This window comes from Pseudoalteromonas sp. DY56-GL22, assembly GCF_041414715.1.
Taxonomy (GTDB): Bacteria; Pseudomonadota; Gammaproteobacteria; order Enterobacterales; family Alteromonadaceae; genus Pseudoalteromonas; species Pseudoalteromonas simplex.
The window spans coordinates 323,324-380,994 of sequence record NZ_JANHZR010000003.1; the positions used below are offsets into that span (position 1 = coordinate 323,324).

At 41.1% G+C, this 57,671-nt stretch carries 53 protein-coding genes (2 of these 53 running past the window's edge); 27 read left to right on the forward strand and 26 right to left on the reverse strand.

Annotated features, from left to right (window positions below; genetic code table 11):
- The 6 genes from NO991_RS09380 to NO991_RS09405 all read right to left on the reverse strand — a co-directional run.
- Positions 1–136, reverse strand: partial view of a histone deacetylase family protein gene (locus NO991_RS09380; RefSeq protein WP_371351952.1) — the 5' portion only. The gene continues 785 nt to the left of window position 1, outside the view; only the first 136 of its 921 coding nucleotides appear in the window; it begins with the start codon at positions 134–136; its stop codon lies off the left edge, out of view.
- 68 nt (positions 137–204) lie between these two features.
- Positions 205–1,752, reverse strand: coding sequence for a serine hydrolase (locus NO991_RS09385; protein ID WP_300358451.1), 1,548 nt, complete (start codon positions 1,750–1,752; stop codon positions 205–207).
- On the reverse strand, positions 1,749–2,264 hold the full coding sequence (locus NO991_RS09390; RefSeq protein WP_300358448.1) for a gamma-glutamylcyclotransferase family protein: 516 nt from the start codon (positions 2,262–2,264) through the stop codon (positions 1,749–1,751). Before NO991_RS09390 ends, NO991_RS09385 begins: the two co-directional genes overlap by 4 nt.
- Before the next feature lie 7 nt (positions 2,265–2,271).
- Positions 2,272–2,892 carry a LysE family translocator gene (locus NO991_RS09395; protein ID WP_194441835.1) on the reverse strand — a complete coding sequence of 207 codons (621 nt, stop codon included), beginning with the start codon at positions 2,890–2,892 and terminating at the stop codon, positions 2,272–2,274.
- Positions 2,893–2,898: 6 nt separating this feature from the next.
- Entirely contained in the window at positions 2,899–3,681 is a 783-nt protein-coding gene (locus tag NO991_RS09400; RefSeq protein WP_054551028.1) for a hypothetical protein, read from the reverse strand.
- 3 nt (positions 3,682–3,684) lie between these two features.
- Entirely contained in the window at positions 3,685–4,155 is a 471-nt protein-coding gene (locus NO991_RS09405; protein ID WP_054551027.1) for a CreA family protein, read from the reverse strand.
- A 103-nt stretch (positions 4,156–4,258) separates the two neighbouring features.
- Here NO991_RS09405 and NO991_RS09410 point away from each other — a divergent pair, with 103 nt between their 5' ends.
- Both NO991_RS09410 and NO991_RS09415 read left to right on the forward strand, forming a co-directional pair.
- A complete protein-coding gene (locus tag NO991_RS09410) occupies positions 4,259–4,846 on the forward strand; it encodes an outer membrane beta-barrel protein (RefSeq protein WP_300358441.1) in 588 nt (195 codons plus the stop codon).
- Between the two features lie 10 nt (positions 4,847–4,856).
- Positions 4,857–5,186, forward strand: a complete 330-nt coding sequence (locus tag NO991_RS09415; RefSeq protein WP_054551025.1) for a 5-carboxymethyl-2-hydroxymuconate Delta-isomerase — start codon at positions 4,857–4,859, stop codon at positions 5,184–5,186.
- 1 nt (position 5,187) lies between these two features.
- Here NO991_RS09415 and NO991_RS09420 read toward each other — a convergent pair whose 3' ends face one another.
- Positions 5,188–7,317 carry a winged helix-turn-helix domain-containing protein gene (locus NO991_RS09420; protein WP_371351953.1) on the reverse strand — a complete coding sequence of 710 codons (2,130 nt, stop codon included), beginning with the start codon at positions 7,315–7,317 and terminating at the stop codon, positions 5,188–5,190.
- Positions 7,318–7,647: 330 nt separating this feature from the next.
- Here NO991_RS09420 and NO991_RS09425 point away from each other — a divergent pair, with 330 nt between their 5' ends.
- The gene (locus tag NO991_RS09425; protein WP_300358434.1) at positions 7,648–10,668 is read left to right on the forward strand and encodes a TonB-dependent receptor domain-containing protein; all 3,021 of its coding nucleotides are present in this window, start codon (positions 7,648–7,650) and stop codon (positions 10,666–10,668) included.
- 48 nt (positions 10,669–10,716) lie between these two features.
- Here NO991_RS09425 and zapE read toward each other — a convergent pair whose 3' ends face one another.
- Positions 10,717–11,826 (reverse strand): cell division protein ZapE, encoded by a 1,110-nt coding sequence (gene zapE / locus NO991_RS09430; RefSeq protein ID WP_371351954.1) that lies wholly within the window; start codon positions 11,824–11,826, stop codon positions 10,717–10,719.
- 58 nt (positions 11,827–11,884) lie between these two features.
- On the opposite strand from zapE, the gene rsuA reads away from it, so the two are divergent.
- Positions 11,885–12,583: a 16S rRNA pseudouridine(516) synthase RsuA gene (gene rsuA, locus NO991_RS09435; protein ID WP_138601721.1), complete on the forward strand. Its 699-nt coding sequence runs from the start codon at positions 11,885–11,887 to the stop codon at positions 12,581–12,583.
- 154 nt (positions 12,584–12,737) lie between these two features.
- Positions 12,738–14,312: a methyl-accepting chemotaxis protein gene (locus tag NO991_RS09440; protein ID WP_300545798.1), complete on the forward strand. Its 1,575-nt coding sequence runs from the start codon at positions 12,738–12,740 to the stop codon at positions 14,310–14,312.
- A 61-nt stretch (positions 14,313–14,373) separates the two neighbouring features.
- Here NO991_RS09440 and NO991_RS09445 read toward each other — a convergent pair whose 3' ends face one another.
- Together NO991_RS09445 and NO991_RS09450 are read right to left on the reverse strand one after the other, a co-directional pair.
- The gene (locus NO991_RS09445) at positions 14,374–15,156 is read right to left on the reverse strand and encodes a YggN family protein (RefSeq protein WP_166340496.1); all 783 of its coding nucleotides are present in this window, start codon (positions 15,154–15,156) and stop codon (positions 14,374–14,376) included.
- 105 nt (positions 15,157–15,261) lie between these two features.
- Positions 15,262–17,691: a zinc-dependent metalloprotease gene (locus NO991_RS09450; protein WP_371351955.1), complete on the reverse strand. Its 2,430-nt coding sequence runs from the start codon at positions 17,689–17,691 to the stop codon at positions 15,262–15,264.
- A 160-nt stretch (positions 17,692–17,851) separates the two neighbouring features.
- On the opposite strand from NO991_RS09450, the gene NO991_RS09455 reads away from it, so the two are divergent.
- Positions 17,852–18,820 carry a class 1 fructose-bisphosphatase gene (locus NO991_RS09455; RefSeq protein ID WP_138619101.1) on the forward strand — a complete coding sequence of 323 codons (969 nt, stop codon included), beginning with the start codon at positions 17,852–17,854 and terminating at the stop codon, positions 18,818–18,820.
- A 40-nt stretch (positions 18,821–18,860) separates the two neighbouring features.
- Here NO991_RS09455 and NO991_RS09460 read toward each other — a convergent pair whose 3' ends face one another.
- Complete coding sequence (locus NO991_RS09460; protein ID WP_300362568.1) at positions 18,861–19,184, reverse strand: hypothetical protein; 324 nt, start codon at positions 19,182–19,184, stop codon at positions 18,861–18,863.
- A 43-nt stretch (positions 19,185–19,227) separates the two neighbouring features.
- Between NO991_RS09460 and NO991_RS09465 the strand changes: the two genes are divergently transcribed.
- The 3 genes from NO991_RS09465 (at position 19,228) to NO991_RS09475 (ending at position 23,820) form a co-directional block, all read left to right on the forward strand.
- A complete protein-coding gene (locus tag NO991_RS09465) occupies positions 19,228–19,584 on the forward strand; it encodes a DUF5522 domain-containing protein (RefSeq protein WP_175082473.1) in 357 nt (118 codons plus the stop codon).
- Between the two features lie 181 nt (positions 19,585–19,765).
- A complete protein-coding gene (locus NO991_RS09470; RefSeq protein WP_371351956.1) occupies positions 19,766–22,198 on the forward strand; it encodes a TonB-dependent receptor in 2,433 nt (810 codons plus the stop codon).
- 83 nt (positions 22,199–22,281) lie between these two features.
- Positions 22,282–23,820, forward strand: a complete 1,539-nt coding sequence (locus NO991_RS09475; RefSeq protein ID WP_371351957.1) for a sulfotransferase — start codon at positions 22,282–22,284, stop codon at positions 23,818–23,820.
- On the opposite strand, the gene NO991_RS09480 is transcribed toward NO991_RS09475, so the two are convergent.
- The 8 genes from NO991_RS09480 to NO991_RS09515 form a co-directional block, all read right to left on the reverse strand.
- Positions 23,795–24,634: a sulfurtransferase gene (locus NO991_RS09480; protein ID WP_371351958.1), complete on the reverse strand. Its 840-nt coding sequence runs from the start codon at positions 24,632–24,634 to the stop codon at positions 23,795–23,797. The genes NO991_RS09475 and NO991_RS09480 overlap by 26 nt on opposite strands.
- A complete protein-coding gene (locus NO991_RS09485) occupies positions 24,634–25,056 on the reverse strand; it encodes an adenylyltransferase/cytidyltransferase family protein (RefSeq protein ID WP_058585869.1) in 423 nt (140 codons plus the stop codon). Before NO991_RS09485 ends, NO991_RS09480 begins: the two co-directional genes overlap by 1 nt.
- A gap of 29 nt (positions 25,057–25,085) precedes the next feature.
- The gene (locus NO991_RS09490; protein WP_300419328.1) at positions 25,086–26,150 is read right to left on the reverse strand and encodes a CDP-glycerol glycerophosphotransferase family protein; all 1,065 of its coding nucleotides are present in this window, start codon (positions 26,148–26,150) and stop codon (positions 25,086–25,088) included.
- A gap of 121 nt (positions 26,151–26,271) precedes the next feature.
- Positions 26,272–26,691, reverse strand: a complete 420-nt coding sequence (locus NO991_RS09495) for a group 1 truncated hemoglobin (protein WP_300419320.1) — start codon at positions 26,689–26,691, stop codon at positions 26,272–26,274.
- Positions 26,691–27,524 carry a DUF3034 family protein gene (locus NO991_RS09500; RefSeq protein WP_194441945.1) on the reverse strand — a complete coding sequence of 278 codons (834 nt, stop codon included), beginning with the start codon at positions 27,522–27,524 and terminating at the stop codon, positions 26,691–26,693. Before NO991_RS09500 ends, NO991_RS09495 begins: the two co-directional genes overlap by 1 nt.
- Positions 27,511–29,826, reverse strand: a complete 2,316-nt coding sequence (locus tag NO991_RS09505; protein ID WP_294410994.1) for an EAL domain-containing protein — start codon at positions 29,824–29,826, stop codon at positions 27,511–27,513. The genes NO991_RS09500 and NO991_RS09505 overlap by 14 nt, the downstream gene beginning before the upstream one ends.
- Positions 29,819–30,472 carry a methylamine utilization protein gene (locus NO991_RS09510; protein WP_300362887.1) on the reverse strand — a complete coding sequence of 218 codons (654 nt, stop codon included), beginning with the start codon at positions 30,470–30,472 and terminating at the stop codon, positions 29,819–29,821. The genes NO991_RS09505 and NO991_RS09510 overlap by 8 nt, the downstream gene beginning before the upstream one ends.
- A gap of 356 nt (positions 30,473–30,828) precedes the next feature.
- Complete coding sequence (locus NO991_RS09515; RefSeq protein ID WP_300546251.1) at positions 30,829–31,935, reverse strand: phosphoribosylaminoimidazolesuccinocarboxamide synthase; 1,107 nt, start codon at positions 31,933–31,935, stop codon at positions 30,829–30,831.
- 217 nt (positions 31,936–32,152) lie between these two features.
- Between NO991_RS09515 and NO991_RS09520 the strand changes: the two genes are divergently transcribed.
- From NO991_RS09520 to NO991_RS09535, 4 genes are read left to right on the forward strand one after another with little or no spacing between them, the layout of a single operon-like run.
- The gene (locus NO991_RS09520; protein ID WP_300363080.1) at positions 32,153–33,226 is read left to right on the forward strand and encodes a CDP-glycerol glycerophosphotransferase family protein; all 1,074 of its coding nucleotides are present in this window, start codon (positions 32,153–32,155) and stop codon (positions 33,224–33,226) included.
- A gap of 16 nt (positions 33,227–33,242) precedes the next feature.
- Positions 33,243–33,941: an ABC transporter ATP-binding protein gene (locus NO991_RS09525; protein WP_054561016.1), complete on the forward strand. Its 699-nt coding sequence runs from the start codon at positions 33,243–33,245 to the stop codon at positions 33,939–33,941.
- Positions 33,928–35,214, forward strand: a complete 1,287-nt coding sequence (locus NO991_RS09530) for an ABC transporter permease (RefSeq protein ID WP_371351959.1) — start codon at positions 33,928–33,930, stop codon at positions 35,212–35,214. Before NO991_RS09525 ends, NO991_RS09530 begins: the two co-directional genes overlap by 14 nt.
- Positions 35,215–35,222: 8 nt before the next feature.
- The gene (locus NO991_RS09535) at positions 35,223–35,711 is read left to right on the forward strand and encodes a DUF3299 domain-containing protein (RefSeq protein ID WP_054552700.1); all 489 of its coding nucleotides are present in this window, start codon (positions 35,223–35,225) and stop codon (positions 35,709–35,711) included.
- 33 nt (positions 35,712–35,744) lie between these two features.
- On the opposite strand, the gene mutM is transcribed toward NO991_RS09535, so the two are convergent.
- Positions 35,745–36,554 (reverse strand): bifunctional DNA-formamidopyrimidine glycosylase/DNA-(apurinic or apyrimidinic site) lyase, encoded by an 810-nt coding sequence (gene mutM, locus NO991_RS09540; protein ID WP_054552701.1) that lies wholly within the window; start codon positions 36,552–36,554, stop codon positions 35,745–35,747.
- Positions 36,555–36,565: 11 nt separating this feature from the next.
- Positions 36,566–37,057 (reverse strand): hypothetical protein, encoded by a 492-nt coding sequence (locus NO991_RS09545; protein ID WP_054552702.1) that lies wholly within the window; start codon positions 37,055–37,057, stop codon positions 36,566–36,568.
- 151 nt (positions 37,058–37,208) lie between these two features.
- Between NO991_RS09545 and NO991_RS09550 the strand changes: the two genes are divergently transcribed.
- Complete coding sequence (locus NO991_RS09550) at positions 37,209–38,135, forward strand: manganese-dependent inorganic pyrophosphatase (RefSeq protein ID WP_054552703.1); 927 nt, start codon at positions 37,209–37,211, stop codon at positions 38,133–38,135.
- A 65-nt stretch (positions 38,136–38,200) separates the two neighbouring features.
- On the opposite strand, the gene rlmB is transcribed toward NO991_RS09550, so the two are convergent.
- Both rlmB and rnr read right to left on the reverse strand, forming a co-directional pair.
- Positions 38,201–38,947 (reverse strand): 23S rRNA (guanosine(2251)-2'-O)-methyltransferase RlmB, encoded by a 747-nt coding sequence (rlmB, locus tag NO991_RS09555; RefSeq protein ID WP_054552704.1) that lies wholly within the window; start codon positions 38,945–38,947, stop codon positions 38,201–38,203.
- Complete coding sequence (gene rnr, locus NO991_RS09560; protein ID WP_371351960.1) at positions 38,944–41,427, reverse strand: ribonuclease R; 2,484 nt, start codon at positions 41,425–41,427, stop codon at positions 38,944–38,946. Before rnr ends, rlmB begins: the two co-directional genes overlap by 4 nt.
- Positions 41,428–41,608: 181 nt before the next feature.
- Between rnr and NO991_RS09565 the strand changes: the two genes are divergently transcribed.
- The 7 genes from NO991_RS09565 to queG all read left to right on the forward strand — a co-directional run bounded on the left by NO991_RS09565 (position 41,609) and on the right by queG (position 48,968).
- On the forward strand, positions 41,609–42,457 hold the full coding sequence (locus tag NO991_RS09565) for a DUF350 domain-containing protein (protein ID WP_300362123.1): 849 nt from the start codon (positions 41,609–41,611) through the stop codon (positions 42,455–42,457).
- Positions 42,458–42,477: 20 nt separating this feature from the next.
- Positions 42,478–43,296, forward strand: a complete 819-nt coding sequence (locus NO991_RS09570; protein WP_300362126.1) for a hypothetical protein — start codon at positions 42,478–42,480, stop codon at positions 43,294–43,296.
- Complete coding sequence (locus NO991_RS09575) at positions 43,286–44,812, forward strand: polyamine aminopropyltransferase (protein WP_171041501.1); 1,527 nt, start codon at positions 43,286–43,288, stop codon at positions 44,810–44,812. The genes NO991_RS09570 and NO991_RS09575 overlap by 11 nt, the downstream gene beginning before the upstream one ends.
- An 87-nt stretch (positions 44,813–44,899) precedes the next feature.
- Positions 44,900–45,766, forward strand: coding sequence for a DMT family transporter (locus NO991_RS09580; protein ID WP_199530245.1), 867 nt, complete (start codon positions 44,900–44,902; stop codon positions 45,764–45,766).
- Positions 45,763–46,461 carry a glycerophosphodiester phosphodiesterase family protein gene (locus NO991_RS09585; protein ID WP_054552711.1) on the forward strand — a complete coding sequence of 233 codons (699 nt, stop codon included), beginning with the start codon at positions 45,763–45,765 and terminating at the stop codon, positions 46,459–46,461. The genes NO991_RS09580 and NO991_RS09585 overlap by 4 nt, the downstream gene beginning before the upstream one ends.
- 84 nt (positions 46,462–46,545) lie before the next feature.
- The gene (locus NO991_RS09590) at positions 46,546–47,763 is read left to right on the forward strand and encodes a methyl-accepting chemotaxis protein (RefSeq protein ID WP_054552885.1); all 1,218 of its coding nucleotides are present in this window, start codon (positions 46,546–46,548) and stop codon (positions 47,761–47,763) included.
- Between the two features lie 71 nt (positions 47,764–47,834).
- On the forward strand, positions 47,835–48,968 hold the full coding sequence (queG, locus tag NO991_RS09595) for a tRNA epoxyqueuosine(34) reductase QueG (protein ID WP_300543098.1): 1,134 nt from the start codon (positions 47,835–47,837) through the stop codon (positions 48,966–48,968).
- Between the two features lie 16 nt (positions 48,969–48,984).
- Here queG and NO991_RS09600 read toward each other — a convergent pair whose 3' ends face one another.
- From NO991_RS09600 to NO991_RS09610, 3 genes are all read right to left on the reverse strand, one after another.
- Positions 48,985–50,112, reverse strand: coding sequence for a PleD family two-component system response regulator (locus NO991_RS09600; RefSeq protein WP_166338790.1), 1,128 nt, complete (start codon positions 50,110–50,112; stop codon positions 48,985–48,987).
- A 19-nt stretch (positions 50,113–50,131) separates the two neighbouring features.
- Positions 50,132–52,081, reverse strand: coding sequence for an ATP-binding protein (locus NO991_RS09605; RefSeq protein ID WP_371351962.1), 1,950 nt, complete (start codon positions 52,079–52,081; stop codon positions 50,132–50,134).
- A 142-nt stretch (positions 52,082–52,223) separates the two neighbouring features.
- A complete protein-coding gene (locus NO991_RS09610) occupies positions 52,224–52,715 on the reverse strand; it encodes a GNAT family N-acetyltransferase (protein ID WP_054552714.1) in 492 nt (163 codons plus the stop codon).
- 75 nt (positions 52,716–52,790) lie between these two features.
- Here NO991_RS09610 and NO991_RS09615 point away from each other — a divergent pair, with 75 nt between their 5' ends.
- The 6 genes from NO991_RS09615 to NO991_RS09640 form a co-directional block, all read left to right on the forward strand.
- On the forward strand, positions 52,791–53,366 hold the full coding sequence (locus tag NO991_RS09615; protein ID WP_138616211.1) for a glutathione peroxidase: 576 nt from the start codon (positions 52,791–52,793) through the stop codon (positions 53,364–53,366).
- Between the two features lie 73 nt (positions 53,367–53,439).
- Complete coding sequence (locus NO991_RS09620; RefSeq protein WP_054552716.1) at positions 53,440–53,721, forward strand: peptidylprolyl isomerase; 282 nt, start codon at positions 53,440–53,442, stop codon at positions 53,719–53,721.
- Between the two features lie 60 nt (positions 53,722–53,781).
- Positions 53,782–54,360 (forward strand): glutathione S-transferase family protein, encoded by a 579-nt coding sequence (locus NO991_RS09625; RefSeq protein ID WP_194441977.1) that lies wholly within the window; start codon positions 53,782–53,784, stop codon positions 54,358–54,360.
- Between the two features lie 17 nt (positions 54,361–54,377).
- The gene (locus NO991_RS09630; protein ID WP_054552718.1) at positions 54,378–54,728 is read left to right on the forward strand and encodes a DUF2750 domain-containing protein; all 351 of its coding nucleotides are present in this window, start codon (positions 54,378–54,380) and stop codon (positions 54,726–54,728) included.
- A 115-nt stretch (positions 54,729–54,843) separates the two neighbouring features.
- A complete protein-coding gene (locus NO991_RS09635; RefSeq protein ID WP_300361468.1) occupies positions 54,844–55,521 on the forward strand; it encodes a hypothetical protein in 678 nt (225 codons plus the stop codon).
- A 112-nt stretch (positions 55,522–55,633) separates the two neighbouring features.
- Positions 55,634–57,671 carry the 5' portion of a M1 family metallopeptidase gene (locus NO991_RS09640; RefSeq protein ID WP_300543087.1) on the forward strand. 533 nt of this gene lie beyond the right edge of the window, so 2,038 of the gene's 2,571 nt are visible here — the first part of the coding sequence; the start codon lies at positions 55,634–55,636; its stop codon lies beyond the right edge, outside the window.

Consider the following 57,671-nt stretch of genomic DNA (forward strand, 5'->3'; position numbering starts at 1 on the left):
AGTGAGTAATTGCTATATCAACACCACTTGCTAGCAAGCGGTCGGTGATCACATCTAAACGCGCAGGGCATTCAGGGTGATCCTCAATCATTTTATGTTTACGACAAAATGGATGTGAGATAACTGCCGTTCTCATAATACGCTCCTTGAATTATTTTCCCTCAGTATAACAAAGCCACCTAATGGTGGCTTTGCGACTTTGGTTTACTTTTTAGCGCGTAAATCTAAATTCCTAAAATCAAAACTAAAGTCTGTAACCGCCGTTGAGACAGCGCGCATTTTTGCACTACTCACTCGGTTATCAGGGCTCATTTGAAACTCAATGTAAGCATCGGCTTCAAGTAACTTTTCATCCCACTTAACAATAAACGTATTGCCCGTGTAATGCTCAAGCTGACCTTTCAAACGCTTTGTATGAGTAAAATCAATACGTAGCTGACCATTTAACTCCTCGATTACCACATCACCATACCAGTTATCGTGTAGAGTGCCTGTGTAGTTGATATTTGGTAGTTTCGCTTGATAATCAGCAGGTGTTTCTGGTTTTGCGTTTGCGTAAGCTTCTTTTTTACCTTCAAAGTGCTTTTTGGCAAGCTCTTCAACCCAGTCTTTATCTTCAAGATTTAATGCATCTTCTAATACTTCGTAAGTCACCGCAGAGAGCGCGCTGAATGCTTGCTGGTTACTAAGAATAACAATACCGAGGTTTTTCTCTGGTAATAATGTCACTTGAGACACCATGCCTAAGATACCACCACCATGGCCTAGCTTTTTAATGCCGTGGAAATCTTCAATGCTCCAGCCTAAACCATAACCTCTAAACTGTTGGTGGTAAGCTTCATAAGCACTTTTTGATGCCATTGACATAATGTGCGGATGCCACATTTGTTGCTGTTGCTTTTCAGTGAATAACTGCTGGCCATTTGGCATTTTGCCATGTGCAAGCTGCGTGCGTAGCCATTGGCTCATATCGCTTACGCTTGATGCAATCGCACCAGCGCCACGGAAATCTTCAAGGTAGTTCACAAAAAATGGGTGTAGTTGGCCATCCATTGGAATATGACCCGTCGCCCAGTTTTTATTGCTACTAGGGATACGTGAAAAACCTGCGCGTGAGTTTTTCATATCAAGTGGCTGAAGAATATTCTTCTCGATGTAATCATTCCAGCTCATGCCAGAGACACGGGCTACCACTTCACCGGCAGTGACAAACATTAAGTTGTTATAGGCATATTTACTACGAAAGCTACTCGCTGGTTTTAAGTATTTTAGCCCTGCGATAATTTCATCAATCGATTTGTCAGTATCTGGCCAAATCATTAAATCGCCTTGCCCTAAACCCAAACCGCTACGGTGGCTTAATAAATCGCGAATGGTCATTTCACGTGTTACGTAAGGGTCATACAGACGAAACTCAGGAAGATGATCAATTACTTTGTCATCCCAGCTAAGCTTACCTTCATCAATTAATTTAGCTAACGCTGCTGCGGTAAATGCTTTGGTGTTTGACGCGATACCGAATAAGGTGTCTTTATTTACTTTTTTACCGGTATCAAGGTGAGATACACCAAAACCTTTTGCTAACACGACCTGGTCATTTTCAACAATCGCTACAGCCATACCCGGTACGTCAAAACGTGCCATTGACGTTTCGATTACTTTTTCAATTTTTTTAGTATCAATATCGGCATAACTGTAAAACGAACAGCTCGATAACAGCGCCGCTGCAACGGCTAATTTACGAAATATCATAATATCCCTTGGTGATTTTTATTGTTGTGAATAGCGAACTCTTTCGCTGCTCGGGTTTTATCTGGATCATCGCAACTTGGTCTTGCGAGTATTGCTTCACTGTAATGATTTGGTACACCTGCTTCAAGCGCTCCGCGATGAACATGCTGAAGATACCAGTCGAATGGCAGTAAAGACTCATCTAAGGTGTTAGCGATATAACAATGGGCAGCAAGTTGCTCGCCATCTAGTAGTTCAACGGTGATATCTACACAGTCATAACGCGGCCCTTCGATATCATCAAGAATCGACTTTTCAGCTTCGTTTAACTGATACACAACACCATATACCAAGGCATCTGGCTGATCAGTTTTGCGCACGCTACATTTTGCAGAGCCGTCGGTACTTACCATATCAAACGTCAGCTCATAGCCCTTTAAAATAGCTGTGCCTACCCGCTTTGCTTCAGGCAGCCTTGCCAGCAATCTGCTCGATGACATATTTGAACCAAATGAAAAGTTATATAGCGTCATACTTACCTCACACAACAACGCGAATAGCTAAGGCAATTAAGATCACACCAATGCCTCTATCAAACCAGTATCCGCTTTTTAAGAAAAATGCTCGCACTGATGCTTTTGATAACACCAATGATAAAAATGAAAACCACAGCCAAGTCGCCATTGCCATATACACGCCATAACCAGCCTGCACTACAACAGGTGTTTCAGGGCTTATTACAAGAGTAAACAACGACATAAAAAACAGTGTTGCTTTGGGATTAAGGGCATTGGTAAAAAAGCCGCGTCGAAATGCTTTATACACAGATTCAGGCTCAGCAGGAGAAAGGGTTTGCTGTTCACTATCGCTAGGTTTTGCGCTTCGTAAAGCTTGCACACCCAAGTATGCCAAATAAGCCCCCGCAAGGTATTTTAAAGCCATGAATAAGCTAGGTGACTGGGATAAAATTAATGCCACACCTAATACACAATAAGCAATATGCAGCAAAATAGCCGCACCAACCCCTGCACTGGTCCAAAGCGCATTTTTACGACCTTGTTGAATACTTTGCTTTAGTACAATTGCAAAGTCAGGGCCTGGGCTTGCTACCGCAAAAAAGTGAGCAATGGCTATCAATAAAAACTCATCTAAATACTGCACTCAATATTACCCTACTGCTTGTTCATCTAATGCTAATAACAACGGATTTGCACTGTCACTCACCAATGCTTTAATTTGCTTTTGCGCTTTTTTATATTGGCTGCGTAAATGGGGCTTTAAAAACTTCTTCGACTGATTATCCCCTTTAAAATGCGTAACCAGCGCATGCATAAATAGCGTTTGTGGCTCAGTCAACGCCGCTTGGCGATTAGCATAAGGGTTATAACCGCAGCCGCAGCCTCCTTTAAATTGATACACCGTATTACTCATCATCACCCCAAAGCCTAAATAGCATGCCAACGCATCGCTCGCTTGCGGTAAGTACTCTTTACCACCGGGAGGTAAGACACCCACATGGTGAATCAAAATGGTTGCTAAGGTACCAGCAAAACTTGCCACTAAATCTTGCGGTTGATTGATTTGGTTCGGGTTAAACGAGATATTCACCGGATGATTTGCCGGCACAATTAAACTCGCCTCGCTACCGCGTAAATTGTCTTGAAATTCAAAGTGTGGAAACACCTGAGGTGTAAGCCCAGATGGCGCAACTAAGTTAATTGGCCACGCCTGCATCCCCGCATAATCAACAACTCGGCTAAATACTTTTTCAGCCATTTCACTGACGCTCGATACCCTATCCGGAAAGAACTGCCCGTTAGGTAAAATGATTTGTGTATGTTTTAAAAAATATTCACTATCAAAGTGTTCAACAGCCCATAAAAAGGTATCGATTAACCACTGCTGCTCTTGCTCATCAACAAGTGGGGCTGACTTAAATAACGCTAACATAAATTACTCTTGTGATTGTGCCCATTGCCATGCATCCGTATTGTATAGAGGCACAGTTGATAAAGCATGATGATGGCTGCCACTCGACTCTTTCGTTGAATAAGACAAATATAATAAAGTGCGTGTTGGCGCATCATAAATACGACGTACTTTTAACGATTTAAACAAAATACTTTTCGATGATTTAAATACCACTTCACCTGATTTACTGCGGTCAATTTGTTGTAATTGTTCAGCGGTTATAGGTCCTGTTTGACGACAAGCAATAGACATATCAGATGGATCAGCAAAATCAAGATTCGCTTCAATATGGCTGATGTGGCAAGTAACACCGCTTATAAGCGGGTCTTGTTGTGATACCACTTTAATATCTTTAGTCGTGAATAATCCTAAACTCACCGAAGCAGCGTCATCCGAGCAACCGCTCAACAAAATCAATGGCGCAGTAAGTGCAGCTAATTTTAGTAACTTCATCCTAGTGTTCCTTATTAAAAAGCGATAGTTGTCCGTTTACAACGATTTGCTTGCTATGTTTCAATACTATCTCAAAATATCTTCAACAACGAGCACCTAAACAATGAAAAAATCGCTTGGTTTACTGTGTTTAATGTTCTTAAGTAGTACCGCTCACGCTGGCTACTCTATTAGCGCTGGTTTCGGCAAAAACTTTACTAACTCGGTGCAAACCGAAGAAAACCTAAAAATTGAGCTTGAGGATGACAGCCATTTTACTGTCAGCCTAGATAGAACCATTGATAATGCTCGCTATGGGTTCTTTTATTCAGCAACCGAACTAGATATGAAAGACCAAACCAACAAGCAAGTCGAGATGCAATACCTGCTCTTTCAAAGTGCCGTAGAAGTGCCATTAGCTGACCGTGTAGTTGGTTTTGTTGGTGCCCAAATTGGCGCAAATCATGTCAGCACTGACTTTGCCGACTCCGATACGTTTTTTACCACAGGTCTTTATGGTGGCGCCGAGTATTTATTTACTGATCAAGCACGGGTTTATATTGAAACTCGCTGGTTGGCAACTATTGTAAATAATGCAAGTAACGTATCATGCACATTACCAGCATCTGAAGACAGCCAATGTCTATGGCACTTTGATGGTGATGTATTAAACCAATTTCAAACAAACATCGGTTTTAGTTACCGCTTTTAAGGAAAACCCCATGCCGCACATTGTTATAGAACACTCAGAAGACTTGCCAATTCTGCCACAAGTGTTAGTTGAAAAAGTTCACCAAGCCGTTTTTGACTCAGGCTTATTTGATCTTTCGACCATAAAGACTCGTGCAATCGCTTATCAACATTACGAATTAGGTGAAGGTAAAGATGGCTTTATACACATCGGCGCATCAATTATGGCAGGAAGAACCGTAGAGCAAAAGCAGATGCTTAGTGAGCAATTATTAAATTGCTTAAGAACATACTGCCGCCGCTCGTATAGTCTAAGCGTTAATATTTATGATATGGATGCTGATATCTATCGTAAGTGCTAGCTTACTTTGGTAAATAAGCTGCGGGTAAACGCTTGATTTCTATCTCAGGCGATAGATACGCAGTGTAAACCAACCAACGTTCATCGGATATGTAGGTCAGACCCGATGAACGGCTATAAGCGCGCTCAGGCAAAGCAATTAAATCATGATGTTGTTTACTAGCTAAGTCATAGTAGCTAATACGATAATCACCTCGGCGCTCTTTATAATAATAAATACGCCCTTCATGATACGCGTTTTTTGCTACTCGTAACCACGCATATTTGCGCGCCAACTTAACATCGTTCACCAGCATTTCTTCAACACCCGTATCATGATGTTTAATCCAAATAGCATGGCGCGAATTGGTAAATAAAATATCGCCCGATTGTGTTTCAACGCCATACTGTGCTGGCATTTCAACAGCTTTTCCTTGGTTTTTTCCTGATAAATCATAACGGTAAAGATAGTCACCATCAGAGACTAAAAAATGCTGACTATCAGCACTAAACTTAGGTTTAGCAGCATAGCTAAATGGCAGTTCGATTTGTTGGCTTTGTTCTACTTTGAAATCATAAAAATATAAACGAGCGCTGCCGTTATCGTTCAATGAAAACAAGATATAACGTCCATCGGCTGACCAGGTCGGGTCACGGATCTCAGCGGTACTATGTGAAATATTAGTAAGCTGTTTTCGCGAGCTACTATCGGGGTTTACAATCCAAAGCTGCGAACTGCCTGACTCATTCGACACATACAGCAGTTTATTCTGTTGCTGATTATACTCGGGAAAGAGCGAGCTAAAGTTAGTCGACAACATAGAAAATGGCGAGCTTGCCACCTGTTCGTCTATTTTCAGTCGCGTGATCACCTTATCTAAATCCCATTGATGATAATAAACACTCCCATCGCCACTGAAGTTAGGTGAACTCATACCAGCAATTTGCGTGTTGATTAAGGTTTTATTCTTAATATCATAAAAATAGCCATAACGCTTACCGCCCTCTACCGCACTAAACGCTAATTGCTCTTTAGACGGATGCCAATCTACACCATGAATATCAACAAAATCATGAGTTAGCCGTTGGCTTTGCCCTGTTTTTACATCTATTAAAAACAACGCTTTTTGGTTGTTTTTAACATTACGAGTAACCACAACTCGCTGTGCATCGGGCGAAAACGACACTGACTCATACACAGTTTCGCAGTCATCATTACAAGGAATAACTGTTTCTTTTGTTTGTTTTTCCTGTAACCCAAGTAGCTTGATACGAGTCACCCTGTTGCCTGACTGCCCAGTGTGATCTGCAATGTAGGCTAGAGTTTTGCCATCACTACTGATATCAAGATCTGCTGCATAGCTATTACTGCACTCGCCAAGTACAACACTGGTGACATTCACCAAAGACAGTTTTACAATTTCACAAACATCTGACGCCATTCGGTAATAGTATAAAGTATTTGAGTCTGGGCTAAACACAGAGCGTCCTTCAGTAAAAGGTGAGTCTGTTAATTGCTTGGCTGGGTGTTCAGGAAAATGTAAATCGCGTAAATAGAGGTTATTTTGTTTACCAAGTTGTCGCCATGAATACACCAAATAGTGTTGATCATCTGAAATTGAAGGATAAATCTCACGACCAGGGCTTGCCGTCACACTTTCGATGCTATTAAGTGGCAACACAAAGCTTGAATTGATTTGCTCTGAGGGCGATGAGAACAACCAATATATTCCCACTAGGCTTATTAAACAAAAAGCCACAAACAACTGCCTTATTTGTACTGCTGTGATACTAAAGCCCTCGGTTTTTACTTCATCGGCTGTAGCTATTGGTTCAGGCTTTAACAGTACCCGGTAACCCGTTTTACGTAATGTCTCTATATAAGTTTGTTCTGGGTCGAGTTCTTTAAATGTTTTTCGTAAATGCCAAATAGCATTCGTTAACGCTTTTTCCCCAACATAAAAATTACCTTCCCACACATGGTTAATAAGATCTTCACGGGTGATAGGTTCAGGGTAGCGCCCAACTAAACAGCCTAATAGCTCAATAAATTTAGGCTGCAAAAGCTGTTCACTGCCATTGCATATCAGTTTATTTTCGAGCGGGTTAACAACACATGGGCCCAGCTGATAAGCGCGATTAGATGTTTCCATTAACTCTAAATAAAACCTCATTTTAGATAAACAGCAGTGTAAGCCCCTACCAATCTAACGTAAAAGCCAAGTATTAACCAGTCTAGAATTGCAATTTAATTAACAATAAGAATTTTCCTAACACACTGTTTTTAAATGAATAGATATTCAATAGATATAAAATAGAGACATAAACGAGCAACCTAAGATTGTAGTTAAGTTCACATTTCTATAATTATTTTAACGTCAATACCGACCAACCAGAGTGTTGTTCGCTGTAAATTTTAACTGCCCTTAAAAAGAGCATCACTCTGGTTCTAAAAACTAAAAATATAACAACTAGGAACGCCTGTGAGAAATCTACTAACCAAACCTTGTGCCATTGCACTTGCCGTTGCCAGTGGTTTTAGTCAACATGCTTTTGCAGATGAGGCTGAAATAGCTCGCACTGCCAATACCACCCCAACAGCTAATGAGCAAACTGAAGAACCTGAAAAAATTGTCGTGACAGGTTCACGAATAAAGCGTGATAGTTTTTCCATTTCAACCCCCTTAGTAACGATGGATCGTGACGCTATTTCCGATACAGGATTAAGCAACTTATCAGATATTTTAGTTGATAACATGCCAGCTCTTAGCGAGAGCATCGGTAACACCACCAGCCAATCAAGCGTTTCAACTACCGGTCTATCAACAGTTGAACTACGTAACTTAGGCCCTAATCGCACCTTAACGCTGATCGATGGCCGTCGTGTAGTTTCTAATAGCTACAGCGGCAACTATGTCAGTTTAAATACTATTCCGAGCGGCATGGTTGATCGCGTTGAAATAATAAGCGGCGGTGCATCTGCAACTTATGGTGCCGATGCTGTGGCCGGTGTTGTTAATATCATCACTCAATCAAAAAAAGAAGGGTTTGATTTTAAAGCTAAAACTGGCGAGTCAACTGAAGGAGGCAGTAAAGAGTTTAGCCTCGACTTAAACTATGGTACGTCATTCGATGATGGTCGCGGCTATGCTTATTTCAGTTCAAACTGGGACCGTGATTTCGGTATGACTTTTTACGACCGTAAACGCGCACAAATAGAAGATAGCTACGATTACGATAAAGATCGCATGTGTAATGTAATGCAAACAGCAGATGGCGATCAATGTATGCGCGACATCACGCAAGCTGATTGGGTGAGTAAAAGTGATGGTCTTCCTGGTGGTGTGTTTTTAGAAAATGGCAAAAACGACACACAGTTCTGGTACGACGGACAAACCCTGCGTGATGATTGGAAAGGTAATGAAGAAATTTATGGTATCAATTCAAATCAGTATGTAATGCTTGATGTACCAAGCGATAACTTCTCTACTGCAGTTAAAATTGATTACGACTTAACTGACAATGTGATGTTTTACGCGCAAGTGCAATACAGTAACAGTGATTCGTTCAATCATAAATCACCAGAAGACGAATATGAGGGTGCCACAGCACCGCAGTTTGATCCGGCTACAGGTGAGCCTTTAGGGCTTGTAAAACCGGGTTATATTCCAATTGACAATCCGTATGTTCCACAAGAGATCCTTGATGCAAACCCATACAAAGACCGTATTTATTGGGATCGTCGCTTTCATGAGGTTGGTAACATCACTACTGACAATAGTCGAAAAACTATTCGCAGCTGGGCTGGCCTTCAAGGCACTCTATTTAATGACGAGTGGGACTGGGATTTTTCAGTCAGCTATGGTCGATTTAAACAACATCAAGTACGAAGCAATGAATTAAATACAGTTAGACTTAATCAAGCTTTACAAGCTGAAGAGTTAGCTGATGGCACAATTCAGTGTATTGATGAAGCGGCTCGCGCAGAAGGCTGTGTAGCAATTAACTTATTTGGTGAAGGCTCTATTACCGAAGAGATGGCCGCTTGGATCCGCAGCAACCCAATTATTGATACCGAGATAAAACAATATGGTGCGGTAGGCTACATTACTGGTGACCTGTTTGAGCTCCCTGCAGGGCCAGTTGCAGCTGTGTTTGGTGGTGAATACCGCAAAGATAGCCAAGACCTCAAAACCAGTGATGATATAAAAGCAGGCGGTATTACTTTTAATTATGTGCCTACTTTTTATGGTGAAGTTGATGTATATGAAGCTTTTGCTGAGCTTGCACTACCGCTTTTAAGGGATGCAACATTTGCAAAGTCACTTGATACAGACCTATCTTTACGTGTAGCTAACTACAGTATGAATAATGTCGGGACTGTTGCCAGTTATAAATTAGGCGTAATGTGGGAAATTACTAACGGCTATGCTTTTAGAGCTAACTATGCCCGTGCTCAACGTGCTCCAACTATCACAGAATTATTATCACCACCACGCGGCGACTATGACAGCTATGATGATATCTGTGATGGTCTAACAGCTACATCAACTGACGCAGGGCATGATAACTGCCGCAAAGAGCCAACACTTGCAGCCCTAATTGCAGAAGATCCTAACTTTGAATTTGATGATGATAACAACCGTTATTCACCGGGTGTGGGTAATAAAGAGCTCAAAGAAGAAACCGCTGATACCTATACTTTCGGTGTGAGTATTGCCCCTCAGTTTATCCCTGATTTTAATCTTGCGATTGATTTTTATGACATATCTGTCTCTGATGCTATCTCTGAATTAAGTAATGATAATATTCAACGAGAGTGTTATGACTCAGGTACACAATGGGGTGAAAATAATTCTTTTTGTAATGATATTACCCGTAATGATGAAGGTAATATCATTGAAATAGTACAACGTAAATACAACCTCGATGAGCTAACTGCACGTGGTTATGATGTTTCAGCTCAGTATGAATATGATTTACAAAGTTTAGGTCAGTTGGCATTTAAACTTGACTACAATCATGTCATCGAGAACTCGCAAACATACCAAAGCCCTGATGGCGGTAAAGTGACTACACATTATGCGGGCTATGGCGAAAGTAAAGATAAAGCTTCAATGTCTTTAACTTGGCGAAAAGATGAGTTACGGATCCGTTGGCGCACTAAATACTTAGGCTCATTTAAAGCAAGCCAAAGTAGAGAAGAAGAATACTTAGGCTACTTAGCAGATAATGATGAACGCTGCGCAGAAGGAAGCGATGAATGCGTTACAAACCCTGAAAAACTAGCTTTTCAAGATTACGGCTCATACCTAAGACATGATTTGTCAGTTTCTTATAAATTAGAACTGTCTAACAAAAGTGATTTACGTTTATTTGGTGGTGTGAATAACCTTTTTGATAATAAAGGGGACTTTTACCCATCAGGCCGCGGTAATTATTATTCAAAATACGGTGGTGGCAAGGGGCGCTATGCATACATAGGTGTATCATACAGCTTCTAGCCTCAGCGCTCGAAAATAAGAAGCACGCCTCAGTGGCGTGTTTCTTTATCATTGCCAGCTTTGCATCTCAACTAATCGAGACTCGGTCCTCGCATATTCAAATGCCAGTTTTTGTCCTTGATATAAATCGCTAATGCCCACCTCGGCCGAAATCACCAATAATCGGCTGCGATCATAAAACTCATCAACCAAAGCAATAAAGCGCCGCGCTTCATCATCTAAAAAGTGTTCTTGTAAATCTTGCTTTTCTCGCTGGTAGCTATCTTCAATACCATGCACAATTTGTTTGCCTGTTGCTCCACGCCCCATTACTGGCACATTGAGTAAATACACCCGCTGAAAACGCTCTGCCAAATAAATATAATCCGCGGTGCTTCTAGGTCCTGAGCAAAGCGTCATAAAATCAAACATAATGGCGTCTTGAGCGAGCAAGATACAGCTAAGCTCGCGGTGGCAAACCTCTATCGTTGTTTGCCTTTGTACCGCTTGCTCTTGCTTTAAAAAGCGCTCTGTTAGCGCCTCTTTGTTATTAATAAAATAATGTGCGGTTTGTTTGCCAAAGCGAAAGCGATGATCTGTATCGCCTTCAACACTTAAAACATGGCAATGCTCATTTAATAAATCGATTGTCGGTAAAAATCGTGCTCGCTGTAAACCGTTGCGATATAACTGCTCCGGTTGACAGTTTGACGTTGCCACTAACACTACTTGTTGCTCAAACAGGGCTTTGAATAAGCCACCTAAGATCATGGCATCGCCAATATCAGACACAAAAAACTCATCAAAACAAATCAAGCGAATGTGCTCTGCCCACTCTTTAGCAATCACCGTCAGCGGATTTTTCTGCCCTTGCAGCTGAGTTAAGCGCTCATGCACTTGCTTCATAAAATGATGAAAGTGCAAACGCTGCTTAGCGTCAATATTAACAAGCCGAAAAAACACGTCCATTAACATGGATTTACCACGCCCTACTGGGCCATATAAGTAAACCCCTTTTATTGGCTTAGCGCTTTGCCACCAATGGCTTGGTGCAGCCAATTCTGTGGCTAGATTATCCAGAGCATTAATCGCTGTGCGCTGGGCACAGTCTTCTTGCAAATCACCTTTGGCTATTTGTGCTTGGTAATGCTGTAATATTTGTCCTTGCTGTACTGTCATAGGTAACTAGTATCCGCTATACTCGCCGCCATTGTAGCCGACTAAAAATGTGATCCCAATGAAATTTCCATGCCGTTTAGATAAATTTATTAGCCATATTGCCGAGTTACCTCGCAGTAAAACCAAAGCAGGTATCAAACGTAAATACGCCACCGTTAATGGCGAGGTGATCACCTCATTTGATTATTCAATCAACCAAGATGACGATGTGCGCTGGCAAGGCGAGCCACTGGTATTTTTAGGCAAACGCTACTTCATGCTCCATAAACCAGCTGGCTATGTGTGTGCCAATAAAGATGACCTTCACCCGACTGTATTTGATTTACTTGATGAACCAAATATGAGCGACTTTCATGTTGCAGGCCGTTTAGATATCGACACCACAGGGTTAGTGATCATCACCAATGACGGCGACTGGTCACACAAAATTACTGCACCAAAGCATAACAAATTCAAAACCTATTTAGTTGAAACTCAAGAACCTATTGATGAAGAAGCCATTGCAGCGTTAGAGCAAGGGGTGCAATTGCACAACGAAAAAGAGCTAACTCGCCCTGCGGTTGTTGAAAAACTTGCAAGCTACAGCTTACGCCTTTCAATTTGCGAAGGTAAATACCATCAAGTTAAGCGAATGCTTGCGGCTGTAGGTAATAAAGTTGTTGAATTACATCGTGAAAAAATAGCTGGCATCACCCTCGATGAAAGCCTTGCAAGCGGTGAATATCGTGCCCTGACAGAAGCCGAACTGAAGCTCTAAATAGGTACTTGAGTAAAAATCATGATAACGCTGTCATTTTTCCTTAATAAAACCAGACAAACGTGGTAGAAGTTAACAGGGGAAATAATAAAGGAGGCTGACTGTGTTATCAGGATTAGCTTTAAAAACAAAAATCACCTTATTTGCTATCGCTATGTTTATTGCGTTATCGGCGATAGCATTACTTGGCTTACAATCTTTACGCCATGCCAGCGAAAGCGACAACATCGCGCGTATCAACCAGCTCATGAAGAGCACCACCAATATTGTTGAGCAATTTGAGTTGATGGTTAAAAGCAATCAACTCGAAGAAGCACAAGCAAAGAAGCTCGCGATTCAGGTACTTCGAGAAAATAAATACCACGACTCAGAATATGTGTATGTCGTCGACAACAACTTAGATTTTGTCGCTACTCCGCACGACCCAGAACTACACGGCACCAGCTTTAACGATTTTAAAGATGCCAGCGGCAACAGTATCGGCCGTATGGTCGAAAAGCTCGTGGGTAACACGACCAATAAAATCATCACCTATCACTGGGATTCGGTGCGAGACGGTGAAACCGTTGATCTAACTTCTGTAGTACAAAAAACACCGCTGTTTGGCTGGTATGTTGGTACTGGTATTAGCGCCAAAGAAGTTGATGAACGTTATTGGAATACTGCAAAGTGGTTGCTGGGCTTATCTATGCTTATAGCCATTGCACTGACCTTTGCCATTGCTCGCTTTGGCTCATCACTCACCAATGCCTTAGGCGGCGAAATTGATGAAGTAATTGGTATTGTTAAGAATGTCTCTCGTGGCAACTTAAACTCACATATCCGCCAAGATACCCCACCTGAAAGCATTATTGCAGCCATGCATTATATGCAGCAAGGGTTACGCGGCGTTGTTGGTGGCATTAAAGGTGTTACAGATAGCTTAAAAAATCAAAGTGTTGATAACGAGTCTCGCTCTGTTGAGCTCGACAAACTCACTCGTAGCCTAAACGAAGAAACTCAAATGGTAGCTTCAGCTATTACCGAGTTAACAGCCTCAGCACAAACCGTTGTAGAACATGCTGAGCAAGCCGCTTACTCAGTGCAAGAAGCTGAGCAACAAGGTCAAAGTGCCAGCCACTTAACCAGCGAGGCTGCTGATACCATCGCGCTTTTAGAGCAGCAAATTGACAGCGCTGGCAATAACATTCAAGTGCTTGATGATGAAGTAAATAACATCGCAAATGTACTGAGTGTTATTCAAGGTATTGCCGAACAAACTAACTTACTTGCGCTTAATGCGGCAATAGAAGCTGCCCGTGCAGGTGAGCAAGGACGAGGTTTTGCTGTGGTTGCTGATGAAGTTCGTGGGCTTGCCCAACGCACACAGACCAGCACTGAAGAAATCCGCAATATGATTGGCAAACTACAAGCTGCAACCCAAGATGCCAAGTCATCTGTTTCGCTCAGTATGAGTACCAGTGAACAAACCGTAGAAAAATCGACTAAAGCCAATGAAGAACTAAAACGCGTTGCCAGCTCACTCAGCGCAATCGCGCAAATGAGCCATCAGATAGCTATTGCTGCAAAAGAGCAGCTTGATGCTGGTGAAGACACCGCCAAGCGCATCGTAACTATCTCAGACACGGCTTCACAAACGGCTAATGTATCTAATCAGGCTCATACAGCAACCGATTTGATCAAAGGCCTTACTAGCGATTTAGAAACTGAAACCGCTAAGTTTAGCTAATTCAAACAAGTAAAAACGAAAAAGCCCAGCAACTGCTGGGCTTTTTCGTTTTAAGTTCGTATTAAGACTTTATTTGTACCAAATCAAAATCGGCCATCCCCGGCACCATTTGTTGTAATCGTGACTCAGTGACATCTAATGAGTTCAAACACTCACAGTATTCTGAGGCTTTCATCTCTAATTGCTCTGCTTTCTTTTGTAGTGATTTATCAATTTCTTTTGAGATGATGTCCATACGCTGCCCCATATCATTGATACGGTCTTCGATGTTACCTTCGCGCGATTTAAAGGCATCTCCTAGCGAAACTAAAATAGCGCCAAGTGAACCGTGAACTGCAGAGTGAATTTTTTGGCTGATTTCTTTGGTAAAAAAGTCATCGATTTTCGACAGCGACTGCGGAGCAATAAAGAAAAAGTCATCGCCACGCTTAAATTTATCCATTAGTGCACGCTCAACATATTGCAGTTGAGTTTTTAGCACTTCAGGCTCTTTGTCTGACATGCCCTCAACAACTTGCTCGATAGCACTTAAGCCAAGGTTTACACCATCGGTCGCCAGGTCAACAAGTTCAGGGACGGTTTGCCTGATACCGCGGCTGAATTGCTCCACAACTTGGCTTTCTTCTGGGCTTAAATCAACCCAATAACCACGTATAAACAATTGGTTATCGTTGTTGATTTGTACGCGAGTTTGACCTTTATCAACAATACGAATGACATCATCAGTGATGATCAAGCCATGGCTTAGCTCTACATCGCATTGTTTTTTTTCTAGGGTTGCGTAACTGGAAAAGCTAGAGAATGTAATGGCCGCTGCTAACAACGAGCGAGAAAAGAACGCCATATACACCTCAAAAAGACAAAAAAGGAAGGCCGCTAGATTAGCAAATATCCAATTTTATGCAAGTAAAACGCCTAGCTATGCTAGGCGTCTTAAAAGAAAGGTGAGTTAAATTGGTGAGCCTGGTGGCATTGGCAACACTTTAAAGTTTGCAGGCCATTCACCGTTTTCTAAAAAGTGACTGATTTGCTCGCTTAAATATTGCTTAAATGCACTGTTGCCAACGGATACACTGCCTAGCATTGATTCTTGCTGGTAACTCTTTGCAAGTTTAGCTAAGTAGTAACGAAGCTGAGCTTGTACTTCGGGTGCCACCTCATTGCTAGCGACTAAGTCGGCAAATTGTTTCGCCGTTAAAAGCTGCACACGTTGGCTAATTTTACCTGCCATCCCTGAGGCAGTTTTTTGTTCGAAAACTTGCTGATAAGTTTGTGCTAATAACGCATCTAAACCATAAAATGCATCGCTTCGTGCTTGCTGCTGTGCTAAACGGTTAATGCGTTGGCTATTAAAAAGTAGGCTCAAACTATGTGCTGCAGCAACCTCAGGCAGCGCCATCGCATCAAGCGTTAGTCCTGTGCGACCAACAATACTTTCGCGTGATTTAGATTCACCATACGCTTTTGGTGGAATAAGGGCTAATACTGACTCAGGTAAAACAAGGTTTTCGGCTTTTAGCGTTGCAAGGAGTGCATCTACTGCTGCTTGTTGCGTTTGCTTTGCCACAACCTGTGCCCCTTTTGGTTGCGAGCCGTCACGTACTTCATATTCGTAATTCACACCAGCAATTAGTTTAACCGCAGCTTCTACTTGATAGCGATGGAATAAATAAAGTGGCACCAGCATTTCTTCTAATTGCGATAAAGCAGTGCCCGTTTTGATGTTCTCGATGCCAAAGCTCGTCAGCGCTTGTTTACGAACATCAAGTACACGCATTAGCTCATCACTTGGTGAACTGCCGTTATCCCATAAATGCCCTGTTGGGTGAGCACCACCTTGAGCGCGGGCATCACTGTCTGAAATAAATTCCAGCCCTTTGCTTTTGTTTTCAGCTAAAATTGCAGCCAATTGCAGTGCTTCATCTTGATTAGTGAAATCACTATAGCCGTATTTGACCACTTGGGTATCCCATACGCCCATGCCAGCAGCATAGCCTCGGCTTACATCTAATTTACCTTGCTCATTGAAGCTCAGTAGTGGGTGTGGATAATCCATCACAGAAGCTCTGTCTGCCACTGACGCTGCAAAGTTATGCGAAATACCTAAAGTATGCCCTACTTCATGAGCGCTTAATTGACGAATACGATCAAGCGCCATGGCTTGTAAACGCTTAGCCACTTCATTGCCTTCAAAATAGGGAGCCGCTAATGCTTCTGCAATTAGGATATCTTGACGAACACGCAGTGACCCGAGTGTCACATGGCCTTTGATAATTTCGCCTGTACGAGGGTCAATCACTGAGCTGCCATACGACCAACCACGGGTTGCACGGTGCACCCATTGAATTACGTTGTAGCGTATATCCATAGGGTCGGCATCATCAGGGAGCACTTTAACAATAAATGCGTTCTTATAACCTGCTGCATTAAAGGCATCATTCCACCATTTAGCACCATCAAGTAAAGCTGTTTTAACTGGCTCTGGGACACCCGGATCTAAGTAATAAACAATCGGCTCAACGGGCTCGCTGATTGGCAGGCTCGGATCTTTTTTCGCTAAACGATGACGCGGGATGTAACGCACATACATAGACTCACCCAGAGCTGCCGCATAATCTTTGTGCTCAATGCTCCAAAAACCTGCTTGAGGGTGGAATTTGCGAGGGGTGTAATTATCGTCCGGTAACTCAATTAATGAGTGATGCATATGCACTGTCAGCGCATAAGGGTCTGCGCTCACTTGGCGTACATACTTTCCTGGGTTATTACCTTGAAAAGTAAGCACGGCTTCTAATTCAGTATTTTTTTCAAATGCTTTTGAGCGTGCTAAATAAACCGCACTGCGGTTGCTATCCAAATTAAAACTTCCCTGCCCAGTTGCCGATAAACGACGGCTTACACCATGAACATCGCTTAATAAATAAGGGGTGTAATCCACAAGTACCGCAGTGTCTGACTGAGCTACAACACTAAAACCCGCTAAAATACTTGATGCGAACGCCTCTTTAATACTTTGTTGTTCCGCAAGGTTATTAGTATTAGCACGGTAATAAGTATTAATAGCTCTTAGCATCACCTTATCGCCAAAACGCTCAAATTGAACTAAGTGAGTATCGCCTAACTGACCACGATCTAAGCCTATATCATTTGAACCAACACCGTAAGGTAGGCTTTGTTGTAATAAAAATTGTTGCTCGAGTTTATCCACCTCAAGGTACAATTTGCCGTTTTCTGTATCGTAGTAAAATGAAAAATAGCCTGAAAAATGAGTCATTTTTTCAGTAAAATCATTTATAGACTTAATTGCTGCGTGTGCTTGAGTTATCATAGTAAGTAGCACAGCTAAGAGCAGATATCGTAGTAATGGTATTTTTTGCATAATCTTATCTTTGTTATTCGCGTTTTAAATACTGTATAGGTATTAAGCAGTATAAAGTACCGTTTATAAAAATCAGCTATTTAAGACGAAATTCAGCGCTTGCTAAGACATTCTCTCTCACACTAAAAATGTCTGGCTACAACGTTATCAGGAAAATAGAATGCGTAGACTCCCACCGGTATTGTTAGAAGATGGTTGCCCTCGTGAACTGATCTCATTGATCAGAACGGTACTTGCGGCATGTAAAGAAATTTCATTTCGTGTTGGTCAAGGCGCCCTATCTGGCGTATTAGGCTCAACCCTAGACGAAAACATTCAGGGTGAAACTCAGAAAAAACTCGATGTTCTAACTAACCAACTTTTAAAAGATATTTTATTAGAATCGGGCTACGTAAAAGCCATTGCCTCTGAAGAAGAAGACTTCACCGTTGCGGGTAATCCAGATGCCAACTACATTGTTGCATTCGACCCACTTGATGGCTCATCAAATACTGATATCAACTCACTCGTTGGTACGATTTTCTCAATTATGGCGGCGCCTGAAGGTTCAGATCCAGCTGATCCTAGTATTTTTATGCAACCGGGTAAAAACCAAGTTGCAGCGGGTTATGTATTATATGGCCCATCAACCGTGCTGGCGTTAACAACCGGCAAGGGCACACGCTTTTTCACCTTAGATAAAACGCACGGTACCTTCTTATTAACACAAGATTTTGCAAGCGTACCTGAAGAGACCAGCGAATTTGCTATCAATGCTTCAAACCAACGCCATTGGCAACCGGCGATGCAAAATTACATCAATGACTTAATTGCTGGTGACACAGGCCCACGTGGTCGTAACTTCAACATGCGCTGGATTGCTGCAATGGTGGGTGATGTGCACCGTGTATTATGTCGTGGTGGTATTTTTACTTACCCAACCGACACGAAAGATCCAAATAAACCAAACAAATTACGTTTATTATACGAAGCAAACCCAATGGCAATGTTAATCGAACAAGCTGGCGGCATAGCTTCTACAGGCACTGAGCGCATCATGGACATTCAACCTGACGCTATTCACCAACGTGTGGCGGTGATCTTAGGTTCGAAGAACGAAGTAGAAACCTGTTTAAGCTACCATAAATAACAAGCAGTAAATGCCTTAGGCTGAAAGGTATAAAATTCTTTCAGCCTAAAGTCACTGCTAATAACTTCTTTAGCGTACTTGTACTCAACTCACCCATTTGCTCGTTATTACTTAGCGCATAAATAGCCCCTTCAACGGCACTTTCGTCGATGTCTTGCCTAGACTCTACTACGTTTGCCCAAAGTTCTAATTCATCGATATCTATTTCGCCGTCTATAACACGCTGTAAAACCTGGCAGAAAACATCTTGCGTCAGAGTATAGATACCACCTTGCGTGTCTGGAGTACTGGTAATTACTGAGATTGCCTCATATCGGTTATCACCAAAGCGGGCAAACTCATCTAATGCGTCTAATTTATCCATTTGCTATGCTTACCTTTTCAATCTCAAAGCATCTTTTTACTTAATGACAACCCTTACTTGCTCACAATGCAAAGCAACGCTTAACTGCCAAGCCGACAATATTAATGCCTGTTGGTGTAATGAGCTGCCCAACATTTTACCACTCGATGAGGCAGCAACAGAGTGTTTATGCCGAGACTGTACTATAAAAAAGATAAATTCATTTTTATCTAAACTTTACCAACAGCCTCTTGAACAACAGCTTGCCTTTGCTAAGCCTTATTTTTCTCAAGGAAATTTAATAGAAAATCTTGATTACACCATGCAAAACAATTACATGGTATTTAGCCGCTGGTTCTTTTTAAAACGCGGCCATTGCTGCAGTAATGGCTGCACTCACTGTCCTTATTCCGATAACTAATACCCAAGTAGAGTATTTATTCAATTAGTTTGCATTTAATTGCAAATATTGCATGGACGAAAAGAATAAAAATACATTATAATTGGATATAAATTCACTAAATTAATCATTTTTAAGCTTAAACTATTAATAACGTCTATTTTTTAAGCATAAATTTACTGTAACTAAATCGGAATCAATCATGAACACCTTTAAGCCTGCTCTACTTGCAAGTGCAATTTCTGCGGTTTTATTCAATAGCAATATGGCGTTTGCAGCTGAAGATGCTATCGAAGTTGATAAATCAATTGAAACTATTCAAATCACTGCAACACGACGTGCAGGCTCAGTGCAAGATGCGCCACTGAACATTACAGCGCTAAACGGCGATGTAATTAGCGATCAAAACATTGGTGACCTTGAAGATGTCGCGCGCTGGGTACCTGGCTTAACAATTTCTGATCAAGGTGGTCGTGAAGGTTCTCCGATCATCGTTCGTGGTTTAAACACAAATACCTCTGACCGTATTTCTGATAGTGGCACAGTGGCCACTTATGTTGGTGAAATTCCACTTAGCATCGACTTACGTTTAACTGATGTTGACCGTGTTGAAGTGCTAATTGGCCCACAAGGTACACTGTATGGCGCAGGGACTTTAGGCGGTGCGATCCGTTATTTGCTTAAGCAACCCGATCTAGATTTAACAGAAGGTCAGGTAACAGGTGATGTATTTAGCATTAACGAAAGTGACGGCACAGGCGGTGAGTTTGGCGTGGTATTCAACACCCCGCTAATTGAAGAAAAACTAGCGCTTCGCGCTAGCTTAAATTATTACGATAACCCGGGTTACATTGACTACACGCACGTGGTTCAAGAGCCAGGTGTATCAAATCCGAATCCTGACTTTTCTGACAGCAGCGATGTAAATGCCAACTTAAAAAGCGTAAGCGATGTTAACGATGAGCAAATCACCACAGCACGTTTATCACTGCGTTGGCTTGCAACCGAAGATGTAGATGCAACGCTTAACTACTTCTATCAAAAACAAGAAAATGGCGGTAACTCAACATCGCAATACGGCTCACTTGCTGATAGCAGTGCGCTACAAGGTATCCCAGGAAAGTACGAAAACGTTGCCCGTGTACTTGAGCCAGGCGAAGAAGAAAACGATTTATTAAGCTTAGAGATTAAAGCGGATCTTGGTTTTGCTGAGTTGGTATCGGCATCTGGTTGGTCTAGCTATGAGCAATCTGGTCAGCGCGACCAAACCGATCTACTTTACGATATTTGGTCAGGTTATGCCGACTTCCCTTCATTCGTTGGCTACACACACGACACCTCTGAGCGCGATACCTTCACGCAAGAACTTCGTTTAGTTTCAAATAGTAGTAGCGCTTTTAACTGGATCGTAGGTGGCTTCTATAACAAATTAGAAAGTCACTCAGATGACCGTGAGTACACGCCAGGTCTGACTGAATATTGGGGTGGCGGTATCCCTAATGTTGAACAAGACCTTGAGTACATTCTAATTTCAGATAGCGAAACCACTGAAAAAGCACTTTTTGGTGAAATCGGCTACAGCATTACAGATCAGCTTGATGTAACTCTAGGTGCACGTTTTTACGAATACGATGTATCAACAACATCAGGCTCTGCAACACCGCTTTATTCTGGTGATTTTGATTCACTAGATAACCTTGTTATGGAAAATGTGAGCGCTAGCGATAACGGTAACTTATTTAAGTTTAACGCTAACTATACATTCGATAATGGTGTACTTGCTTACTTTACCGTGAGTGAAGGTTTCCGTATTGGTGGTGGTAACGGTATTGCTCCTTGCCCTGATGTATTACCTGAGCAACAAATTGTTTGTGCCCTGCCAAACGAAGAAGATTACAAACCAGATACAACTGTCAACTACGAGCTAGGCTTTAAGTCATCATGGTTACGTAACCGCCTACACTTCAATGCAGCGCTATTTAATGTTGATTGGAAAGATGCGCAAGTAGGTAGCAGTACAGTAAATGGCCAAGAGCTAATTACCTCGAACGCAGGCTCTGCTAATTCGAAAGGTGTTGAACTTTCTACTCGCGCAATGATTGGTGATAATTGGGCTGCATATGCGACATACGCGTATGCAAAGGCTGAATTGACCGAAGATGCACCTTACTTATTTGGTGTGTTAGGCGATGACTTAGCACAGTACCAAAGCTACTATGATGGTGCTAAAGGCGACCGTTTACCGGGCGCTCCTGAGCATCAGTTCTCGTTTGGTCTTCGTTACGAGCAAGATGTCTTAGGTGATAAGTTATTAAGCGTAAACTACGGTATCACAGCGCAAAGCGATGTGATCACCAAAGTAGGCTTAAAAGCAGACGGCGAAGTATTACCTGGTTATGCACTAAGCAACTTATCTGCCAAAATTACTGGCGATATGTGGTCTGCAACGCTTTATGTAGACAACTTATTCGATAAGTATGCATTCACTTCTGTACGTCGTGATAAGTCTTGGGCTGGTATGTCGCAATATGCTGAGCTTAACAAAGAACTACCTGAGCTACAGCGTGTTTATGGTCACTACACCACAGCGCCTCGTACTATCGGTATGAAGTTTAGCTACAACTTTGAGCTATAATTAAACATACCTATAAAAGCCTTGCCGCCTTTAGGCAGGGCTTTTTAATACCTGAAAATAATTAATTGATATACTATGCGCTTATGCTAAATGATACCCAACAAGCGCTTCGCGCTCATATCCAACAGTTGTTAAGCAACAAACAACTAAACGATGCACATCACCTACTTGTGCAGCGCCTAAAACAAAATCCTGAAGACCACGTTTGTTACTTTTTGCTTAGCGAAGTCAACACCGCAGCTGGCGATATCACCAAAGCGATTAAGCTCCTTGAAAAAGCACTAAGCCTAGCCCCTTTTGCAGTTTATCATTTAGCACTTGCCAAGTTATACGTACTGTTAGGCAAAGTAAGTAATGCAGCTGTGCATTATCAAAGCGCTATACAAACAGCTGACTTTAGTGGCGCAGACTTTGATACATTAGCCAACATTGCGACCCGTTTAGGGCATTATGACGACGCTCTTAGCTTTCAACAAGCAGCCTACCAGCGCAATAAAGATAACCCACAAATTAGCTATAATTTGGCGGTGTGTTATAAAATTCACGGACTGTTCGATGAAGCTAAAAGCTTGCTTCAGCAACTAACCACTAAGCAACCTAACTTTTATCAAGCCCACTATTCTCAGGCTGAACTCAATACTGTTACAGATGCAGAGCAACATATCCAAAAACTACAAGCCTTGGCGGATAAAGAAAAAAGCACTGTTGAACAGCAAGTGTATTTTCATAGTATTGCTCTTAATTATGAGCACCTTAATGACTACAAAAATGCATTTAAATACTTTGCACTAAGTAAGCAAGCGATAGCCGGTAAACTTAACTATCAAGCAAGCCAACACCACCACTTTTGTCAAAAGCTCATTACTCAAAGCAAACATCAAGCACCAGCAAGTACTGACTCTGAGTTCTCACCCGTTTTTGTTGTTGGCATGCCCCGCTCTGGCACAACCTTAGTTGAAAAAATCCTTAATCAAAGTACACAACTGCAAGGGATTGGGGAGTTAAATGATATTGCGCAACTCATACAACACGCCACGCAATCAGATCGTGTAATAGACAGCGAAATGCTCGATAAAGCATATGAATCTGAGGCAATAAAAACAGCACTGGCTAGCTATCAACAAAGAGCTGAGCTACTAAGTGGCGGCCTAAGAAGTTGTGATAAACAGCCATTTAACTTTTACTATATTGATTTTATTTTAGCGGCTTTTCCTAATGCGAAAATCGTTTGTATGCAGCGGGGCTGGCAAGATTGCAGCATTGCCAATTTTAGGCAGATGTATAACCCGCAAAGTGTGTTTCATCACTACAGCTTTGCACTTGAAGATATTGCCTCGTTCCATCAAGATTACTCGGCATTAGTCAGTCATTTTGCCAACAAGTATCCTGAAAACGTTTTTTTGCAAAGCTATGAGCAATTGGTGGTAGAGCCTACCGAACAAACTCAGAAGCTCTATGCGTTTTGTGATTTAAGCTGGCAGGAAAACTGCCTGACTTTTTATAAAAACAATGCAGCATCAGCCACGGCGAGTAAAAAGCAAATTCGCCAGCCACTGAATAAAAACAGTATCGGCAGCTGGCAAAATTACGCTGAGTTTATTGATGCGGGCCTATTTCAATAGGTAGCTCGTGACGAGCGCCCCACTCACTCCATGAGCCATCGTAAACACGTAAGTTAGTGTAACCACATTCATCGGCACATAATGCAATTGCACAAGCGGTTACACCTGAACCACAGCTAAACTGCAACTGGGTGTGATGCGGCGCTATGTGTTGTTCAAATAATGCCTGCAACTCGCTAAGCTGTTTAAGCTCACCGTTATTTAGCACTGTTGCTAGAGATAAACTGCGACTATTTGGAATATGACCACTGCGCATACCTTCGCGCGGCTCAGCGTGTTCACCGGTAAAGCGCTCATAAGGGCGAGCATCGAGTGTTAGTGTGCTTTGTTCGTCAAGTGAGTTAAGTACTTGCTCAGCACTAATAAAGTAATCAGCACGTGGGCTGGCAACAAAATTGCCTTGACCAGTAGCAGCTGAATAGCTTGCTTGTGTTGCAAAGCCAAGTGCTTGCCACTTAGCTAAACCGCCACTTAACACTTTTACATTATCAAAGCCCATGGCTTTAAACATCCACCACGCACGCGCTGAACTGAATAAGCCTTGGTCTTCATAAATCACAACCAGAGAGTCTTGGTTAACCCCTGCAAGCTGCATATGTTCTGTGAACTGCTCGCTACTGCACATCATACTTGGTACAGGATTACTGTTATCTGCCAGCGTCTTTTTGAAATCAAAACGCTGTGCATTAGGCAGCATAGCCTTAGGTGCATACTCACCCGGAAGACCAGGGCGCACCATTCCTGCATCGAAGATAACCAAGTTATCTTGGTTTAAATGCTCGTTAAGCCATTCTGGCGAGACGATGTTCTTCATTAGCTTTTACTTATCTTATCAAGCACTTCGCGCAGCTTTGTGCTTGATGTGTGAGATGTGTAAGAAAAATAGCAAATCTCAACATTAAGTTTTGCAAAATCTGCTTCAATTTTGTTCCACTTTTCAGTTCCTTTCCAATCATCTCCCACAAACATTTTATCAAATTTCAAATTGTTCCAAGCTTCTTCTTTGTCGTAATTAACCTGCGGAACAACTTCATCCACAAATTTAACTGCTTCAACAATTTCCATTCGCTCTTGAAAAGGGATGACGGGCTCTTTATTTTTTACATTACGACAAAGTTCATCGGTAGTTACACCAACAATTAAGTAATCACATTCTAATTTTGCTCGTTTTAAAATGTTTAAATGACCTATGTGAAATAAATCAAAAACACCTGTCGTGTAACCTATCTTCTTCATTAATTTTTCCAGTGTGTATTCTTTATAACTTAATTGTTTTCGACTAAGTAATTGACGATTCGTTCACTTGCTTTGCCATCGAGTTTACCCGCAAGTTTTTCAGCAAGGTCTAGCCTTGTCTCAGCCAAGGATTCAGGATTTTCAAGCTGCTCAACAACAAGATTGTGTAAATCTTTATAGTTTTTTGCATGTACAGCAATATTGGCATATTCACCGTAGTCTTGATCCATACGACGTTTAAAACGATAAGAGAAGATACCTCTGTAGCTCCAACGCAACTTCAAGAAATCGCACCAAATTACAGGTTTATTAAGTAAAGCAAATTCAAAAAGAGCGGAAGATGCATCACTAATAAGTAAGTCAGACTGATCTAAAAATGGTAATAGTGAATAGTCCTCAACCCGAGCAAGATAAACATTATCGTAGTTTGACCAATGCTCTAATAAATCACGTTGCTTTTGATAGCGGCTTTTACATATTGAGAAATAGTGAGGTTTGATCAGAATGTTAAATTCAGAAAATTGCTCTGGCCAGTTTTTTGGAAAGCGTTCGATACTACTTGGATAGAATGTAGGAGCATAGAGAATCGTCTTTTTACTTTTATCAAACTTAGTTAGTTCTAAAGCTCCATCAAGAGGCACTTGATTAAAAATATCATCAAGTTTACAAAACCCCACATCAACAAAACAATCATCTGGGTACATATTTTGTAAACGCTCAAGTCGATACTGCCCCTCAACAAACCTAACTGTCATGGCTTGTGAGGATTTAGTGTAATAGCTAGATTTAGGTCCAATGCCATGTCCTAACTGCGCGCTTTTAGACACTTTATGTAAACGGTCCAAAAACATAAATGAGTTTGCAAAAAACACCCAATCTGCACATTTATTTTCATAATATTCAATAGCTTGACTTTGATTTTCTACCCAAATATGATCTAGTTCATTATCATCTATGATTTGCTGGATTATTTGCTCATGGCTATTGCGATAAAAAACAAATCGACCAGTTATACCTATAGTAAGTAGTTTTTTGTATACTGGAATATATTGCGGCAGGTAGTAAAGGCTTTGGGTATCGAAAATTATATTCATAAAGGCTAAACAATCTTTATTATTTTTTATGAGGTGACAGCAATTAAACGAAAAACGTTTAAAAAAGCTATTGTACATAAATTACTTAATTCTTTCAGCTTACATTCCAAGTTTGTATAAACTAAATATCAATTACCTCAGGGCGAAGGGGTGCTAAGCGACTAAGAATTTTATTTTGTACTGTTTGTGGGATCTGTTGTTCGTCCATAGCGTTAATCAAAAGCTCTACAACACGGTTAAAGTCTTTTTTGGAGATATTCATTCCAGTGTGTATATCAACCATGTTATCGCCTTTGTATTCACAAGGACCGTCGGTGACACTACACAAATGAGTGATAAAGCCTTGGCGAAAATGCGCAACATTGCTTTGTTTAAAATAAGCTAAAATCCGTTCGTCATGGCCTATTTGATTGATAAAACTTTCAACCAATTTTTCAACCCCTTGTTTACCATTAAGTTGCTGGTATAAGGTGCCATTATTGCTACTTACACAACCCACAAGCATAACGGTAAATACAAATGTAAAAAGTGTTTTTATCATCACCAATACCCTGTTACTGATAAGTACCAACCAGTTTGGTCTTCAGCACCAGCAATACTTCCTAAGTCTAACCAAGCAGCGGTGATGCTAACATACTTATTAGGAAACCAAGCCACAAATACATCCTGCCAATCTTGCTCTCCTAAACCAAGGTTATTGGACTTTACCCGATACTCAACGCCCAAAGCTATTTCATGGGTTAAAAACACCGCTGTAGATGCTTCAAACAACAATTTTTTATCACTATCAGGACCGCCAAAACCTAACAAACCTAGTTGATTAGCATCGCTATAACGAAAGGTGGTGTTCCAAAACCAATTATACCCAGCAAGCGCCCCTAAATGTAATTTACTAGCAGCAAGGTAAATATCGGTACCGCTGGTATCTTTTGCACCTAATAAACTAGCAATACTGCCATCATCTAAAGACTTATGCTGCACACCTAAACTTAATTGCGGCCATTTACTATAAACAATGTCACCATATAAGCGTACTTTTGCCCCGGTAATTGATTGCTCAATATCGGTATTTAATGCGGGAACTTCGAAACGTTGCTCCGCATAACTAAATTCAACGCGATCATAAACATTTAGCTGCGCACCACAAACATCTAAGCGGTAATCACTCACATTTGCACGACTGCAAAAGCCATTCAAAGCGATTTCATCATCACTTGCATAGCCTGCGAGCTGAGCCCATGGAACAATCCCACCACCCGCACTGCCTTCAACCTGAGAGACTCCGGGCGTTGCTAATAATTTACCTGAAGCTGCAAACCCTGAACTTGTAAAAACAATGAAAGTTAGTCCAAATAGCCAATTAAGATGCTTCATTATAGACCTCTAGCCATTGTAAAAACTGCTCTGATTTTAGTGGCCTGCTCAAGTAATACCCTTGCGCATAATCGCACTTCATTAGTTTCAAAAAGTCTAAAGAAGCTTTATTTTCAACACCTTCTGCAACGACAGAGAAACCTAGCTGATGACCTAAGTTTACTGTTGACTCAACAATATACTGATCTTGTTTAGATTGCTCCAATTGAAGAATAAAGCATTTATCTAACTTAAGTTCATCGATAGGTAGTAATTTCAAGCGACCCAATGAAGTTTGCCCAACACCATAATCATCTAGCGATATTTTTACCCCAAGTGATTTTAGGTTTTCTAATGCTTTAATACCTTGTTCTTCATTTTCTATCATGTCGCGTTCTGTCAGCTCTATTGTAATAAGCTGTCCATTAACATCATTCTCTTTTAATTGTTTTGCCAAATGAGAGAAAAAGCTTGGGAAGGCAATATCTTGAGCCGAAACATTGATAGCGGCTTGCATAATAATGCCTTGTTCTTGCCACCTTGCGACTTGAGTGACAACTGTTTTAACTACCCAAGCAGTCAAATCAACAATAACACCTGACTGCTCCGCTAAATCAATAAATAGCTCCGGTGATACCCACTGCCCATCCTTTCTTTGCCAACGGATCAGCGCTTCCACTTTATCGATCTTAGAGGTGTTTAAATTTAGCTTTGGTTGATAAGTCATAAACAATTGGCCATCGTCTGCTTGTAATGCATGTTTTAATTCATCAATAATTGCCAACCGTTCCAGATACTCTTCATCTTCACCGTTTTGATAATAATGAACATTCTTCTTTTTTGACGAAGCTGTATCAATTGCGATTAAAACTCGGCGCATTAGATCATCGGGCTTAACTCCCTCAAAGGTACAATGAACTACACCAGCGCTAAATCGCAAGGTAATATTCAAGCCTTGAATAGTGTAACCGACTTGTAGCTGAGCCATTAAATCCATGACTCCACTTTTTAATTGCTCTGCTTTTCCACTTGGAAATAAGGTTAAAAACTCATCTCCACCTATGCGTGCATTGACTCCACCAAGCGGCTCAGAATACTCACTAATACGTTCAGCAACTTCTCTTAAACAATCATCTCCAATACGAGGGCCAAGTTTGTCATTGATATGCCGCAAACCTCTTATATCTATAGCAACTAAAGTATATTCAGTGCCTTGCCCTAATAGCGATTCCATAATTTCCAACATGGCACTGCGTGTTAAAAACCCTGTTAACGTATCATGACTTGCTTGAAAGTTGATTTGTCGTTCACGTTCTTTAATGTCATTACCCATATTATTGAATGCATCAACTAACGTCGTAATTTCAGTACTTTGTTTTTTTCCTATAAATTCAGCTTTGTAGTTACCCCGCGCGAATTGCTGAGCAAGTAAAGTAAGTTTAGAAAGCGGTGTGGTAAGGTTTTTAGCCAAAATCCCACTAGCTAAAACGCCAATCACAACTGTGATAGCTGCTAATGAAATAATAGTAAAAAAGAGCTGCTCAAATTCAAGATAACTTCGAGTTAAATCGGCACTTAGTAGCACTGATACTTTATGCCCAGAAACCGAAGGTAGCTCAACAAGGCGATTACGATAAACTGGCTTTTCCCCAAAAATTCGCTGTGTAGATTTATTTTCAAAATGCCTAAGTACTGCATTATCTTCTGGCTTATCAACAAGAGAGGTTTCAACGACATCATCATCCTCTCCGATAAAACTCACATCCATAGTTGTAAGTTTTTTTAACTCTTCGGCAACTAGATCTGTGATTTCAAAACCAACCAAACTATATGCAACTGTTCTCGGTGCGCGAACTGGCAATATAATAACTTGATAAAGAGTCTGCTCGATAACAATGAAATTTGACTGCTCAGGGTTATCTAATAACTGCTTCATTAATGCCGTAAACTCATTTGGCATGTGAGCGAAATCCGTATTAGCAGAAACGAGCTCCCCAGATAAGTTTATGAGCATCATTAAATCAGCATTAATCCGCCTACTATGATTATTTAAGACACTGCTGATAGTATCGGCGTCTTGAGTTGCGACAGCTTGTTTAAAACCGAAATCTGCTGTTAACACTTTTGCTGCAGTTAGAAGAAGGCTCTCTTTCGCACTTAAATACTGGTTAAAAACATTCTCAGCAACATTAATATCTTCTAGAAGCTTTTGGTCATTAAAACGATTCGCAGACCACCAAGAACTAACTAGGCTGACTAAGCTTGTTAACAGAACAAGACCAACACATAAGGCAATAACTCGCCCTCTTAAACTATTAATCATTAGTACCCTTAAACATTTCTCCAAATGTATTTCGTGGTTTCGGCTCTATTGTAGTAATGACAATATCTGCAACCTGCGAAGAATCAGCAAATGTAATTGTTTTTTTCTGATCGATATCACTCTGTTGGTTTGGTTGCCATACCGTAAAGCTAACAGGAAATGTACTCACATTTAATTGAACTCTTCCATCTACGCTCGTTTTTAGCACTTCTGAACTATCTGCAACATAAATGTATCCGACCATTGAATCATGGATATTGCAACCTAGAACAACAATCCCAGGTGATTCAAATTTTTCGGGTTTTTCAGGCCGACCAGAGTAAAGTTTGATGTCAAATTGCTTTACAGTCGAGAATGAGTACACATGATGGCGAATATTATCACTATTTGGGAAGTCAACTAATTGCCCGTTTTGAATAACAAGTACTTTAGGAGTAAAGTGCTTATCAACCTGGTCCATGACGGCAACTGATAAGTTATCTTGGTGATTTAACTGCTGATCCTTAAACTCAATAACAGCATCTTTTAATGGCTCTCCAAATTGATCGCGTACAACAAAGGAAAAGTCCGCTGAAAGTACATTCGTTGAGCCTAATAACAAAGCAACGTAACATACCCGGCTAAAAAAATTCGCAAACATCAACATAATTAATTAATTAGTTCCGCTCTTAGTTCACAATTCAGTATAGATTAATCTATTGTTAAGTTATACCTAATCATTTCATTGATAGAGACCGGTTTTAGGCAAGAAAGTATTGACGAAAAACTTAAAACTTAGTGAATTAGTTACAGTAATAACTTTGCTTAGTATTACTTTCGTTATCAATTAATCTGTAATGTCAGAAAGGTGGAGACTATTGGGATCATGTTTATCCCGTTTAATTACCTTATACATCATTCAGAAATGAGTACAGAAGGTAATAAAAAGCCAAGCAATGTTATTTGTGACAGCTTGGCTTTAAAAATAGCATTTTAGCTATGAATAAAATTAGTAAATGCCTATTAATCGTGCTTAATTAAGCCGTAATCACTATCTAAAATTGCGATTACTTCATTTCTTGGGTCACTAGGAATAGTGATTTCTTGACCAATAATTTTACTCGCAATGCCAACGTAGGTATCAGACACTTCAAGCATCACTGATTCTGGCAAGGTGTAGTCTTTAGCAAGCTGCTCACGCTCGCCCATACGGTCTTTATTTAATAACACGTCGCTGTCTGGCACGTTATTAATTAATAACTGGCGGAAACCCTCTTTTGAGTTTTCAATGATTTTACCGTCACGATAAGCTGCGCCATCCCAGATACGTGATGAGTCTGGTGTACCTACTTCATCGATATAGATAAGCTTATCTGAACCATCAATGTCTTCAACATAACCAAATTCAAATTTAGTATCGACAAAGATTTGATCAAGCAGTGCAAGTTCATCACTGATCAGCTTAAAGCCTTCAACAAGTAATTGCTCATATTTAGTGACATCATCTTCAGATTTGAAGTTAAAAACAGCTAAGTTATTCATAATATTTTCACGGGTAATGTTCACATCATCTACTTCAGGAATGTCAGCAACACCGGTAATAATGCCTTTCGTTGATGGCGTAATTAACACTTCATCTAGCTTTTGGTTCGCAGCGAGTCCCTCTGGTAAATCAATACCACAGAAACTACGTGTACCTTTCGCGTAGTCACGCCACATACTGCCAGTAATATATTGGCGAGCAATGGCTTCAACTTTCACAGTGCTTGCTTTACGCACAATCCATACATAAGGGTGTGGAATATCAACAATATGGTTACCAGCAAGGCCTGCTTTATCAAATAACTTAAACCAATGAGATGCCACAGAGTTTAGCGCGATGCCTTTACCAGGCACACCATTTAAACCGTTTTCACCTTGCCAAATACAATCAAACGCAGAAATACGGTCAGAAATAACCATAATAGCTAGCTCAGTTCCTTTTGGTACTTGATAACCTTTTTCATTAATTAAACGAGCGCTGTCTTCATCAGTTAACCAATAAACTGAACGCACTTTACCACTGTGTACCGCACCTTTAGTACGGATCGGTAAATCATCGTTTACGTCTAAAACTTTATAGCTAGTCATGCTATCTCCGATAGTATTTGGCATGCTCTTGTGAGCACATGTATGGGATTGGGGTTATGGCCGCCTATAATAATCTAGACGCTTTGAAAGCTCAATCATTGCACTATCATCAGCAGCCTGCGGATGTAATAAAAACCATAAAAATTTAAACTTTCAGTAATTTTGCTGTCATAAACATTATTTCGCTATACTAGTGCCCTCGAAATAGGAGGTTTTCTTGGATTACTTAGCAGCTACCGCAGAAAAAAAATATTTAATGTTTATTTCGCAGAACTATTCGTACGCGATCTTACGCCCATTGCAACGGGAGATTTTAGCTCGTGGTGGTGAAGTTAAATGGTTTTTCTATGGTGATGAAGTTAATCAGAACTTCCTTCGTTCAGATGAATCGTGTTTAGAAACTATAGATGATGTAATCCAGTGGCAACCAGACATTTCATACATTCCCGGGAATGTAATTCCAAACTTTATCCCAGGAAAAAAAGTAGCTGTTTTTCACGGCTTTAATTCTGGAAAACTAAATCGAAAAGGATACGAAGATCATTTTAACATCCGAGGCTGCTTTGACCTGTATTGTACCCAAGGCCCTAATACAACTTCTAAGTTTGAGAAACTAGCTAAAAAGCATGGTTTCTTTTTAACTAAAGAAACAGGTTGGCCTACTCTAGATCCATTATTTTCAAAAATAGAAAACAATCCATACGTAGATGAAGGCGATAAAAGGCAAACCCTTTTAATTTGTTCAACTTTTTCTAGAAACCTTTCTCTCGCACCTAAATTATACGAACAAATAAAAGCGTACAGTGAGCAAGGTAAATGGCGAATTTTGGTGCAATTTCACCCGAAAATGCCAAGTGAGCTTGTTGAACGATACAAGGCTCTACAAAACGAAAACCTAACCTTTGTCGAGACAGATAATGTATTACCGCTGTTGCAAGCAGCGGATGTCATGCTGTGTGATACCTCATCTATTTTGCTTATGTATATCTTACAAAGAAAACCCGTCGTGACTTTCTGCAACCAAGCACCTGGCGAACATCTTATTGATATTACAGAGGTCGATAAACTAACTGAAGCGATTGATTATGCCTTCACACAGCCTGCTGAATTAATGGCGAAAATTGAGCACTTCTGCCAGCAACTGCATCCATATCAAGACGGCTTATCGAGTCAACGTGTACTTGCTGCTAGCAATGAATTACTATTGAGCAATCCTGCACTTAAGCCGAAACCACGTAATTTTATTCGTAATTTTAAAATGCGTAGAAAATTAAATTACTGGCGATGGTAACAATTCATAGGTCGTTATGATCACGCTTGAAAATGTGCTTTTTAAATGGCACGCAAAACAACCCGAGCCGACGATCAATATTACTAAGCTAGATATTGATCAAGGCGAACATGTTTTTCTTCACGGTCCGAGTGGTTGTGGTAAATCAACGTTATTATCATTGCTTGCTGGCGTCACAGTGCCAACTCAGGGCAATATCGAGCTGCTTGGTAAAGCGATTAACCAACTGAGTAATAGTAAACGTGACCGTTTTCGTGCCGACCATATTGGCTATATTTTTCAAAACTTTAATTTACTGCCCTATTTATCGCCCATTGAAAACGTGACTTTGGGTTGTCAATTTTCAAAGCAAAGGCAAAAAAACGCATTAAAAAATAGTGCAACAATAGCCGCTGAAGCAAGCCGCTTACTGAGCGCTCTAGGGCTAAATGATAACTTGCAACATCAAGCCGTTGCCCAGCTGAGTATTGGCCAGCAACAAAGAGTTGCCGCAGCGCGAGCCTTTATTGGCAGCCCTGAAATTATTATTGCAGATGAACCTACCTCAGCACTCGACACACAAAATCGCCAAGCATTCGTAAAATTGTTATTTGAGCAGGCAAGCGCAGCAAATAGCACGCTAATTTTTGTTAGCCATGATGAAACATTACAAACGCTATTTACCCGCAGTATCAGCCTTGTTGAGTTACAAGGAGGCACAGATGCTACTCATTAAACTCGCCACAAAAAGTTTATTAAACCGAAAGGCCAGCGCCCTACTCACCCTGTTTACCATTGCTATCAGCGTAATGTTATTGATGTCGATTGAGCGGGTTCGAGTTGATGCTAAAAGTAGCTTTAGCAATACAATTTCTGGCACTGATTTAATTGTCGGTGCGCGTACCGGTGATATCCAGTTGCTGCTGTCTTCTGTATTTCGAATTGGCCATGCTAACAATGGTGTGAGTTGGAAAAGCTACCAATACATCTCTGGGCAACGGGGTGTGAAATGGGCTATCCCTATGTCGCTTGGCGACAGCCATAAAGGTTTAGCTGTACTTGGTACAAATAAAGACTATTTTGAGCACTATCGCTTTGCTAAAAAACAGCCGTTAAGCTTTTCACAAGGTCATGAGTTTAATCATTTATTTGAGGTTGTACTAGGGGCTGAGGTTGCCAATCCCCTTGGCTATCAACTTGGTGATGAAGTGGTGATTGCACACGGCATGGGCAATACCAGCTTTCATAATCATGACGATAACCCATTTAAAGTAGTTGGTATTTTAAAACCAACGGGGACACCTGTTGATAAAACCCTGCATATCCCACTTGCAGCAATTGACGCGATTCATGGCGGTCATGCTCATCAGCATGAAGCCGCTCAGGCTGATGCAAATGACCATGACCATGACCATGACCATGACCAGCATGATGATGTTGATTTAGTTGGCACACCAAAACAAATAACCGCTTTTTTACTTGGTTTTGATTCACCACTTTATACCTTACAAGTGCGTCGTAATATTAACCAATACAAAGATGAGGCACTGCTTGCCATCATGCCGGGTGTTACTTTGCGTGAACTCTGGGAAATGCTCTCTATCGTTGAAAAAATCTTACTGCTATTTTCTATCGTCGTGGTGCTGATCAGTTTGCTTGGCATGTTAACTAGCCTGCTTTCAAGTTTAAATCAACGCCGCAGAGAACTTGCAATTTTGCGCTCTGTTGGCGCAAGACCTTGGCATATTTTCACCTTGATCAGTGTCGAATCATTACTCATTACAGGGCTAGGCTGCATTGTTGGCATCGCATTATTCTATGCTTTAATGCTACTCGGCGCAGATTACTTGCAAAGCCATGCCGGAATAAGCCTAAATATTGCTTTATTGTCATCCTATGAACTCATGCTCTTAGCTGCGATAATGGTCGCAGGCTTTATTGTTGGGTTAATTCCTGCAACCCGTGCGTATTTCTACTCTCTTGCTGATGGCATGAGTATTAAAATTTAAGGAATGTTATGCCGTTTTTTCGAAAATTCGTCGCTTTAGTCGCATTAGTTGTGTGTGCTGGAGCTAATGCTGGCGCACCTAAAGAAATCTTCTGGGAAGATTTAATTCCAAAAGGTCATGTGCAAATCGATACCCAAGCGCAAGCAAACCATGAAGGCTCTGAGCAAAACTGGGTGCAACCAGACCTTGATGCTCCCGTGGTAAAAGAACTTAATGGTCAATCAGTAAGTTTGCCTGGTTTTGTTGTTCCGCTTGAAGGCGACAGCGAAGTGATCACCGAGTTTTTATTGGTTCCTTATTTTGGTGCATGTATCCACGTGCCACCACCGCCACCAAATCAAATTGTGCATGTCACGATTAAAGATGGCGTGCCAATCGAAAGCCTCTACGATGCGATTGTCGTGACAGGCGTTATCAGCACCGAAACCTGGTCTGGTGAAATTGCTCAAGTAGGCTACAAGATGAAAGCCGTTGGTGTAGCACCATTTGAACTGTAATGAAAAAGCACGCCTTGGCGTGCTTCTTCATTGTTATTTTTGACAATTAGAGCAGTACACAGTGCTTCTTTGCCCTAATCTAATTTCTTTTAATGGCTCTTTACACGTTACACATGGCTCACCTTTGCGACCATAAACCAGTAATTGCTGGGCAAAATAACCGGGCTTACCATCACTTTGAGCAAAATCTTTTAATGTTGTGCCGCCTTGCGTGATAGCCGCAGCAAGTGTTTCTTTAATAATAGGCACTAATTGCTGATAACGCTTTAAAGACACCTTGCCGGCTTCTCGTTTCGGGTGAATTCCGGCCTTAAATAACGACTCATTGGCATAGATATTACCCACACCAACTACCACCGCGTTATCCATAATAAACTGTTTTATCGGTACTTTTTTATTTCTAGACTGTTCGTAAACACGCTTTGCAGCGAACTCATCGGTAAGTGGCTCCGGCCCGAGCTTGGTTAGCAAGGTATGACATTCGCCTGGCGCTTGCCACAAACAGGCACCAAAGCGACGCGCGTCGTTGAGTCTTAGCGCTTTACCTGAGGCTAAAATAAATTCGATATGGTCGTGCTTTTTTAATGGCTCATCAGCACTCACAACTCGTAAGTTGCCCGACATTCCTAAGTGCAAAATAACACTACCCAGCTCACAACCGAGTAATAAATATTTTGCTCTACGCTCTACTGAGGTAACTTTAAGTCCTTGTAATTGATATACATCATCAGGCACAGGCCAACGCATACTGGCGTTATGAATATTTACTTTGGTCACTGTTTGGTTAAGCACATGCGGCGTTATTCCCAAACGGCTAACTTCAACTTCTGGTAATTCAGGCATCTGTGACTCTCTTAAAACGGGTATAACGGAAATAACTTAGCAGCATCAGCTTGTTCAAGCTCAAATACTCGTTGTAACCGCTTATCTAATAAATAGTATTGCTGATCTATGTTGTACAACTGATACACTGCTGGCAACTGCTCTCCAGCTAACCATACTGAAGCAACATAATCAGCCGATGTCTGTGAAATTTTACTAACAGGGAGACTGGCAATAGTCAGTTTTTGATGTTGCCAAAGTTCAACGAGTTGTTCGAGCTGCTGCTCATCGCCTTGCCATGTGGTTTCTTGCAGTGATTGGCTACGCCAAGAGGTGCCGATACGCTCGATTTTTAATTCTGGAAATGCCATCGCCAAAATAAAGCTTTGCTCTGGGAGTAATGCTTGTACTCCTTCTTCAACAGGCTGTGTATTGAGCTTTTTATGTAGGCCATTGAAGAAAAAAATCATCAATAGCATCGAAATAATCACCACATTATTCCATGCTTTTCGGCTCAAGCGCATCAGTATCTTCCTCAGTTTTCAATATCTTAAAGTGTAACCAAAAAGGACATTAATTGGCAGTTGTAATTGATCAACAAAATTTCATGTCTGTTATGTATCAATCTGTCGATACTTTGCTAAAATATCCGCCAAATTTAAAGGAGTTCCGTCAATGTCAATGTATGTAGTGGGTCATAAGATCCCTGATTCAGATTCAATTTGCGGTGCAATTGCGCTTGCTTACTTAAAAAACCAGATCAATGAACCTGCGATCCCGACGCGTTTAGGTGAAGTATCACCTGAAACACAATTTATCCTAGATAAATTCGGTTTCGAAGCACCTGAGCTAAAACTTAGCTACGCGGGCGAAGACGTTTATATCGTTGACCACACAGAAAAAACACAAGCACCTGATGACATCGATGAAGCACGTGTTGTAGGTGTTGTTGATCACCACAAATTAGGCGATTTAACATCATCAACACCACTTGAGTGTTGGATCCGCCCTGTGGGTTGTTCAAACACTATCATCAAAATGATGTATGACTTCTACAACGTAGAGATTCCAAAAGATATCGCAGGCATCATGTTATGCGCAATCTTAAGCGACACTGTAATCTTTAAATCACCAACGTGTACAACAGCTGATATCAAATGTGTTGAAGCACTTGCTGAAATCGCTGGCATCGAAGATTTCAAAGAACTTGGCATGGAAATGTTCAAGGTTAAATCAGCAGTTGAAGGCACGCCTGCACGTGATTTAGTAATGCGTGATTTCAAAGACTTCAACATGAACGGTAAGCTAGTAGGTATTGGCCAGCTAGAAGTTATCGACCTTGCTGTATTTGATGAGATCAAAGCTGACCTTGAAGCTGACATCGCAAAGCTTAAAGAAGAAGGCGGTCGCCACTCAGTATTACTCCTGTTAACTGATATCATGAAAGAAGGCTCTGAAATGCTAATTGCGTCTGATGACGTATCAGTAATCGAAGCTGCCTATGATGTTAAATCAGAAGACGGTCGCGTATGGTTAGATGGCGTATTAAGCCGTAAGAAGCAAGTAGTACCACCACTACAAGACGCTTTCGCAAAGATCTAATCTTACGAAATAGATACAAAAAAGCCGATGTTACATCGGCTTTTTTGTGTCTGAAATTTACCAAGTTAGATTTGCGTTGCATTACGCTGACGTAACACTTCAAATAAACAAATACCGGTCGCAACTGACACATTTAAGCTAGATACCGTACCAGCCATTGGGATTTTAACTAATAAATCACAATGCTCACGTGTAAGACGGCGCATACCATCCCCTTCAGCACCCATAACAACAGCCATTGGCCCTGTTAGATTTGCATCAAATAACTCTGTATCTGTTTCACCGGCAGTGCCGACAACCCAAACGCCAGCATCTTTAATTTCACGTAGCGTACGCGCAAGATTGGTGACTTGTACCAATGGCACTGTTTCTGCTGCACCGCATGCTACTTTACGCGCTGTGCCGTTGAGTTTTGCAGACTTATCTTTAGGAACGATAATCGCGTGCACGCCCGCAGCATCTGCACTGCGTAAACAGGCACCTAAGTTATGCGGATCTGTTATGCCATCAAGTACCAGCAAGAAAGGCGTTTCTTCACGGGCTATGATCTCATCAAGATCTTTTTCGTTATACATGCGCGCCGCTTTCACATTAGCGATAATGCCTTGGTGCTGCTCACCATTTGCTTTATTATCAAGCGCTTTACGCTGCATAAACTGTACAGAAATACCGAATTTACGTGCTTGGTCAATAACCGGGTTTAAGCGTTTATCTTCACGTCCTTTTAAAGCGTATATTTCTAAAAAGCGCTCAGGCTCTTTTGCTAATATTGCTTCAACTGAGTGAAAACCAAAAATTAATTCATTACTCACGTATTATTTGCTCCTCGGCCATTACGTTTACGGGCATTCTTACCCGGTCTTTTTGCCTTTTTGGTGGCTTTTTTCTTACTCTTCTTTTTGCCAGCTTTTACAGCATCAGCTTGTTTACTATTAGGCTTTTTACGCCCTTTAGAAGGTGAAGACTCGCCACGTTTTTCATTCTCTTTGTCGCCTGATTTTGCCTCAAAGCTGCCTGACTGCGTTTTTTTACCAGGAATTTTACCTGCTTTGAGCTGGGCACGAACACTTGGTTTTGCAGGGGCACTACGGCCACGACGACGCGCATAACGGTCTTGTTGCGCTTCACCTGCTAACACTAAGTTTATGCGTCGCTCATCAAGACTGACAGATGACACCTGAACCGTTAGTTTATCGCCTAAACGATAAACTGTGTGCGTTTGTTCACCAATCAAGCAATGCTTAGCACCATCGTAATGGAAGTACTCATTGCCCAGGTTAGTTACATGGATCATGCCGTCGATTTGTAAATCGTCTAAGCGTACAAATAAACCAAAGTTAGTTACCGATGAGATCACCCCACCAAATTCGTCACCAACATGGTCTTGCATAAATTCACATTTCAGCCAATCTGCGACTTCACGAGTCGCATCATCAGCACGGCGTTCAGTGGTTGAACACTGCTCACCTAAAATATCAACTTCGTCATCAGTGTATGCATACTCACCCGATGTTTGCTGACCTTGCGCTTTAAGTACCGCTTTAATTGCACGGTGCACCACTAAATCAGGATAACGACGAATAGGCGACGTAAAGTGGGCATACGCCGGTAAAGCTAAACCAAAGTGGCCAATGTTATCTGGCTGATACACCGCTTGCTTCATTGAACGAAGCAACATGGTTTGAATAAGCTCAGCTTCTGGGCGGTCGCCTAATTTAGTTAACACGTGAGTGATTTCTTTTGGTGTTGGCTCATCAGAAATCGCGGTTTCGATACCCAGCTCTGATAAAAAGTTTCTGAAGAAACCAAGCTTTTCAGCATCAGGCTCATCATGCACACGATAAAGCGCACTTGCCTCGTGCTTTTCTAATAATCGGGCTGCCGATACGTTCGCTAAAATCATGCACTCTTCGATAAGTTTGTGTGCATCATTGCGAACAACTGGCACGATTGATTCAATCTTACGGTGTGCATTAAACACAAAACGCGTTTCTAAGGTTTCAAACTCAATCGCACCACGTTCTTGGCGTGCTGCTTTTAGTGCCATATACATTTGCTGTAAATCAGTTAAATGCGGCACCATCTCGGCATATTCTTCACGCAGCTTTTCATCGCCTTGTAAAATCGCATTCACTTTCGTGTAGGTAAAACGAGCGTGTGAATTCATCACCGCTTCGTAAAATTTATACCCAGACAACTTACCTGCTTCTGATACTGTCATCTCAGCAACCATACACAAGCGGTCAACTTTCGGGTTTAATGAGCATAGGCCATTCGATAACACTTTTGGCAGCATCGGAATAACTTGCTCAGGGAAGTACACTGAGTTACCACGCTCGATCGCTTCTTTATTCAGAGGCGTGTTCATTCCTACATAGTGCGACACATCGGCAATGGCCACCCATAAACGCCAACCACCTGAAGGCTTGCGCTCACAATAAACGGCATCATCAAAGTCACGGGCATCTTCACCGTCAATGGTCACCAGCGGTAAGTCACGTAAATCAACACGACCTTGCTTTGCTTGCTCATCAACAAACTCACCTAAATGAGCAACTTGCTTTTCAACCGCTTCTGGCCACACATGAGGAATATCGTGATTGCGTAGTGCAACTTCAATTTCCATACCCGGTGCTAAGTGCTCACCTAGTACCTCAGTGACTTTACCTACCGCATTCATATGTCGGCTAGGGTTTTGGGTAATTTGCACCTGCACCATTTGGTTGTGGCGCGCGCCATTTTCACTACCCGGTAGTATCATAATGTCTTGCGTTATGCGTGGGTCTTCAGCCACAACAACTGCAATACCATGCTCAACAAAATAGCGGCCAACTATCGGTGCACGTTCATTGGTTAAGACCTTAATGATACGTGCTTCGCATTTGCCGCTAGATCCTTTGCGATTGCCTTTAGCAAGCACAATGTCACCGTGCAACACCATATTCATTTGGTGCTTGGCGATAAACCAATCTTTACTCTCACCTTCAACTTCTAAAAAGCCGAATCCGTCACGATGACCAATGACCTTACCTTTAACCAAGCCAGATTCATCAATCAATGCGTAGCATTTAAACTTATTGAAATACAGTTGACCATCGCGCTCCATAGCACGTAAACGACGTTTGAACGCAATTTGACGCTCTGTATCATTCACATGTAATTCGTCACAAAGTTGTGTGAAGTTTGCTGGTTTGGCACGAGATTCTAAGTGAGTAAGTATAAACTCACGGCTAGGGACGGGGTTTTCGTACTTTTCTTGTTCTCGACTGAGATTTGGATCCTGTTTTGACATTCACTATCTTGTTAGTTGGTTATGTTGTTATTTTAACCCATAACCTAACAATGAGACAGGCAAAAGCTATGAAACTTTTAAGAAATTGATTAATTCTGCCAAAAATGAAGCGTTGATATTCTTTGCAGCAAACACTCTGTGTTAATATTTTCGGAAAATAACAACAAGCTAACATAATTATATGGATATTAACTTAACCCATTACCTCGCAACGATGGCCTATAACAGTGCCTACATTGCTCTGTTCATTGCGATTATAGCCGTTGCAAAACTGTCGTATAACTTAGCAACCCCTTATAACACCACCAGCCAATTAACCGACAGTGCCAACAGTGCTTTAGGTTTATCTATTGGTGGCTATTTAGGGGCAATTACCATTATTTATGGCTTTGTTTTAGCTGGGCCTAGCCAAGGTTTACTAAGCGATTTGATGAATGTATCACTGTACAGTGTTTTAGGTATGGTGCTGCTAACCTGCTCACGTATTTTGAATGACAAATTACTGCTGCGTTTGTTCTGTAACCAAGAGCAATTAATTAACCAACAAAATGAGGCGGTTGGCCTAGTACAAGCGGCAAACTATATGGCCGCCGCACTAATCATTGGTGGCGCATTAACCGGTGAAGGCAGCTGGTTATCGGCCATTGTGTTTTATTTTTTAGGGCAACTAATGCTGATCATTTTTGCCAAAGGCTATGATCACCTCACTGCTTTTAATCTTCACGAACAGCTCGAAAAAGGTAACAAAGCCGTAGCGCTTAGCTTTTCTGGCACCATGTTGGCGCTAGCTATTATCTTGTGTCATGCGCTCATTGGTGGCTTTCATAGCTGGCAACAAAGCTTAAGCTTATTCTTTATTGACGCGTTATTTGGCTTTTTAATTTTACCAATTGTGCGTTACCTCGTTGATAAAATTATCTTTAGTAAAATTTCGCTCGACCAAGCAATGCACGACAAAAACACCGCCGTAGCGGTTATTGAAAGCAGCATTGCAATCTGTGTTGCTGTTATCATCACTATCGCTATTTAAGCTTATTTATGGAGTAATGGATGAACATCTATAAGCTTTTTATTATTGCCGCTATCACATTTATTGCCTGCTTAGTGATACGTGCTGATTTACAAGCACCACTTATTACTGGCCAATATGGCAACTTTAAAGACTACGACGGACAAGACAAACCTTACCTATTTACAGTGCCAGAAGATGGCCAAATGATGCGCTTAGAAATTAAAGGCAGACTGCCTTTAAACTCGTGGAAAGCCATTGATATCGAAATTTTTGACCCTGATGGTAACTACTTATTTAGTTACTCTGATGAACTTTGGGCAGAAACCGGACACGATTCAGATGGTAAATGGACTGAGTACCGTGATTATACTCATCACGATGTCCACTTCCCTAAGAAGGGGCAATATAGCGCCTACGTCAGTAGTACGTTTGGCCCAAATAAGCGTGCCGAACATTTTAGTTATACGTTTCGTATTATCCCAATCAAAGGTAACAGTAATTTCATGCTACCGCTGTTATGGATTTCTGGCTTCATCGGCGGTGTAGCGCTATTTGTAATGCTGCATCGTTTAGAAGCTGAGCGTGAAGGCTCCGATATTACTTATAAACCAATCAATAAGTTAAACCCTGAGGCTATAAAAGCAATGGAATCGCGCATCTCTGTTTGGCCTATTGTGTTACTGTTTTTAGCACCCGTGCTCTTCTTTTCCTTCTTGGCATATAGCAAAGGTGACAAAGAGCAAGATTGGCAAGTTTACTCCTATCACCACCTCACGATAAGCGTTGATAAACAATTGCGTGAGCAAAGTATTGGCAGTGCAGGTTTCCGTTCACGAGGCGGCCCAGGTGGTAAATAAATCAATTCGCGAAAGCCACATTTTACTGTTTAGCATTTTTGTTGCAGGCCTTTGCTCTATTATTTATGAGCTGCTGATCGCAACTACCGGTGCCTACTTTTTGGGTGATAGCATCACCCAATTTTCCCTGACGATTGGCGTCTATATGGCGGCAATGGGGGTTGGCTCTTATTTTTCGCGTTTTGTGCCTGATAAGCCATTGCTGGTGTATTTTATTGGCTTTGAGTTAGCGCTTGCGCTACTTGGTGGTTTGAGTGTGCCCTTGCTGTATTTCTGTTATGCGTTTGGTTTACCGCTGCAAGCAATTAGTATTTTACTCACCACACTAATAGGGATTTTGATTGGTTTAGAAATTCCGCTGTTAAGTCGCCTAATGGAAAAACATTATGCGCTAAAAGCAAACCTCGCCAATGTGTTATCTATTGACTACTTTGGCGCCCTGCTTGCGACTTTACTGTTTCCTTTTCTATTTTTACCTTGGCTTGGGGTTTTTAAAACAGCGTTAAGCTTTGGCTTAATGAATCTAAGTATTGCGCTGTTATTGCTGTGGTACTTTATCGACCATATCAGCGCAAATCGTCGAAAAGTGCTTAGGCTCACTTTAGTTTTAGTCTGCTCAGTATTAGTGCTTTGCTTATTTGCGAGTAAACAGCTTACCCATCTTTGGCAAAGCCAAATCTACGATGACCGTGTTGTACACTCAGAGCAAACGCCCTATCAGCAAATTGTACTCACTCGCCATAAAGATGATATTAGACTTTATTTAAACGGTGGCTTACAGTTTTCATCGATTGATGAGTATCGCTATCACGAAGCGCTTATTCATCCCGCTATGGTGCGCCATGGCAATGCAAAACGTATTCTAATTTTAGGTGGTGGCGATGGCTTAGCAGCCAGAGAGCTTTTGAAGTACCCGCAAATAGAGTCTATTACCCTAGTTGATTTAGACCCAGCAGTAGCTAGGCTTGCGCAAACTAATCACAACCTGACAACTCTTAACAAGCACTCACTCAGTGACCCTAAAGTGACGGTTATTCATCAAGATGCTTATGTGTTTATTGAGCAAAGCGAACAGCTGTTCGATATTATTTTTATTGATTTACCTGATCCAAAAGCAATCAATTTAGCACGGCTTTACAGTCAGCAGTTTTATCAACTAGTAAAAACACGATTACCAAATAACGGTATTGTAGTGACCCAGGCCACCAGCCCATTTTTTGCGAAACACGCATTTTGGTCTATCAATAATACGCTCAGTGCAGCGGGCTTTGCACACACCTTGCCTTATCATTTAAATGTACCCTCTTTTGGCGAATGGGGATTTGTTATGGCTTGCAACTTGATGTGTAGTAACCAACAAGTATTACCGGTTAAAACCCGCTTTTACCGCCCAGAAAATGACGCACAATTGTTCATTTTTACCCCGGATATTAGCGCTAACAATGAAAAAGTATCGACGCTTGATGAGCCTAATGTGCTGCACTATTACTTGCAGGGATGGAAATATTGGAACTAAACGAATGGATTAGCCCATATGGGGAGTTTACAAAGTAAAGGATTACCGTTACAAAGAGAGTTAATAACAACAATAACAAGGTTTGTAATGCAGGCGCACAAACAGAGCCTAATATACTTACATATTGCAGTACTCCTATTTGGGGGGACTGCATTATTCGCTAAACTAGTCAGCCTAAGTGCATTAGATATTACCGTTTACCGAACAGCAATTGCTGGCTGTGCCTTACTGATCTTACTTACAATTCAACACAAAGCGATTAAGCTTCACTCGCGTCGTGACTACCTTATAGCCTTGTTACTTGGCGTCACTGTTGGAATACATTGGCTCACCTACTTCGCAGGTATGCAACTAGCAGGTATTGCAGTCGGTATGATTGCCTTTTTTACTTACCCTGTTATCACGGTATTTTTAGAGCCTTTATTTCATGGCAGTAAACCACAGCTCAAAGATATTTTTAGCGCCTTGGTGGTGATGCTTGGTATTTATTTACTTATTCCTGATGCCAGCTTAGGCAATGATGTCACCCTCGGTATTGCTATTGGTATTTTGTCTGCGTTCTTTTTTGCGTTTCGAAATATCGTTCATAAGCGTTACTTTAGCCAATATAGCGGCCCACAAACCATGCTTTACCAAACTTGGATCGCCTGCATTATGCTGTGTGCCTTTGTCGAGGTACCGCCATTACAAGTTGATACAATAAATTGGCTGCTATTAATTACTGTAGGGGTTATTTTTACAGCAGCACCGCATTCACTGTTTGCAGCAAGCCTAAAAAACTTATCAGCTTCAACCGCTGGTTTAATATCGTGTTTGCAGCCTTTATACGGTACGTTTTTCGCTTTTTTAATTTTGCATGAGCAACCTTCAATTAGCACTCTTATTGGTGGCGCACTAGTTATTAGCGCCGCTTTTTATGAAACATGGTCAGTGACTCGTAGGTATAAGCAATGATGAAAGTATTCGCTCACAGAGGTGCCAGTGGTACCTACCCAGAAAATACTCAAAGCGCCATTATCGCCGCTGTTGATTTAGCAGTAGATGGCATCGAAATTGATGTGCAAAGCTGCCTTGATGATTACATGATTATTCACGACACTTGGCTTGATCGTACAACTTCAGGTCGCGGTAAAGTAAACGCCTGCTCAAAAGAGCAAATTCAACAATACGATGCAGGCAATGGCGAATGCGTGCCCACTTTACAACAGGCAATCGATTGGGTTGGTAATAAAACTTTACTTAATTTAGAGCTTAAACATACTTTTTCGTTAGACAAGTTTGTAGAGCTTATTGAGTCAAATGTCAGTGCAGGGAAAATATCTCGGGATAACCTGTTAGTCTCTTCATTTGATCACCACCAACTGATGTGGCTAAAGCAAAAACTGCCGTGGGTAAAGATTGGTGCACTCACCGCTTCTATCCCAATTAATTACAGCGAGTTTGCGCAAAAACTGCATGCCTATAGCATTCATGTAGATAAAAACTTTATAAACCATGAGTTTGTTGCTGACGCAAAACAACGCGGCCTTCAAGTTTATGCTTACACGGTCGATAAAGTGGAAGATATCGAATTAATGCTAGAGTATGGCGTAGATGGTATTTTTACTAATTTTCCGTGTCATACACAAATGACACTGCAGTCACTGTAACTCAACAAAACTAAGCTATACTGTTGAATTATGTGACATTGAATAATAAAAAATTACGCCAAAATGAATCAACACAACACCTTAATGAGTAGCTATATGCGCATTTATAATTTTATCGAACAAACTTTCTTTTACACTCTTACACGTAAGATTGTCGGTAATTTAGGTTTTGTGTTTGCGTTTCAGGCCATTACTTTGATCTGGCTTTATAGCAGCCTGTCAGAGCAACAAGCTGGCATGGGACTATTTTGGTTAATGACCTTTGTTATCATCGCGAGCTTTATTTTTACTATTTTCTACATGCGCTTTTTAATTGTGCGCCCAGTGCAAGCAATGCGCGATACACTTGAGCAAATCAACCGTCATGATGCAGATTTATCTGCCAAGTTACCGCATTTTACCTACGATGAATTTCGTGATTTAAGTGAGCAGTACAATACCTTTACAGTTCATTTAGCAAATCTATTAGCCACCACATACCAAAGTGCACAAGCCAGTGCAGATAGTAGTTCAAAGATGACTCATTCAATGCAGCAAACCGCAGAAATGAGCCACCAGCAAATCAAGTTTAGCCAAACCATTACTGATTCGAGTAACCAAATAACTTCAAGCCTTGAGAATATCTCAGCGAACACTGATAGCGTGCACCATGTTAACAGTGAGCACTTAAACTTTGTAAAACACTCAGCCACTGAGTTATCAGCATTAGTTAAAAAGGTTGCGATGATCAGCCAAATTTTAGGTAACTTTTCTGCAACTGTGTCTGGCCTAAAAGAAAACAGCGAGAATATTCGCGCCATTTTAAAAATGGTAGAAGAGTTTTCTGACCAAACCAATTTACTTGCACTGAATGCTGCAATTGAAGCGGCACGTGCCGGTGAAGCTGGCCGAGGCTTTGCTGTGGTTGCCGATGAAGTTAGATCACTATCGGTTAAAGTAAACGACGCAACCCGCCAAATAACTGATTTTATTAATCAAATGAATAGTCTTGTTAGCGAAACCAATAAAGAATCTGAGCAACTAATTAGCCACTCGAGTGAAGCTGAAACAGCGATTAGCAATACCTCTACAGGCTTTAGTAATATGCTTAGCGAATTTGAGCAAAACCAACAACAACTACAGCAGATTGTTAGTGCGGTGCATTTACTTGAGCAAACCCAAACCCACACTCATCAAACTGTTGAGCAAATAGTTGCTCTGGGTGAGCAAGCTAAACAGCAGATTGATGAATCACTCGCTGACTGCCAGCAATCACACAAACTGAGCCAACAAACCCAAGAGCAATTAAAACGCTTTGTGTAATCGGCTTTTAACTGCTGCTCTGAGTCAAACTATGTTAAAGTAGCCGCTTCTTGGCTACTTTTTTATTGACCGTGACAACACCCGCTATTGATTATGAACAACTCGCACTGCAAATAAAGCAATGGGGTAAAGACCTTGGCTTTGCAGAAGTCGGGATCACTGATATTGACCTAACGAAACATGAAGCGCAGCTACAGCGCTGGTTAGATTTAGGCTATCACGGTGAGATGGAATACATGGCAGCCCATGGAATGAAGCGAGCGCGCCCAGCAGAGCTGGTACCTGGCACGCAGCGAGTCATATCAGTAAAAATGAACTACCTACCGCCTGATGCAAGCTTTGCTAAGAACCTCAAGCAAACTGATAAAGCGTACATCAGTCGCTATGCATTAGGTCGTGACTATCATAAATTAATTCGCAACCGCCTAAAAAAATTAGGCCAACAAATAGAACAGCATATAGGCCAACTCGGCTTTCGTCCCTTTGTTGACTCAGCCCCAGTACTTGAAAGGCAACTGGCCGAAAAAGCAGGCTTAGGCTGGCGTGGTAAAAACAGTTTATTAATCAATAAAGAAGCGGGCTCGTGGTTTTTCTTAGGGGAGCTGTTTGTTGATATACCACTACCTATTGATGATGAGAATAGCTTTGAAGGCTGTGGGAAATGCGTTGCCTGTATGACACTGTGCCCAACCGGTGCGATTGTCGAGCCTTATGTAGTCGACGCCCGTAAATGTATATCTTACCTTACGATTGAACTGCAAGGCGCGATTCCAGAAGAGTATCGCCCACTGTTAGGTAATCGCGTTTATGGCTGTGATGACTGTCAGTTAGTGTGCCCATGGAATCGCTATGGTCAGCTCACCGATGAAGCTGACTTTCACCCAAGAAAACAACTTAAAGATCAAGACTTACTGACCTTATTTGCTTGGGATGAGGCAACCTTTCTAAAAAATACTGAAGGCAGCCCTATACGCCGCATTGGTCACGAGCGCTGGTTAAGGAACCTCGCTGTCGGATTAGGTAACGCTGATTACAATGAGCAGATAATTGAGGCTTTAGAGCAAAGGTTAACAACCGCTAGCGCTTTGGTCGCTGAGCATATTGAATGGGCGCTTGATCAGCAAAAAAATAAGCGCCAGTTAAAGCTTCGTAAAACTGCGCGCTTAATTCGCATTGTTGAAAAAGGACTGCCCAGAGATGCTTGATAGCTTAAGTTGTAACTTACTGCTTTAATAATTGCGATAAATCATTTTCAATCTCTTTGAATGCTGCTTTTACTCCCTGAACTGACTCTTCACGTGCAACAGAGTTTTGAATGGTTTCGTCGACCTTTTGATAGATAAAAACCTCTTGGTCCTCATCTAAGCCCATGGTTGGTATACGTCGTTCTAAGTCTTCTTGAAGCTGCTTAAATACAGCCTCGTTATTTACACGATTTTCATTTAGAAGTTCGATGAGTCCCGAAAACTTGCTGTGAACTTTACCTACAGCATCATTAAGTTGTTGCTGTTGTCTGAGCAATTCTTTTTTTGTGATGATCGCTTTAAGCTGCTGCTCTGTAACACTGACTAAAAAGCAAATATGATCCCGAATTCGACCATGCTTATCAGGGTCTTGGTCTGGCATATTTAAGATTAGTAAGCTGATCATTTCGTAATTGACTAAAATTCGATTCGAAAATTCATGGAGTCGGCCTTTATTTTTGAGCATTTCAAATAACTCAATAACGATTGGCGAACACATGCCCGAAATTGAAAAGTGCTCAATGCCAGACTCTAAGCGAAACTCAACATTGCTTTGTAAATCAAATGAGCTTAGACAGTTAAGCAGAGCCTTACCCAGCTCTTGCTCATCTTCAATAGCACCTATATGTTCGATATAGTTGACTATTTGCCCCATTTCACTGCTGTTCGCCATGGCATTAAATGCTGTTGAAGTCGCATCTTCAACTTGTTGCTCTAGCGATTCTTTTTCTATCAATACTTGATGTAAGTGCTGCAGTTTAAGCTTTAATTCTTCATGCCCGAATGGTTTAACTATATAGTCCTCAGCTCCGACTGAATAGCCTTCCATACGCTCTTCAACCGTTCCTCTTGCTGAAACAAACATAACGATTATTTTCTCGGTATTTGGATTCTCTTTTAGTTTTCGACAAACATCATAACCACTCATTTGTGGCATACTCACATCAAGCAGAATAACCTGAGGATCAAACTCTTCAACTACTGCCAAACACTCTGGACCGCTACTGACCATTTTCAGTTCAAAGTCGAGCTCTTCAAGAATCTCTTCAATTATTTCTAAGTTAAATGGTTCATCATCGACGGCTAAAATTCTCTTTAAGGCCATGTCTAACACTTCCGTTTTATTAATTTAACTTTACAGATCTATCTTCATTCGCTAAGTGTTGAGGTAGATCTATCCTCAATGGAAGCTTTACTAAAATAGTTGCACCTCCATATTCATTATTTCTTGCCGTAATCGTTCCTTGATGTAAGGCTACAAATTCACGACAAATAGCTAAACCAAGTCCTGTACCTCCAGCACCACTATTGGTTTTACTACTTTGCTCAAACTTCGCAAAAATTTTCTCAAGTTCAGACTCGGGAATTCCTATACCACGATCTATTACTGATATTTCAGCCATTTCATTATTCATAGTTAGCTGAATATCTATCTCACTGGCAGGCTCACTAAATTTAAGTGCATTACCAAGCAAGTTGCGCATTATTTGGTTTATCTGCTCTTCGTCACAATCGAGCAAAATACTTTTCTCAAAGCCAATTAAACGAATAGCAATATTTCTCTCAAGAGCAGTCCCAGAGACATCATCAATACTGGTTTTTATAATACTACTAAGGTTATGTTTTTGCGGATTAAAGGGAAATTTACCAACATCCAGTTTTGAAAGATCAAGCAAATTATTAAGCAGTGACAATAAGCGCTCACCACTTTGTTCTATACGCGATAAATACTTATTTAACTTGTCTTTACTCAGATCATTGTTGGCAACTTTATCAAGTCCAAAACGAGCAAAACTTAAGATTGAATGCATTGGCGTTCTGAGTTCATGAGACATATTCGCTAAAAATTCAGACTTACTTAAGTTTGCAGCTTCAGCCACATCTTTTGCGTGCTCTAGTTGAGCTGTTCGCGCTTTTACCTCTTCTTCAAGCAAATCTTTTGCTTCAAGTAGCAAATCTTCCTTTTCTTTTAAGTGTGTAACGTTTTTAAAGATCCCCGCTAACGCAATCTCGCCGTGATGATCTATTTCATTAAACGATCCCACTAATGGAATATCATTGCCATCTTTTTTAAGCATTCTTAGATCACAGCTAAATTGGCGGTTTTTACTTAGCGTCGTAATTTTTTCTTTAATACGTGTTATTGAAGGCTCATCAAAAAAATCAAATACCGAACAGCTTTCAAATTCATGGTGCTGTTTATCAAATAATTGTTCACAGGCATCGTTGGTTTCGATTACCTTTCCGCATCGTTCAAATAAAATAATAGCGTCGGGAGTATGCTTAAAAATAACTCTTAATAAACTGTCCTTTTCTATAAGCGCATCAACGGTACTCTGAAGTCTTTCAACAAGTTCTGAATTATGACGTTTGAGAAGCTCTGTTTGCCATAGTTTATGAACTGATTGCAATAAACCATTATCATCAATCGGTTTGATCAAAACATCTTCAACACCCTGACGAATGGCAGCAACCATGGAAACTTGATCAGGCTTTGAGGTATACAATAAACAACGACTTTCAGGCTGCAACGACTTCAGCTTTATAAACAATTCAAGCCCTGTTCCATCTTCAAAAGTAAAATCACTAATCAATAAATCAATTGCATGCTCATGAATTAACTCCATTGCAAAGCTCATGTTATCAGCGGTGATGGTTTTGATATGCGCGCCCTTTAAGTTTTGCGCTATTTTTTGTAACCGGTCGGGACAATGATCAACGAGCAATACAGTAGGAAGTTTGAGAATATTGTCGCTGTCTAATTCTAATATTCCCTCTAGAAGCGTGCTTATCTCTTTATTTGCGAAAAAAGGGTATATAACAACGGCATTAGGTAAGAGACGGTTAATTTCACTAAAATGTTCAAGTAAGTCACTGCGTTGTGCTTTCGGTGCGAGTAATAAGAAATGCTCTTGAGAAAAGTCATTCATTAGTTCTTCAATGATACTTGTTGGCACCCCATGTGAAGCAGCAACGAGATCATATTGCTGTGTTAGAACGGTATCATCTATCATTGAAAAGTGTAATAGCTCAACTTCGCAACCGATAAGCTCGAGTAGAACTTTTACACGCATCGCAAGTACACTATTACTATCAACTATTAATATTTTTCGCACCGTAAATAAGACTCACTATAAAAACTGACCTTTTTAGCGTAGTCTAAAAATCTTTTACCGCACAATTTACACCGTATTTTTTTACTAGTTTTTGAGAAGGTTAAGGCTGCAAGTGCTTACCCAAAATTGTCAAGCCATAAGCTTTATCATCCATAATTGCAATTTCAGGGAGCTCTCCCCAAACCTTGTAGTCAAAGCGATTAAACAGTTTTATACTGGGTAGGTTGTGGCTGAATATAAAAGCTAATAACACCTTGATATCAAGTGTTTTTGCATGCTGTTCTGAAAATATAAGCAGTTGCTTTCCTAGCCCTTGCCCTTGAGCCTGCTGGGTGATGTAAATACTAATCTCAACCGTGCCATCGTAAGCTGGGCGGCCATAAAAAGACTTATAACTTAACCAAGCAATTACTTTACCTTGTTGCTCAAAAACAAAGATAGGTCTTTTTTCTGTATGGCTATCAAACCAAGCTTGTTTGTCTGCCACCGACACCTCTTCGGTATCTGCGGTAACCATACGCCCAGGGATGGTCTCGTTATAAATCGCGACTATATCAGTTAAATCGTTTTGTGTTGCTTTGCGAATCGTCATAAATAGCTGAAATTAAATGATCACTTTGCTGCATATTAGCGTATATTCATCACAAATAACTAGCGGGAAATAACTATGTATAAATATGCTTTGTTACTTGCAGCAGGCCTAATAACAACCAACCTTGCAGCACAAACCACAGAGGCGGTACCAACAGCTAAAGCAAGCAGCCAATGTGATGATTTTACCAATGTCACAATGAGAAAGTTGCGTTCAAAAGAGTCTATTAATTTTTGTGAATTCAAAGATAAACCACTCTTAATAGTAAATACCGCTAGTAATTGTGGTTTTACCGGCCAGTTTGAAGGTTTAGAAGCCATTCATAAAGAATATAAAGACCAAGGCTTAGTTGTGCTAGGTTTTCCATCAGATGACTTTTTTCAAGAAGAAGACGATGAAAAAGACACGGCAAAAGTATGTTTCATCAATTATGGCGTAACCTTCAATATGTTGGCTACCAGTGCCGTTCGTGGTAGCGATGCGAACCCAATATTCAAACACCTAAATGAAGCAACCAGCTCACCTAACTGGAACTTTTACAAATATTTAGTGTCTGCAGATCGTAAGACAGTGCAACGCTTTAATAGTAAAACTAAGCCACAATCGCAAACTTTACGCGATGCAATTGAAGCTGAGCTGATTGCAAAATAAATTTAATTTTTCGTTCGGTAAATATTGAACTAAACTAGTGATTTAATACTAAAACACACATTAGGGAGATGTTATGGCAGTAGCCAGTGCAAGACACATTCTCGTAGACAGTGAAGCTCACTGTTTGGATTTAAAGCAGCAAATTGAGCAAGGAGCTGACTTTGCAGAGCTTGCTCGTGCTCATTCTAATTGCCCATCAGGTCAAGATGGTGGTGCATTAGGTGAGTTTGGCCCTGGCATGATGGTTCCAGAGTTCGACAAAGTCGTTTTCTCTGCACCAATAAACCAAGTACAAGGCCCAGTGCAGACCCAGTTTGGTTATCATCTTCTAGAAGTAACAAGCCGTACTGACTAATTTACAAATCGATTTCAAAAAGCCGCTTCATAGCGGCTTTTTTTTGCGAAGGATCTCAAAATGAAACTTTTAGGCTCGACCACCTCACCTTTTGTGCGCCGTATTCGGATTTGGGCTGCACTTAATAACCTAGCTATTGATTTTATTAATTTGGATATTTTCTCTGAGCAAGACAGACAAACCATGATTGCTCATAACCCTGCCAGAAAAATTCCTGTATTAATCGACCATGATTTTACCTTATGTGATTCCAACTCCATTATTCGCTATCTGCTCGAAAAAGCGGATCAGCCATTACTTAGCTGGCAGCAAGAGAACTACTTAACCATTATCAATGCCTGCAATGATTCACTGGTAGAAATTTTACTTTGTCAGCGTTCAGGGTTTGATACCAGCAGCGATAAACTATTTTTTAATTTACAGAATGAACGAATTGTTGAAACATTAGCCTATTTAAATACTCATTTATCGGAGCCAGTATTTAAAAGCTGTGAATACCTCAACATCAGTTTATACTGCTTGCTAGATTGGATCCGCTTCCGCGAATTAACTGATTTTAGCCAACTAAATAACTTAGTTGATTTTTATCATAAATTCGCCGATAAAGCGGCAGTACAACAAACAGATCCACGAAAATAAAGATAAGGGTTACGCAAATGAGCGATATCGAAATTGAATCAGAATTAGTTAGCTTTGTAGAAAAAGTTCGTTTGAACGAATCTATGTGGGCACTCGGTGCCGAAGATGGTGGTTTTGTTGTCTGTGAATCAAACCAATTTAGCGACACAGATGTGCTATTACTTTGGGGCACTGAAGACGCTGCAAAAGCACAATGTAAAGATGAGTGGCAAGACTATACCCCTGTTGAAATTGGCCTAGACGAATTTCTTGATGAGTGGGTTGAAGACCTAAACGAAGATGATGCGCTTGTTGGTTTAAACTGGAACGATGATCAAGTATGCGTTGAAATCGAACCGGTTGGTTTAGCTAAAGCTCTTTGCGATTAATAGCAATCCTTAAACTTATAACGACACGGCCGTATTTATGGCAGTGTCGTTAAGCTGGAAACTTGATACTTATCAGGTATACTCTTCAACACATCTTTATTATCAAGGTATTAGGTTGAAGTCCCATCTTGGTCGTAGGCCCTTTTCGGCCATGGAATTACATACCCTGTATAATGGTTACATTTACGGTGATCAGCGTTTAGCACGTGAACAAGCTAAGCATTGGCACTTTTGGCTGCCTTTATTTGCTTATTATACTGGTGCCTACAGCGATGAAATTGGCCATTTAACCCTTGATAATATTGTCACCCTTGATGGCATTCGCTGCTTTGATTTTCATACGCATGGCAAGATAAAACCCCGCTATGTGCCTATCCATAATGCATTACTCGATGCTGGGCTTGATCAGTACTTAGACTTTTTAACAAGTCGAAATCAGCAACGACTGATGTTTGATTTACCCGCTAAATCTGGTCGCTACAGCGAAAAAGTACGTATTTGGTTTTCGGGTGAAGGTGAACGCGCTGGTTATTTACAAAAGTGCGCTATTCCTACTGTTGATCAGCAAGGTATGAAAACCGCGATAAGCAGTTTACGGCTCAACTTTGAACAACAAGTGCGAATTCATGCACTGCAAGCCAACTGCAAAGACGCCTTTAACTACTTGCTTGGTTTTAAAGATTTCAACGAACAACGCTTTGCTGATATGCAATTATTAAATACCGTGCTGCAAAACGTCCGACAAATAAACCCGCAACTGCATTGGCAGCGTTTCATTGACCGCCATAATTAACTGACAAACTTTGTTACTAACTATTTATTACTGTTCAAATTAAAACCTGATAGCATGATGATTCGCCCCTCATAGCAGGTGCCTTTCTAACAACAAAAAATCAGGGATACTTATGTTCTTAAAAAGCCTATTAACGGTAAGTGTTGCACTTGCTGTTAGCTCTGCCCATGCCAATGAATATGTTATCGAAAAGCTTGCCAAGCCTAGCTCACAACAAGTAGAACTTACGCTCGATCCTGCCAAAGACAATTTTTCTGGTCATACCGAAATTGCTTTAGAGGTTCTAAAAGCAACCAATTATATCGAATTAAACGGTATTGATTATGCAGTTAGCATGGCGAAAATTTTAGGTGCAGAAAACTGTGACCTAAATGCTGAAATGCTAAAAACAGGCAAAGTTAAATTCGCTTGTGAAGAAAAAATTCAGCCAGGCAAATACACTTTAAAAGTTGATTTTACCGCACCTTATAACCGCCAAAGTGTTGGTTTATATAAAACTTTAGATCAAGGCACACCTTATCTTTTCACGCAATTTGAAATGAGCGATGCGCGTCGTGCATTCCCGGTTTTTGACGAGCCAAGTTATAAAATTCCATTTCAGCTAACTATCACAGCGCCAACATCACAAAAAGTGTATGCCAATACACCGGTTTTAAAAACCAAAGTTGATGGCGATATGACAACGCACTTTTTCGACAAAACACCACCGATTCCTTCTTACTTAGTCGCTATGGCTGTGGGCCCGTTTGAAGAGCTTGAAATTAAAGGCATGCCAATTCCTGGCCGCGTACTGACTCCACAAGGCAAAATTCACCTTGCTGATTACGCAAAAGAAAATATGCCGCGAGTGTTAAAAGCGCTAGAAGATTATTTTGGCATTCCTTACGTATACAAAAAGCTAGACTCAGTGGCAGTGCCAGAGTTTCCATTTGGCGCAATGGAAAACGCAGGCCTAGTGACTTATCGTGAAGACATTTTACTAGTAGACCTAGCAACAGCAACTCGCAGCAAAAAAGAGCGTAATGTATCAATCATTGCCCATGAGTTAGCTCACCAGTGGTACGGTAACCTAGTGACTATGAAGTGGTGGAATGATTTATGGTTAAACGAAGCATTCGCAAGTTGGATGGCAGCGAAAATCACTGCACAAATCAACCCAGAATTTGAGTCGCACTTAGATTTACCACAAAACCATGTGATGGCACTGGATGCGCGTTTAAGTACTAAACCTATTCGTAAACCAATCAAAACTGAAGCTGACATCATGGATGGCCTTGGCCTTGCCTACAGTAAAGGTAGCGCGGTTTTATCTATGGTTGAAAACTGGATTGGCGAAGAGGCATTCCAGCAAGGTATTCGTGCTTACTTGAAGAAATTCTCTTACAAGAATGCAGAAGCTGCTGATCTATGGCAAGCACTAGGCGAAGCGTCTAATAAAGATGTAGCAAGCGTTCTTAAATCGTTTATCGAACAATCATCTTTCCCGCTTATTAAAGTAACGCAAGACGGTAAGAAAATTAATATCAGCCAAAGCCGCTTTGTAAATGCTGGCGTTGATGCACCAGCACAACTGTGGAATGTTCCGGTTGCAATTAAGTATGGTGCAGGCGACAAAGTTAAAACCGCAAGTATGCTGCTGAATAAAGAAACACAGCAATTGACTCTCGACTTTGAACCTGAGTGGATTTACCCAGACCAAGGTGCCATGGGTTATTACCGCTGGGTATTAAATGATGCACAGTTCAATGCTCTGCTAGAGAACGCTGCTGACAAGCTAACGGTTCGTGAGCGCTTAGCGCTACTTTCTGCGGTTGATTCATTACTTGATGCAGGTGTTATCTCTGCGGCTCACTTAATGCAAACGTTAGAAGCTTTTGTGAGTGATGCACACCCATTAGTAGCAAACACAGCATTGGGTTACCTTGCTTCTCAAAAACGCGTATTCGAAGACGACAGTAACCGTGACCTATGGCCTGAGTTTATCCGTAACAGCATTGCACCTGCTGCTAAGCAATATGGATTAACAGCAAAAACAGGTGAAGACGCGGCGGTATCGCAATTACGTGCGCAAGTTATTGCTCGTTTAGGCTTCGATGGCCATGACCAAAAAGTCATTGATACCGCAAAAGCACAAGCGGCACTGTACTTAA

What these genes read in the sequence shown, in the direction of transcription:
- NO991_RS09460 (WP_300362568.1), bottom strand. Translation starts at nt 19,184, where the DNA reads ATGGATAAATTAGACGCATTAGATGAGTTTGCCCGCTTTGGTGATAAC.
- NO991_RS09620 (WP_054552716.1), top strand. Translation starts at nt 53,440, where the DNA reads ATGGCAGTAGCCAGTGCAAGACACATTCTCGTAGACAGTGAAGCTCAC.
- NO991_RS09410 (WP_300358441.1), top strand. Translation starts at nt 4,259, where the DNA reads ATGAAAAAATCGCTTGGTTTACTGTGTTTAATGTTCTTAAGTAGTACC.
- rsuA (WP_138601721.1), top strand. Translation starts at nt 11,885, where the DNA reads ATGAAATTTCCATGCCGTTTAGATAAATTTATTAGCCATATTGCCGAG.
- NO991_RS09495 (WP_300419320.1), bottom strand. Translation starts at nt 26,691, where the DNA reads ATGATAAAAACACTTTTTACATTTGTATTTACCGTTATGCTTGTGGGT.
- NO991_RS09390 (WP_300358448.1), bottom strand. Translation starts at nt 2,264, where the DNA reads ATGACGCTATATAACTTTTCATTTGGTTCAAATATGTCATCGAGCAGA.
- NO991_RS09625 (WP_194441977.1), top strand. Translation starts at nt 53,782, where the DNA reads ATGAAACTTTTAGGCTCGACCACCTCACCTTTTGTGCGCCGTATTCGG.
- NO991_RS09590 (WP_054552885.1), top strand. Translation starts at nt 46,546, where the DNA reads ATGAGTAGCTATATGCGCATTTATAATTTTATCGAACAAACTTTCTTT.
- NO991_RS09445 (WP_166340496.1), bottom strand. Translation starts at nt 15,156, where the DNA reads ATGGCGTTCTTTTCTCGCTCGTTGTTAGCAGCGGCCATTACATTCTCT.
- NO991_RS09550 (WP_054552703.1), top strand. Translation starts at nt 37,209, where the DNA reads ATGTCAATGTATGTAGTGGGTCATAAGATCCCTGATTCAGATTCAATT.
- NO991_RS09545 (WP_054552702.1), bottom strand. Translation starts at nt 37,057, where the DNA reads ATGCGCTTGAGCCGAAAAGCATGGAATAATGTGGTGATTATTTCGATG.
- NO991_RS09525 (WP_054561016.1), top strand. Translation starts at nt 33,243, where the DNA reads ATGATCACGCTTGAAAATGTGCTTTTTAAATGGCACGCAAAACAACCC.
- rnr (WP_371351960.1), bottom strand. Translation starts at nt 41,427, where the DNA reads ATGTCAAAACAGGATCCAAATCTCAGTCGAGAACAAGAAAAGTACGAA.
- NO991_RS09485 (WP_058585869.1), bottom strand. Translation starts at nt 25,056, where the DNA reads ATGAAGAAGATAGGTTACACGACAGGTGTTTTTGATTTATTTCACATA.
- NO991_RS09470 (WP_371351956.1), top strand. Translation starts at nt 19,766, where the DNA reads ATGAACACCTTTAAGCCTGCTCTACTTGCAAGTGCAATTTCTGCGGTT.
- NO991_RS09530 (WP_371351959.1), top strand. Translation starts at nt 33,928, where the DNA reads ATGCTACTCATTAAACTCGCCACAAAAAGTTTATTAAACCGAAAGGCC.
- NO991_RS09415 (WP_054551025.1), top strand. Translation starts at nt 4,857, where the DNA reads ATGCCGCACATTGTTATAGAACACTCAGAAGACTTGCCAATTCTGCCA.
- NO991_RS09630 (WP_054552718.1), top strand. Translation starts at nt 54,378, where the DNA reads ATGAGCGATATCGAAATTGAATCAGAATTAGTTAGCTTTGTAGAAAAA.
- NO991_RS09450 (WP_371351955.1), bottom strand. Translation starts at nt 17,691, where the DNA reads ATGCAAAAAATACCATTACTACGATATCTGCTCTTAGCTGTGCTACTT.
- mutM (WP_054552701.1), bottom strand. Translation starts at nt 36,554, where the DNA reads ATGCCTGAATTACCAGAAGTTGAAGTTAGCCGTTTGGGAATAACGCCG.
- NO991_RS09515 (WP_300546251.1), bottom strand. Translation starts at nt 31,935, where the DNA reads ATGACTAGCTATAAAGTTTTAGACGTAAACGATGATTTACCGATCCGT.
- NO991_RS09475 (WP_371351957.1), top strand. Translation starts at nt 22,282, where the DNA reads ATGCTAAATGATACCCAACAAGCGCTTCGCGCTCATATCCAACAGTTG.
- NO991_RS09570 (WP_300362126.1), top strand. Translation starts at nt 42,478, where the DNA reads ATGAACATCTATAAGCTTTTTATTATTGCCGCTATCACATTTATTGCC.
- NO991_RS09615 (WP_138616211.1), top strand. Translation starts at nt 52,791, where the DNA reads ATGTATAAATATGCTTTGTTACTTGCAGCAGGCCTAATAACAACCAAC.
- NO991_RS09505 (WP_294410994.1), bottom strand. Translation starts at nt 29,826, where the DNA reads ATGATTAATAGTTTAAGAGGGCGAGTTATTGCCTTATGTGTTGGTCTT.
- zapE (WP_371351954.1), bottom strand. Translation starts at nt 11,826, where the DNA reads ATGACAGTACAGCAAGGACAAATATTACAGCATTACCAAGCACAAATA.
- NO991_RS09480 (WP_371351958.1), bottom strand. Translation starts at nt 24,634, where the DNA reads ATGAAGAACATCGTCTCGCCAGAATGGCTTAACGAGCATTTAAACCAA.
- NO991_RS09440 (WP_300545798.1), top strand. Translation starts at nt 12,738, where the DNA reads ATGTTTATTGCGTTATCGGCGATAGCATTACTTGGCTTACAATCTTTA.
- NO991_RS09580 (WP_199530245.1), top strand. Translation starts at nt 44,900, where the DNA reads ATGCAGGCGCACAAACAGAGCCTAATATACTTACATATTGCAGTACTC.
- NO991_RS09510 (WP_300362887.1), bottom strand. Translation starts at nt 30,472, where the DNA reads ATGTTGATGTTTGCGAATTTTTTTAGCCGGGTATGTTACGTTGCTTTG.
- NO991_RS09605 (WP_371351962.1), bottom strand. Translation starts at nt 52,081, where the DNA reads ATGCGTGTAAAAGTTCTACTCGAGCTTATCGGTTGCGAAGTTGAGCTA.
- NO991_RS09565 (WP_300362123.1), top strand. Translation starts at nt 41,609, where the DNA reads ATGGATATTAACTTAACCCATTACCTCGCAACGATGGCCTATAACAGT.
- NO991_RS09455 (WP_138619101.1), top strand. Translation starts at nt 17,852, where the DNA reads ATGCGTAGACTCCCACCGGTATTGTTAGAAGATGGTTGCCCTCGTGAA.
- NO991_RS09385 (WP_300358451.1), bottom strand. Translation starts at nt 1,752, where the DNA reads ATGATATTTCGTAAATTAGCCGTTGCAGCGGCGCTGTTATCGAGCTGT.
- NO991_RS09465 (WP_175082473.1), top strand. Translation starts at nt 19,228, where the DNA reads ATGACAACCCTTACTTGCTCACAATGCAAAGCAACGCTTAACTGCCAA.
- NO991_RS09400 (WP_054551028.1), bottom strand. Translation starts at nt 3,681, where the DNA reads ATGTTAGCGTTATTTAAGTCAGCCCCACTTGTTGATGAGCAAGAGCAG.
- NO991_RS09490 (WP_300419328.1), bottom strand. Translation starts at nt 26,150, where the DNA reads ATGAATATAATTTTCGATACCCAAAGCCTTTACTACCTGCCGCAATAT.
- NO991_RS09600 (WP_166338790.1), bottom strand. Translation starts at nt 50,112, where the DNA reads ATGGCCTTAAAGAGAATTTTAGCCGTCGATGATGAACCATTTAACTTA.
- NO991_RS09500 (WP_194441945.1), bottom strand. Translation starts at nt 27,524, where the DNA reads ATGAAGCATCTTAATTGGCTATTTGGACTAACTTTCATTGTTTTTACA.
- NO991_RS09610 (WP_054552714.1), bottom strand. Translation starts at nt 52,715, where the DNA reads ATGACGATTCGCAAAGCAACACAAAACGATTTAACTGATATAGTCGCG.
- NO991_RS09535 (WP_054552700.1), top strand. Translation starts at nt 35,223, where the DNA reads ATGCCGTTTTTTCGAAAATTCGTCGCTTTAGTCGCATTAGTTGTGTGT.
- NO991_RS09420 (WP_371351953.1), bottom strand. Translation starts at nt 7,317, where the DNA reads ATGGAAACATCTAATCGCGCTTATCAGCTGGGCCCATGTGTTGTTAAC.
- NO991_RS09585 (WP_054552711.1), top strand. Translation starts at nt 45,763, where the DNA reads ATGATGAAAGTATTCGCTCACAGAGGTGCCAGTGGTACCTACCCAGAA.
- NO991_RS09405 (WP_054551027.1), bottom strand. Translation starts at nt 4,155, where the DNA reads ATGAAGTTACTAAAATTAGCTGCACTTACTGCGCCATTGATTTTGTTG.